Source organism: Vibrio sp. 10N.261.51.F12 (genome assembly GCF_041471725.1).
Lineage (GTDB): Bacteria > Pseudomonadota > Gammaproteobacteria > Enterobacterales > Vibrionaceae > Vibrio.
The window spans coordinates 26,507-84,177 of the sequence record NZ_JBFROV010000019.1 but is presented as its reverse complement, the minus strand read 5'-3'; the positions used below and the strand labels follow the sequence as shown (position 1 = coordinate 84,177).

Genomic DNA, 57,671 nt, shown 5'->3' with positions numbered 1-57,671 from the left:
AAACCGAAGGCATCACATAACCAAGCTGCCAACTTTCCTGTTGCAGTGGATTAATTAAACCAAGGTCCGTGAATGTCATACGCGGTTCTATGAGGGCACCATGATTTGTCGCCCCTGATTGATACCAATGGTTACTCAAGATTGTTTTGGCGAAAATAAACGGCAGCGCAAAAAAGAGTGTCAAGACAACTAAGGTCAAGCGTCCTTTCCACGGAGAGGGACGAACAGGATCAGTGTTGGGAGACCCCATATCGTTATCAAGCTTATTGTCTGGGCGATTCTTTAATGTCGTTTCTTGGCTCATGGCGCCTCCTTGCGAGATGACTTAAAGACTTTGAAAGCAACGAATATCATGATACTGGCGAACACCGCTGCCATCGAAAACCATTGCAATGAGTATCCAAAGTGCTTGTTAGCATTCATTGAGATAGGTTTCCAAGGATGAACATAATCCGTAGAACCATCGGTTGGTTGTATGACCCAACTCAATACTGGTTGTTCAACCACGTCATAAATAGCCGTCAGATTTAAATGTTGAACCCTGTAGGTCTGCACGGTGCCTAAACCATCGATATGAGATGGCTCGAATGCCTCCAAATACAATTTGTTCCCTAATGGGTTCCGTTGTTTTTGATAAAGGCGGCCAGTGACTGACATAGGTTGCGTGACAGGATTAACCGCTGGAAGCACTTCTCTTCCTCCAATCACTGGAGTGAAACCAATTTCGAACAAGACGCTTCTACCTAGCTCACTGTGCATGAGTTGATAGACTAAATAGCCGACCTTACCGTCGACTGTTTGATTATCTAAGAAGAACAAGATCGGCTGTGGCCGCAGCTTCGCGACAATTGGCATGCCGAGCCACCTCAAATAGTCAGCCTCGTTTTGTTGACTGGCGTTGGGAATAACCAAGCTTGATAACTCAACCACTTGCTGCTGCTCTCTCTCTTCTAACATCCGTTCAATGTTCTGTTTTTCTAATCCTCTGTCCCATTGCCATAAACCCAATTTGACCAATACAGAAAACACAACCACAGTTAAAATCAACGCCGCCCAAAACCAGCCCGAGGCTGCACGCTTTGGTTGAGGAGAACCTATGTTGACCCCGTTAGTCTTTAAAATTGTTCTGGTACTGCTACTGCTCTTCATTATTTTCAACTTGGCCCTTGCTCTAATTCGAATGGTAAAAGACGATTCAACCTCTGAAAAACCGATGAGCTATTACCTAGGACGACGAGTACTGTTTTCTGCCATCGTGGTCTTGTTGTTAATCATTGCCCTGACTAGTGGCATTCTTGTTCCTAATGCTAGGCCCTATTAATCGCTGGCTTGTCCGTACGCTTGTCACTCATGCTCATTTACAACACATAGACAAATACAAACAGACACAACCAAACCACATCAACAAAATGCCAATACCAACTCCCCGCTTGGAACGCAAAATGGTCTTTCGGAGTAAAGTGGTCTTTCGCTATCCTAAACAGCAACACAATTAAAAATATCGTCCCGAGGCACACATGCAACCCATGAAATCCGGTTAGCATAAAAAAGGTATTACCGTAGACACCGGATTGAAGAGTGAGCCCCATATCTTGATAAGCGTGCGCGTATTCCACCACCTGAAAATACAAAAAACACACCGCTAGAATTATCGTAATTTCTAACCAAACAATGAGTGCAGTGCGTTTGTCTTTCTCCAAACTGACATGCGCCATATGCAGAGTGATAGAAGACAACAACAGTAGGATGGTGTTTTTGAGTGGGAGTCCTTGCCAAGGCATCGCTTGCGTCGTCGTACCATCTGGCGTTGTCGTTAATGGCCACATCGCTTCAAATGCTGGCCACAATACCTCATGCGTCATTACGTTATTATCTGCGCCTCCCAGCCAAGGAACCGAAATCATTCGTGCATAGAACAACGCCCCAAAAAAGGCACCAAAGAACATCACCTCAGAAAAAATAAACCAGCTCATACCTTGCTTAAACGAGCGAGTAATTTGCTCTGAATAAAGACCGGCCAGCGATTCCGTTACCACGTTGCTAAACCAGCCTGACAGCATATAAAGCAACACAACAAAGCCCAATACCAGTACCACTTTACCAATGGTACTGCCCGCCCCACCGACTTCTAAGTTTTGCACAGTCAAACCTGCGCCAACGGCGACAAGGAACAAAGCAATAGCGCCGACAATGGGCCAACTACTTTGCGCTGGTACGTAATAAGATTGAGGTTTACTCATTGCTTAACTCCCTGTTAAGTGCGCTTTTGCTACCTTGACTACGACTGACGGTGTTCTGCACATTGGTGGTTGTCGTGGCATCTGATGAGACACTACTTGTAATGTTATAAAGCGTGTATGACAAAGTCAGTGTATGAATAGACTCTGGCACGTCGGGTTCGATGTAAAAGATGAGGGGCATTTCTGCATTTGCATTAGCATCAAGTGGCTGTTGGTTAAAACAGAAGCATTCAATTTTATTGAAATACACTGCGCCCGTGCCCGGCGATACCGAAGGTACGGCTTGCCCAACTAATGATTGACTAGTGTTATTCGTTGCCAGGTACGCCGTTTGAATCACTTCTCCGGGGTGAACATCCATGGAGACTTTCTGAGGCGCGAAGCTCCACGGCATATCTGGATTAATGTGAGCCATGAACTCAACGCGAATCTTTCGAGATTCATCCACCTGCATACCGACGGGTTGAACCGCTGATACGGTATTCGTTTTTCCGTTTATTCCTAATACATCACACATCACGTCGTATAACGGAACCAGAGCAAAGCCAAAACCAAACATACCAACCACGGCGACACACAGCCATCCAGTCAGTTTTTTATTTGATGGTGTTGATTTGCTCTCCATAGCGCTCTCCGTTTTTAACGTTTGTCACTGACTAATATGGGTACCTGGCTAATATAGGTGCCTGACTAGCATCAGTATCTTACTAACATGAATGTCTTATCATAATGAGCATCTAATCCACTCGCGGAGGTGTGGTGAAGGTATGGTGAGGCGCTGGGCTTGGCACGGTCCACTCCAACCCTTCAGCACGGTCCCACGGTTTCGCTGCCGCAGGCTCGCCACCACGAATACACTTAATCACCAACCACAAAAAGATGAGCTGTGATAAGCCAAAGGCAAAGCCACCTATCGAGACGATTTGATTAACGTCGGCAAACTGAATGGCGTAATCTGGAATACGTCGAGGCATCCCCGCCAATCCTAAAAAGTGCATAGGGAAAAACAACACATTGACTGAAATCACCGAGCACCAAAAATGCCACAAGCTCAACCTTTGGTCATACATATGACCGGTCCATTTTGGCAACCAGTAGTAGGCCGCTGCCATGATTGAGAAGACCGCGCCAGTGACAAGTACATAATGGAAATGCGCCACAACAAAATAGGTATCGTGGTACTGGAAGTCAGCAGGGACAATCGCGAGCATCAATCCCGAGAATCCACCAATGGTAAATAAAATAATGAATGCAATTGCAAACAACATTGGGGTTTCAAAGGTCAGTGCCCCTCGCCACATTGTCGCGACCCAGTTGAACACTTTGACGCCTGTTGGCACCGCTATCAGCATGGTGCAGTACATAAAGAACAGTTCGGCAAACACTGGCATTCCGGTGGTAAACATGTGGTGTGCCCAGACTAAAAATGACAACAAGGCGATACTGCAGGTCGCGTAGACCATAGAATGGTAACCAAACAACTTCTTACCACTGAACGCAGGAACAATGGCGGAGATAATGCCAAAAGAAGGCAAAATCATGATATACACCTCGGGGTGACCGAAGAACCAGAAGATGTGTTGGAACATCACGGGATCCCCTCCTCCCGCGGCATCAAAGAAGCTGGTCCCGAAGTATTTATCGGTTAAGACCATGGTCACCGCGCCAGCAAGGACCGGCATAACCGCAATAAGCAAGAAAGCGGTAATGAGCCAAGTCCAGACAAACAGCGGCATCTTCATTAGTTTCATGCCTGGCGCGCGCATATTAAAGATGGTAACGATGACGTTGATCGCTCCCATAATTGAACTGATACCCATGATATGTACTGAGAAAACAAACAGCGCAGTACTGTCAGGACCATAGGTAGTCGATAACGGCGCGTAGAACGTCCAGCCAAAATCAGGGCCGCCACCGGGCATAAATAAAGACGACAACAAAATAAGAAAGGCGAAAGGCAGAATCCAAAAGCTTAGGTTATTCATGCGAGGTAAGGCCATATCTGGCGCGCCAATCATCATTGGAATCATCCAGTTTGCCAGACCAGTAAACGCTGGCATCACAGCACCAAAGACCATCACAAGACCATGGACCGTCGTCATTTGGTTAAAAAAGTGTGGCTCAATCAGTTGCAAACCTGGCTGGAACAATTCGGCACGAATCACCATTGCCATCGCGCCGCCAGTTAAGAACATAATAAAGCTAAACCATAGGTACAATGTCCCTATGTCTTTGTGGTTAGTCGAATAGACCCACCGAGCCCAACCCGTTGGCGTATGATGATGCTCATTGTCATCGTCGTGTCCACTTTCCCCACCTAGCACAGCACCTGTCGCGCTGGTACTGTCGGCTCTACTAATATCAGCATCGGTAGCAGCTGACGATTTTATCTTATCAATAGGATCCATCTTCATCACTGCTCCTCGGAGCTAGTGGGCTCCATTCCTTGAGTTTTGTATGCGTTTACGTCTGATGCTTGTATGATATCTCCAGTGTCGTTACCCCAAGCGTTTCGTTGGTAGGTCACGACTGCGGCAATTTCTTTGTCGGTCAATTGATTCGCAAAAGATTGCATTGCAGTGCCGTTCACGCCATCAACCACTTTAGAAAGGTGGGTTGATATCTCTCCTGTGGTGGCGACTGGACTGCCGGCTATAGCAGGAAAAGCACCCGTAATGCCCACACCATTTACTTGATGGCATACCGCACAACGGGCGCTGTAAATCTGTTCACCTAGCCCCATTAGCTCGTCCATTGAGAGTGTCGCGTCCAACGACTTAGCTGCTTCAGCTTGCGCTAAGGCCATCTCTTCTTTCTTGCCTGCGAGCCAATTATCGTAATCAGACTGCTCCATCGCGTGCACGACGATAGGCATAAAGCCATGCGCTTTACCGCACAACTCTGCACATTGCCCACGATACACACCAGGCTCATCAATTTTTGTCCACGCTTCATTAATAAAACCGGGAATGGTGTCTTTTTTAACCGCAAAATCCGGCACCCACCATGAATGGATGACATCATCAGACGTCATTAGAAAGCGTATTTTTTGATTAATGGGTAGGACAAGCGCATTGTCGACTTCTAACAAGTAATGCGCCCCTTTTTCTTCGATGCCATCGATTTGTTTTTGGCTTGTCGCAAGCAGTGAATAAAAGCCCACGTCCTCACCAAAATATTCGTAATGCCATTTCCACTGCGAACCTGTGATCTTGATAGTTAAATCAGACTTAGAGGTGTCTTCCATCGCAATCAAGGTTTTGGTGGCGGGTATCGCCATGGCGATCAAGATAATGACCGGAATCACGGTCCACAAGATCTCTACCTTGGTGCTCTCATGAAAATTGGCGGCGACAGCGCCTTTGGATTTTCGGTGTTTGATAATGGAATAAAACATCACACCAAAGACGAGAAATGCGATAGCGCAACAAATGTAAAAGATCAGCATGTGTAGGTCATAGACCTTGTTACTGATATCGGTTACGCCTCGTGTGAGGTTGTAGTTGTTCGATTCAGCACTCACTGATTGGCTAACGAGCAATGTCGCCAAACCAATCCACGAGCAAATGGGCAGCAATCTCTTCAAAAGATTTCTCCTTTGCCTGTCCACATCTGTCCGGATGTGGTTCCCCTTTGGCATTCACCAAGCACGTCCAAGCAGTGATCAAACTGGTTAGGATGGTAAATGTAATCAACGTTCCACTAAAATAATGAAACAAGACAGCCTCATGGCCTAAACAAACCACACAGGTAAACGGTCAATACCAACAACGAACCACTTACTTATTAAGTTTGATTTCAATAAATATAACGTAAGCAATTGTTATATTTTTGTTAATTAAAAGGCTAGTTAGAGAACTCAAGATCCGCAAGGAGAAAAATCAAAGCGTTTTTTTTGTGATCGCTTCAGGTCGTACTCTCAGTAGATTTTGACAAAACGATAAATTAAGTTCTAAAAATGAGGGAGGAAGCGGTCAATCAAATGACCGTAGTTTGTCTTACCTCACAAAATAAGTAAAAATTCATTAATCGATGGTTGGAAATATCCTCTTATTGTATGACAATATGTCGTATTAGTTTTATTCCTCTTAACACTACTTATTTATAAGAGAGTTCGTATGAGCAACGAGAAATCATTCGACGCAATCAAGGCCATGAAGCTAGAAAACGACACTTCAGCGGGTAACCTTGTAGACTTGCTTCCAATCGAAGTACAAAAACGTGACTTTGATTTATCTTTCCTAGACACCTTATCTGAAGCGCGCCCTCGCCTTTTGGTTCAAGGTAAAGACCTAGCCGAATTCAAATCGAAAGTTCAGCAAGATGAATCTTTCTGTATGTTTGATGACTTCTTCAATAATTCAACAGTGAAGTTTCTAGAAACGGCACCGTACGAAGAGCCACAAGCTTACCCAGAAGAAACCGTAGGCAAAGCATCATTGTGGCGTCCTTACTGGCGTCAAATGTACGTAGATTGCCAAATGGCAATGAATGCGACTCGTAATCTTTCTATTGCAGGTATCGTTAAAGAAGATGAAGCGCTTATTGCAAAAGCAAAAGCATGGACTTTGAAGCTTGCAACGTACGATCCAGATGGTGTTACTTCTCGTGGTTACAACGATGAAGCGGCATTCCGTGTTATCGCAGCAATGGCGTGGGGCTATGACTGGTTAAATGCTCATTTCACAGACGAAGAACGTGCAATCGTTCGCGAAGCACTCGTTGTTCGTCTCGATGAAATCATGCACCACCTAAAAGTAACCGTTGACCTGCTCAACAACCCGCTTAACAGCCACGGTGTACGTTCGATTTCGTCAGCTATCATTCCAACATGTATCGCCTTGTACCACGACCACCCGAAAGCTGGTGAGTACATTGCCTACGCGTTAGAGTACTACGCAGTACACTACCCACCATGGGGTGGTGAAGATGGTGGTTGGGCAGAAGGTCCTGACTACTGGAACACGCAAACTGCATTCCTAGGTGAAGCTTTTGACCTATTAAAAGCTTACGCTGGTGTAGACATGTTCAACAAAACATTCTACGAAAACACAGGTGATTTCCCACTTTACTGCATGCCTGTTCACTCAAAGCGTGCTAGCTTCTGTGACCAATCATCTATCGGTGATTTCCCTGGTCTAAAACTGGCCTACAACATCAAGCACTACGCAGGTGTTAACCAAAAGCCAGAGTATGTTTGGTACTACAACCAACTAAAAGGCCGTGATACTGAAGCGCACACTAAATTCTACAACTACGGTTGGTGGGACTTTGGTTATGACGACCTTCGTTTCAACATCTTATGGGATGCACCAGAAGAAAAAGCACCGTCAAACGATCCACTGCTAAAAGTATTCCCAATCACTGGTTGGGCTGCTTTCCACAATAAGATGACTGAGCGTGATGAGCACATCCACATGGTCTTCAAGTGCAGCCCGTTTGGCTCTATCAGCCACTCGCACGCTGACCAAAATGCGTTCACATTACACGCATTTGGTGAAACATTAGCTTCGATTACTGGTTACTACGGTGGTTTCGGTGTTGACATGCATACTAAATGGCGTCGTCACACGTTCTCTAAAAACCTACCGCTATTTGGTGGTAAAGGTCAATACGGTGAGAACAAGAACACCAAGTTTGAAGGTCACCAAGATAGCTACTGTATTGAAGCTGGCGGCAACATCACCGATTTCGACACTGAATCAGATGTCAAAATGGTTGAAGGTGACGCGACGGCTTCATACAAATTCTTCGTTCCAGAGATCGAATCGTATAAACGTAAGATCTGGTTCGTAGCTGGTAAAGTATTTGTAATGCAGGACAAGGCAACACTTTCTGAAGAGAAAGACATGACTTGGCTAATGCACACAACGTTCACCAATGAAGTCGCGGATAAGTCGTTCACGATTCGTGGTGAGGTTGCACACTTAGATGTGAACTTCATTAACGAAGCATCAGACAACATTCTTTCTGTTAAGAACGTTGAAGGCTTTGGTGAAGTTGACGAGTATGAATTTAAAGACCTAGAAATTCACCGTCACGTAGAAGTGGAATTCAAAGCAGCAAAAGAGCACAACATCTTGTCGCTTCTTGTACCTAACAAGAACAACGGCGAGCAAGTTGAGGTTTCTCACAAGCTTGTTGGTAACACACTTGAACTGACCGTTGATGGTGAGACAGTAACTATCGAACTATAGTTCGTTGTTCTGAATTAAGTCACACAAAAGCCCTAGATTAAATCTAGGGCTTTTTTATACCCACATGCATACTAGATAGTGCTCTTTCAATTAAAAAACCTTGTTTCTTTTGTCAACATTTCTCAATACTTGACGCTTAATATTCAATGAATATGGCGACCTGTTTCAGCTACGTCCCCTCTAAAAGTACAGCCTAACCATAAGTATCGATTTAATAACTAAAAATAACAAAAAACTGAAATATATCGCCATTACAGACCTTAATGTAGTTGACATTATCAACGAATGGCAATATAGTTGATATTATCAACATAAGAGCGAGAGTATTGTTCTCGTCAAATATGACGAAATGCACTCAACTTTAGCTTTTACGCCGTCACTTTATGAGGTAACTAAGATGGGAATTATCAAACCAACTAACACCACCGTTGAGCAACTTAAAGGCTTACATGTTTACCACACCGGTTTTTCCAATTGTGCGATGCGAGTAAGAATCGCTCTTGAAGAAAAAGGCCTCCCTTGGACAAGCCATCTTATTGACTTGCAAAAAGGTGAACAGTTGACTCCCGAGTACATCGGAATTAATCCTAACGCTGTTGTTCCGACTCTTATTGATGATGGCGTAGTCATCATTGATTCATCTGACATTATCGATTACTTAGATTCAAACTATATCCCTAACTCTCTTCGTCCTGAGTCAGAGACCGAGCAAAAAGAAATGTATGAATGGATGTACTTAGCAAGAGATAATCATCTTTCCATCAAGACGTACATGTATAGTCACCTTGGTGCCAGCGGCGCCATGAAACGTTCTGACTCAACCATGGCTGAATATCGTAAAAATCAGACTTTTGATATGGCATTACTTGAGTTTCACGAGCGATTTAACTCTCACGAAGGCTTTACTGAGAAAGATATTGCCGATGCAACATCCATCATTGACGACTGTTTCCAAAAAATGGATGCCAGATTAAAAACCCACGACTGGCTTGCTGGTGATAGCTTCTCACTAGCTGACATCGCATGGATACCGCAATTAATTGTCTTAAATGCCGCTAAGTTTCCATTTGAGAACTACCAGAATCTGGATAATTGGAAAAACGCCATTATGAAACGCCCTAGCTTTAAACGAGCTGTTTTGGACTGGCTACCCGACATGACCAAATAATATCGTCTATCTTTTGTATATCAGATTTATACTCATAATGTTTAGCGTTTACCTTGCCCTCTCTTATTGGTAAGGTAGCGCCCCCTGCTGATGTGCGCTCATGATACGCATGTTAAGGTGGGATCAAATGAACGTATTTTTACTGTATTCGTTATGAGTAAAAACAAAGCATGTTCTCTTTCACAGCATAAGCCATACTCCACCAACGCAAACTCGTTGGATCTGATTTTACTACTTGGGATAATTGATGAAATTCGGTCAACTTCTTTTAATAAGCTCACTGCTCATTCTTTCTGGTTGTTCGTCGTTAACGCATGACGAGGCAGCCGAGCAGCGCGCCGAGCTTGATACTATGGCTAGCACCGCCATCGATGGTTTTCTAACCGATGAACCAGGGTTAAAGGGACAAATTGACTCTTCATTGGCCTATGGTGTTGCCAACATGAAAGTGACCAAGATACCTTTCTTTGGTGCGGGTGGTGGAAAGGGCGTATTAGTCATAAAGGACCAAGAGCAACATATTTATTTTACTATTCAGAGGCTCGACTTTGGTGCCGGCTGGGGTGCTCGCTCATTTAAAGCACTGATAATACTCAACAAACAAGACCTAGTTGATGATTGGAAAAATGGTGAATGGCGATTTGAGCTAGGCGCAGAAGCATCGGCTGGAACCCTCGCTGCAGAGGGGACTTCACAAGATCTTCATCCAGACTTTTCTCTCCATGTTTTGTCTGATGGCGGCGCGTCGGCAACGGTGACAGCTCGCGTAATTCGAGCCTCGGTCAACAAAGACATTACTGAGACATTGAGTGACAAACCTTAATACACCTTAATAACGCCGTATTCGTGTAAGAACCTGGCTTAGATAACGCTGCAAGGCCGCATTATTCTAAGCCAGAATCATACGTTGCCATAACCTGCCCTCAGGGACAACTAACCTGTCCTATTCCCAATCAATGATAATTTAACGTCGAATCCTTTTGTCAGGTGCTGCTTTCTTAGAATACTCATGTATGATGTGCGGCTTATTGTATGACAAATTAGCCTTTAGCCACGTCTCCATGAATAAAATCACAAACCAAGCTATCCTATTGCTCGTGCTCGCCAACTTGCTGGCCTCATTTTCAGATGTCTCATTGAAGGTATTGAATGGTGAAGTACCTACGTTTCAATACGTCTTTATTCGCCAGTTATTAAGCGTGCTTCTTTTATTGCCATTTTGGTTGAAACTGCCTCGTGACACTCGAATGCAGGGCGGATGTAGGATCAATTTTCTACGGGCTCAATTCATTCTTATTGGCAGCGGTTGTGCCATGATTGCCATCACGCATTTAACACTCGCCACCGCAAATGCGATGTTTTATGTCGGTCCTATTCTGATGCTACCGTTATCTGTTGTGTTATTGAAAGAAAAACCCAACTCAACCAAAATTCTCGCCACGTTGATTGGCTTTATCGGGGTTTTGATCGTACTGCGCCCCGAGCAGTTTCATTGGGCTGCCATCGCGGGCTTAGGCAGCGCATTGGCGATGGGCGTGGGTAACATTCTGATTAAGCGCCTTCCTCACGACCAACATATTATCGCTACGCTTTTTTGGACCGGGTTGATGACTCTGCCACTTGCACTCGTGCTCGCGATGCCTCAATGGACAGACATCGAATGGCGACACGTCGGCTGGATCATGGCGATCAACCTATTCGTTCTTGGTTATCACGCGTTAGTCGTGATCGCTTATAAGAAAGCCCCAGCGAACCAAATTGCGTTGGCCGAATATTCGGGTTTGGTGTTCGTGACGTTGTTTGGCGTATTGTGGTTTGACGAGATACCAGATTTACTGACGCTGCTTGGCATTGGCTTGATTGTGATCCCAATCATGCCCATTCAGTGGCGGAAATGGCTACCTGCCAAGCAACAGCAACCGGTAAAAGAATAAGTTAACGTTATTTTAGCGGGTCATCGTCTGGCAAAGCGCTATGAAGCCATAGCGCTAATCGCTTTTTAATATTCTTAAGATCGGACTTATCGGCAGGAAGTGGCGTGATTTGTTTAACTTCGACTAAAAACAAGTAAATAGCTTTCGCCTTCATTGCTTGGGTCGTACCTTGGTTGGAGAGTTGATAGCCTTGCATTTTTGCAATCTTAGCGCCAACCTCTAATGCTTTTTTGAACAGTTTATCTTCGTTTTCAATCTTCGTTGTTTTTGACATTAATTCACCATCTGTCATAAATGCATTATTCGATGATTATAAATCAAAAACTCAACGTTTCGCTTTTAAGTCAGTAGCAATTCCGAGACTTAATTTTCTGGTTTTGTAAATTATCCTATAAAAGGATGAACCAATTGACTTATAGCCCCCTAGCTCTGCAGGGTTACGGGTAAAAAACGCAGAAGTAGCCACGCGGGTACCAAGCCGAGAGCTTTACCAAAGCCGTTACACCGCCACCCACTCAATTTCGATCAAGGTGGCATCGCCGTGCTTAATACGACCAAGAAAACGATCCCCTGCCATAATTTCACCGACGCCCTTTGGTGTACCGGTCATGACAATATCGCCGTCCTCTAAGTCTGTGTACGATAACAACTCACCCAAAATTACGTCAGGTTTGTAAATCATTTGTTTTGTTCCGCCAAGCTGCATCCGCATGCTATTAATAAACAGCTCAACTTCAAGTTCATCCATATCGATACCTTGCAACGAGACAAAGCGACTAAACTTCGCTGAGTGATGAAATGCTTTTGCTCGCTCCCATGGCAGTCCCTTTGCTTTTAGTCGTGATTGCAACGCACGCTTAGTCAAATCAAGACCAAAACCAACACCGTAAAACGTGTTGTTTTTAACAAGTAGACAAATCTCAGCCTCATAATGCAGGGGTTCATCAAGGTAGGAATGCAGTTCAGTTGCAATACTCGAGTTTGGCTTGTTAAACACCACCATGTTTTCTGGTATTTCGTTACCAAGTTCTTCAATATGCTCAACATAATTGCGCCCAACACACAGTACCTTTGATGGCGCAAACTGTTCATCGTCAACCAAAACCGTCTTCATTGCCCTTCCTTAGATTCTCAAACCAATCTTCACTAGGATAACCAGTATCCGTTTATTACTGACTAACCAAGCGTACAAGCCTAGCGCAGTATAATAACGGAAGATGCATGACAACTTGATGGTTCTGTCATTATTTTTTTAAAGTTGAGGTAAAGATCGATTTCTCACATCCAGCGCTCTTTTTCTTTAGTCCGAACTCCCCTCTTATTAATGAGCCAGATCAAGGTGCTGTTATATTACCTTGTTGTACATTGGTCCCTGTTACAATCATAGGCACTTTGGCAGAGTGATCTGCTATTTTTTAGAGCAAACGTTAACTTCTAGTTATCTCTAAGAATATTGGTTACTTCTACCGTGTGTTAGTGTCATTGTATTAATGCGCAAAATAACTCACTCGAGTTAACCGCAGCACCTTTTAAACTTCTTGTCACTGCCACACGGGCAAAGGGCATTCCGTCCAATACTTTCAATCTTCCCTACACTATGGGCTCGTTGTTTTTCTTTGGCCATATAATGCATCACTTCCGCAGCAGGACGTTGATGACGAAGAAGATCTGCCATCATACTCATGGGCTTTTGTGTGTGTTTGAAGAACGCATAATATCCCTCACACAAGTAATTATGATTAGGAAGCCCATTAGGTGAGCGCTCAAATCGATGTTTCGGGCACCCTCCGTGGCAAGCAAAACGGTAGGTGCATTGCTTGCAATCACGATTGAGTTTATCGTGCTTGTCTTGTCCGAAAGCAATAGCTTCTTCACTTTGGTTCATAATTCTAATTGGCGTGTCATGAATATTACCAAGCTGATATTCTGGATAAACATAGTGGTCACATTGATACAAATCCCCATTTGCCTCTAATGCGAAAGCATGCCCGCATGTTTCTGAGGAAATACAGACCCCTGAAGGCTGACCTAGCCAAGATGCCAACGTTGAATCGAACGTTTGGACAAACGTCTTCCCTACGTCATGCTGAATCCAATAATCAAAAATCTCATTAAGAAAATTGCCATATTGCTGCGCACTAATTGACCACTCCGTCATTGTAGCCATTGGCTCTCCAGGGCTTGCTAGCGCATCTCTGATTGACGTTGATTGACAAACCTTGCGTTCTACCAATGGAATAAACTGCAAGTAATTTGAGCCAATTTGTTTGAGAAACTGATAAACCCTAAGTGGATGCTTAGCGTTATGGGCATTAATTACTGTTAACGTGTTAAATTCAACTTTATGCTTCTTTAAACACTCTATACTTTCCATTACCTTACGATGGGTCCCTTTCTCGGATCGAGTCACTCGGTACTGGTCGTGTAAGTCTTCTGGACCATCGATTGAGACACCGACTAAAAACTGGTGCTCTTTGAAAAACTGACACCACTCATCATTGAGTAAAATGCCATTGGTTTGAAAAGCGTGATGTATTTCTTTACCTTGCCGATACCGTTCGGCTAATTCGACTACTTTGCGATAGAAATCAATCCCAAGCAGAGTGGGTTCACCACCTTGCCATGCAAACTGAACCTGCTGCCCTGGTTGTGTTTCAATATACTGCTGAATAAATAGCTCTAGTGTGTCATCACTCATTCTCCAGTTTTCATTTCTTTCTGGGTAGAGCTTGTCCTTTTCTAAGTAGAAACAATACTTGCAATCAATATTACAAATAGAACCCGAAGGTTTTGCCATAACGTGGCAAGCAAGATTTTTTTCCATATTTTTATCCTGTGACTCGGGGCTTAACGGTAAAGGAGCGGCATACAACAGCATTTGCCGATAGTAATCTACGATACTCATGTTAAATGTTCTGGAGCAATGACTCTCGTTATCTAACGCCCCAAGATTTTTAGATACTTACAATATCGATTAACAGTACTGGAATCTGTCCCACGGAACTCACCAATCGCGCGATATGTCCAAGGGTAACTTGGGTATAGAGTAAACAAATGAAACAAAGCGTCTAAAATTCTCTTTTTTGAACTAAATGCAGTGTATTGCATCAAACTCTTTTCAGCCTCACCACGTTCCGTACACATGCTTTTCATTAAATAACGTGCAAGATTGGGTGAAAAGCAAACACGAGCTTTAAAGATGTTTACATTAATCTTGAGTACATGGCTATCTAACATAATCTTCACCGTAGCGAGGTATTTTTGTTGAGTAAATAAACCGCGATAGCCAAAGAATGATCCTGACCCGTAAATTCGCAACAAACTTTCCTTGCCCGCTTCAGAGACCTAATAGAGTCCAAACAATCCAACCTGAACGTAGTAAAACCCGTATTCAGCTCACCCATTATGGTAAACGACTTGTCACTTTTCCAATACTACTGGTTCTAAGAAATGATGTAAGTTTGTATGAATTTCGTTCAGCATCGTTATTGTGTCATCCATTGGGCAGGCAGATAAACCATACATGAAAGAAGCTCATCAAAATATGATCATCGCTATAAACTAAATCCAAATGAATCACTTAAAGTAAATTGACCAACCATTAGTGGAAAACAATACACGGAATTGGTCAATGGTCACGTGGGTGATAATCAGCACACTTTAGGTTTTATTTATGTCGTTAATTGATTTATTTATAGAAGTATCTATCGCAGATGCCATCGCATTAAAAGTGCTATTGGGGGCCATATTTGGTCTGTTTCTTGGGCTAACAGGCGTTGGTGGGGGGGTTCTATTGATACCTCTATTACAGGTATTTTGTGAAATGCACACTGTGCTCGCTGTTGGCACTGCAAGTATTATCTCCGCCCTTGTTAAAATCAATGCCTCCTACTCTCACATCCGTGCCCAAAACGTATCATGGCAAGCAGTAACGTATCTGTTTTTGGGAGCCGTACCGCTCACTTTCATCGCTACCCAAGTTGTTATCTATTTTAGTAACCACCCCATGCATGAACAAACAACACAAAACATCGTCAGCGGGTTAGTGATTTGTGTAATGGTTGGCGCATTAACCTCCATTATTATAAAACTGAGGCAATGTAATATTCGTAGTGAAACACATTCACCTGCAAGCAAAACAACAACGCTGATATCAGGAATGGTATGTGGATCTGTTTTAGGCTCAACAGGAGTTGGCGGTGGAATACTGTTACTACCAGTACTAAACACTATTCTGAAAGTCGACATTAAACGGGCCATAGGCTCGTCCGTTGTGTTGGCACTTTTCTTATCGTCGATTGCGGCTCTCAGTTATGCGCGAGGTGGGCAGGCAGATTTTGTCACTGCCATTTTATTTGTTGTAGGGTCATTTTTCGGTGTTCCTGTCGCAACTCGACTCCTAGGACGCCTTTCAGAAAAGGTGATCTACTTCATTACAATGTCCGTCATTTGTTGTAGCTTAGCACTCACTATATTTGTTTAACTTGTTTGCCGTGCTTATCAATAATAAATGAGTAAGGAGGCATATCCTTTGGGGTTGTAACGTAACGACAGGCTCAATATCACAAGTTTTATTAAAGAAAACTTCAACGTCGATCAGTAACTGTATTATGTTTATATTAGCAGTACAAAATGCATGTAATAGCTAAAAAGGGATATAATACAATACTATGCAGCTTATTATTTTTGATTGTGACGGTACCTTAGTCGACAGCGAGCGTCTTTGTAATCTGGCCTTAGAGCGCCAACTCGCTGAGGTAGGTTTAAACTACAGCGCAGACTATCTCATCGAACACTACCGTGGGGTCAAGTTCACGGAGATCCTCACCAGTATTCAATCCGAAAGCCAATTGACGTTTCCAGACTCATTTGAGACCCAATATCGCCTTAAGGTCAGTGATCTCTTTGACCAACAATTAACCGCTAATGATGGGGTTGCTGAGGTGTTGGAGTCTCTCACTCTACCGTTTTGCATTGCATCATCCGCACCTCGCGCAAAGATCGAGCATGCACTCAATGTTACAGGGCTAATGAAATACTTTGACAACACCATATTCAGTGCACATGAAGTCGGCTCTTGGAAACCAGATCCTGATTTATTTTTGCATGCAGCAAATACGATGGGCGTTGAACCCGAAGCGTGTTGTGTTGTTGAAGATAGCCTAGTTGGCTTACAAGCCACACATCGAGCAGGAATGACAAGCGTTTACTACGCCCCCCATCTCGAAGACATAGAGGTATTTGGCTCAGTGCATATCCAGCATATGTCACAGTTACTCAAAGTGATTGAGTAATCGTTCTCGTCAACAATCCTGGCTGACGGTCATTGAGATAAGAAAGCTGAAGTAAGGGCGCTGTCTCGGTGGTAGACGTGAGCAGAGAGTACAAAGATGACAACGGTTCAAGGTGGTTGAGAACAAACAATAAAGATACGCACCCTTATTGTTTGTTCTATCTTTTCGTTAACGCCTAATGAAAGCTTTTGTCTGATGTGACGCGGGCTAAACCTTTGACCAACATAAACAGTGTGTAGATCGCGACGCCGATTAAAATGAAATAACCCACGACAAAAACCAGCGTCATTGCGCCAACAATGCTGAGTACGATTGAAATGATAAATGTCTTAGTGATGTTTTCATAATGGTCGTAGAAGCGGGTATTCTGTGCATCTGCTTTTTTCACAAAACCCCATATTCCGCCCGCAAGGAAGCTGATACCGGTAAAGAAACCAAGTAACATCAGTGCATAGGCAATGATGGCGTGGTTTTTCGCGCTTTGTTCCGCAGCATTTAAGCCCATGGGTGGTGGAGAAACTGGTGTATCCGTCATCAATAAATCCTTATATTGTAATGATTGAGTTCTGTTCCTATCTAATCATAATTTGCTAAATGTTTGAACACGTTAACATGAGATAAGGCACGCATCCTTGCATCGTGATTAATGGCAAAAGTGTCAATATCGTCCCTGTTCACCTCGATTATTCTTCGACAACATAGAACAATACCAATCACTTTGTTTAATGCGCTACAATCATCCTTTGTAATTGCATTATTAATCATGTTCCATTGGAGTCATTATGTCCGAAAAACATGAGTGGCGTAAAAAAGAAAAGTCGCTTTACCTTCCTAAAAACACACCCGAAATCGTCACTGTTCCTGAGTTCAAATTTTTGACTATTAAGGGTCAAGGTAACCCAAATAGTGATGACTTTTCGGCTTGCGTTGCTGCCTTATACTCTGTTGCATACGCTATTAAGATGCAACTCAAAAGCAAAGAACCGAAGCCCGAAGGGTATGTAGATTTCACTGTTTACCCGCTTGAAGGGATATGGGATATTAACGATCAAGCGAAGCAAGATTTCGATGGTACGATCAACAAAGACGACTTGGTGTATCAGCTTATGATTCGCCAACCAAGTTTCGTTGATACACCATATTTTCAGCAAATGCTCACGATCACTAAGCAGAAAAAACCCAATCCTGCGCTCGATCGTGTCGAATTCGAAACGTGCTCAGAAGGTCTTTGCGTTCAAATGCTGCATTTGGGGCCATTTGAAAATGAACCGGTCAGTTTTGATGAAATGGAAAAATTCGCCAAGGCTCAAGGTCTCACTCGAATCTCCAAAGTACACCGAGAAATTTACTTGTCTGATGCACGGAAAGTATCACCTGAAAAATACAAAACCGTCCTGCGATTTCAAGCCTATTAATGAGTGCATCAACACCAAAGCCGCAACAGGATAATATGGGCTTTACACAAGCCCATCAATCGTCAGCTTTAATCCAGAAATAAATAAAAATACATAGCACAAACGATACACCCACAGCTGACTGACTCTATGCAGCAACCAGACCCCTAGCTTAACGCCAACAGGGGCGAGAGGCATTAAGAACAGTGCTGTCACCACATTAATGGTGTCGAATTCCCCAGCACAACACCCAAAACTGCGCTAGGCAGTATACGTCGATTAATCGAATAATCGGCGTTGTGGTAATGGTGTTTAACCGCAAACACAGCCATCGCTCAATAATGTCAGAAATTAACAGCGGTTTGTATGCACGCTGCCAAAATCCCACTTTGTTCTCAATAACGTTAGAGAAAACCAACGTACTATTGTTTTTTAAATCCAATTATTCGAAGCGAGATACGCAGTCCGCTAGGCATTAAGCGGGGTCCACTCTGACATAACGCAAATGTCCAGTATCTAAACAATTCCACCTTTTGATGCGCAAGGTCACCGAATATTTTGCTAATTTCATCTTGATACTCGATCTAGCCACCAGCATCGAAATAAACGACACGACGAATGCCATAATGTGCGCAATCGCGGTGGTGTCACGAATCATCGGCATAATAATACTCCAATGCTCATCATCAATCCGTGAAAAATCATCATTTCTGGTTATCGTTAAGATTGAATAAGCTCGAATACATTACTCTTATTTATGCATCATCTAAAGCCTGCTCCATACATACCGCAAGACATAGTTGTTACGATTATCACCACCAAACCATATAAGAAGATTAGGTCAATCAATGAGAATACTATTTAATCTATACGCACTAGTACTAGCTTGTATTGCTATCTATTGTGCGGTACTTATGACTGAACCTGGGCAACAACTTGATGTCCCTCGTGACTGGGTACTTAACTACTATCGATATATGGAAGTATTTTGGTTAGCACAAACTCTGGCTCTTGCCGGATTATGGCTAATAAACGTTAAAGGAAAATTCTGGAAACCCATTTGGATGTATGCGGCGACCGCTGGTGTAGCATTTACATTCTGGGCTCAATCTTACGCCATGCCAACGGCGTTTCCGACCGAACAGTTCAGCGCTAATTTTTACTCGGTAGAACATGCAGACAAAGTCATCCCGGAAGAAGACCCTAGGGTTTATGTGACCCAAATTAATGGTGAGACCCGTATTTTCCCTCGCTATCATCTGCAAGTACCACATGTTGCTGGCTGGGAGTCTGGTGGTACCGAATACGCGGTTACTTACTGTGGTCTCTCGAACTTACCTATGGTCGTTGAAACAGACTACGGACTTGGTGATTCAGACTTTCAAGTTCTTGGGCAAACACATAACAACTTGATCTTTAAAGACGTCAATAATGGCACGGCGATTCAACAAATAACCATGCAGTCTGAGTTCACCGATCACAACACAAACGTGCATCCAAACACACAAATGGATTGGAGCCAAGCAAAAGAGATGTACCCCGACGCAATGGTGTACATATATGGCATGGAACGGATGATTGATAGTGTCATTCTTGGCCTGTTTGAAAAACCACTCAAGAACCAACGAAACATTGATAATCCAGATTTCATCTTTGACACATTAAACCTTGAGGATGTACGCCTCAACCCGAAGTTAGAGATTTTTGGCTATGATAATGGCGTTGAACAAATCGCAATAGACCCAAACTTTGCACGAGTTAATGACGGCTTTGAATTTTATTTAGGCGAGGAGCTGCTCACTATCGATACGGATGGTCATGTTGTTCGAATCATAGATGAAACTGGATCACAAGTTGCCACACATAACGGCGTTCACTATGGTATTTGGACCCAGTTTTTCCCACAAACTCGCATATTAACGACTGATAGCGAAAATTCGTAACAACACATACTCGTAATAACCCATGAGTGTAAACCCACCCCCTTCTCAATAAATAATATTGAGAAGGGGGGTGGGTTACCTATAAATGTTCACCATAAAAGAAGCTAAAACGACTCTGCCGATGTATTTATTCAACTGATGAGAGATCATAGTCAAGCTAAACAACGCCTGTTCTGTGGCCATTTTTATTAAAACAGGTTGGCAGTGACGCCGCTCATTATCATCGCAACGACAACCCACACACACGCTACCACGGTGACTCGCGGTAAACCTTCGCCTCCCCCCATTACTCTACCCTTGAAACACAAACCTATTCCCTTACGTTATTCCTCAAGGTTAACCCGACTAAAGACAAGTTTTTTATCACAACATGAGCTTTATAACGTGAGTCTCGCGAATTAAATTGGAATAGTTCTGAACTTCCGAACAGTAGGTTTTATGAGACTAGCGCTTGATCCTTATAATAGCAGCCAACCAGAACAGCTAAATGACATTATGAACAGATTTCCTATCTCGCTATCAAATATTTAATGATCAGAATAATAAACGTTATAACAGTGCCTATTAAGCATTGTTCTATTCACTTTGAATATTATTAACCTAATACCAATGAAGTCATGGTGTTACTAAACGTCATTTTATCAAGTTTGCCATTGTCACTATATCAGAATCAATTTAACCATTAAGGGTCGGTAATGAACCACATATCTTCAGCTTACTCGATAAAAAAACAACAACGTGTACGCCGTACCATATTAGTTGTCGTTTCAGCTGCTTTAGCACTGGCTGCAATCATAGCAACCAGCGAGAACAAACCAGAATTCGATCTAAGTGACTCCTCAAAAAAAAACACGCTCGCTATCAGTGGACCTTGGGAATTCACCTCTATCGACCCATCTCTGCATGGTTATATCTACACCAGAATGCAAGTGCTCGAAACACTGCTTAACATCAATGACAAGGGAGCGATTATCGCAGGACTCGCATCAAACTGGCAGAGCAGTGACGATAATCTAATCTGGCGGTTTACTTTACGAAGCGGCGTAACATTCCATGACGGACAAGAGATGGATGCTGAAGCGGTTGTAAATTCTTTGAAATTTGCCCAACGTAAGCATGGCGTATTAAATACGGCGGAGATAACCAATATTTCCGCCGTCAGTAACAATGAAGTCCAAATAACATTAGCAAAGCCATATACGGCCTTCACATCACTATTAACGCACTATTCCACGGCTATCCTCTCGCCCGATTCCTATAAAATCAATGGTGCTATTGGCACATTGTACGGCTCGGGACCGTATCAGGTAGCTGAGTTCGCGCCGCCTCATAAACTGACCGTTAAGAAGTTCAACGACTATTGGGGACACAAGCCAACGATCAAATATGCGACTTACCTAACCGGCCATCGTGTTGAAAGCCGCATTTTACAAGCAAAATCGGGTGAAGCGGATATCGTATTTACCCTTGGTGCTTCCATGCTTGGGCAACAAGAGAGCGATGAAGCTGTGTTGCATAGCACGATAATGCCTCGTACATTGATGGTTAAGCTCAACTCTAGTCATCCATTTCTTGACTCTATTGCCGCTCGCAAAGCGCTTAGTCTGGCAATCGATCGCTCTTCCATCGCCAGCAATGTGCTCGATGCCAACAATTCGGAAACGGTTCAAATTATGCCAAGTGCTTTGTCACAGTGGCATATAGAAGAGGCAGATCGCGATGAATACAGTTTAAATAAAGCCAATGAACTGCTCGCTGGCTTAGGTTGGACGCGTAATGCATCCGGCTTACTAGAGCGTAATGGTATGCCATTTACACTCACCATGATGACGTATGCAGACCGTCCAGAGTTAACAGCCGTTGCCACAGCAATCCAAGCACAATGGGCGAAACTGGGAGTGAAGCTTAAAATTGATGTCACTAACTCAAGCATGATTCCAGCAGGTCACAATGATGATTCCTTAGAAGTGGCTTTAATCGCTAGAAACTTTGGTACAACCGGCGACCCTCTATCTATTATGAACAACGACTTTACCCATGGAGGTGGTGATTGGGGTGCCATGAATTGGCACAATTCTGAAGTGGACCAAGCGATGGAAGCGCTCATCCTCTCGCCGGATCCTAAGACGTCGTATGAACTAAGCCAAAAAGTCGCCACTATTATTTATCAAGAAGCACCGGTATTCGCCATTACGAGTTACACAGAAAACACTGGCGTTAATAAGCGAGTTAAAAACTTTAGGTTTGACCCATTTGAACGTGACTACTTTATCAACCAAATGGAGCTGAAGTAATGTTGTGGTCACTGATTAGGAACCGCCTCACTCAACTCATCTTGGTCACGTGGGGAGTAGGCTCGCTTACCTTTATTATGATGCGCAGCCTTCCTGGTGATATGGCACACCGTATCGCGGCGGGACGATACGGCCAAGATAACGTGGACTCAGCAGCAGCGGAACTCGTTCGGCAAGAGTTAAATCTTGATCAGGGGTGGTTTAGCAGCTACGTCGATTGGATGGCGGACTTATTGCAATTTAACTTAGGTCACTCTTTAGTCAGTGGCTTGCCTGTCAGTGAGGCAGTACAGCATCAGCTAGGACACTCATTAATACTCGCAGGCGTTGGTATTGCCTTATCAATAATGATCGCTCTGCCGTTAGGGACGTTATCGGCCCAAAAAGAGGGGCGCTTTAACTCACTGGTCGTCTGGCTTTCTACATTCACAAAGGCAATGCCAGTATTTATTCTCGGTTTAGTTATGATTCTCATTTTTTCAATGGAACTCAAGCTATTACCTGTTGTTGGATTTGGCACTTGGCAACATGCCGTTCTTCCAAGTTTAACGCTTGCGGTCAGCTTAGCCGCCGTGTCAAATCGAGTCGTTTTTAACAGTGTTCGCCACGTTTTACGCTCGCCATTTTACTTATTTTCGAGAGTGAAAGGGCTACGAGAGAGGTCTACTTTTTTTCGTCACGGCATCCGTAACATGGCCGTTCCAGTCGTTGCATTTATTGGCATTCAGTTAGTCAGTGTCATCGAAGGGATCGTTATGATTGAATCGCTGTTCTCATGGCCAGGCATTGGGCATGGGTTAGCGCACGCGATTTTTGCACGAGATATTCCAATAATTCAAGGTTGTGCATTTTCCATGGGCGCGCTATTTGTTGCCCTAAATACCGTTGTCGACGTGATGTGTTACTGGATTGACCCAAGAGGCCAACAAGAAGAATGATGAAGATACTTAATTTAAATCAAAAAGTCGGCCTGTTTCTTTTATTCGGTCTGTTTACTTTTGCAGCTCTCGTGAGTTGGTTGTCCCCTTACACCATAGGTGAGCAAGCGCTCTCTCATCGCCTGATGGCGCCAAACGCAGAACATTGGTTTGGAACCGACCAATTCGGCCGGGATATGATGACTCGATTGGCCAGCGCCATCACCCTGTCATTTACACTTAGCGTGCTGTGTTTAGTCAGCTCTGCCACGCTTGGTATCGTACTTGGCGTTGGTTCTGCTTGGGCAGGCGGTCGTGTAGAGAAAATTCTCGAGATTATCGTCAACATTGTATTAGCGCTGCCGGGGTTGGTATTGGTCTTGATGTTGGCCGCCATTGTGCCAGGGTCATTTTTTATTATGTATTTGGCGATATCACTCGTCCTATGGGTGGAATACTACCGGGTTAGCCGAGCCATCACTCGAACTCTAATGAACAGTCCTGAGCGACAGGTTTCCTTAATGATGGGGTTTGGAAAATGGTATCAGTTTAAGCGCCATATTTGGCCGGCGATCGCCCCTTCGGTTTTCACAATGGCCGCATTTAGTGGCGCAAACGCCATACTCATGATGGCATCACTTGGCTTTGTTTATGTCGGGATACAGCCCCCTCTAGCGGAACTCGGTTTGATGACTGTCGAGCTTTTCCCATTTTACAGCGAAGCGCCATGGGTGTTGGCACAACCATTATTGGTGGTCGCGCTATTGGTACTTGGGTTTCACTTGTTAGCAGGAGGGAGTCATGAATCTCTTAATTCAACTGACTGATTTATCCATTTATACCAAAGATAGCGTGCTACTTGAGCCCTTGTCATTAAAATTATATCAAGACAAGCCATTAACCATTCTTGGTGAAACAGGTGCTGGTAAAAGCTTACTGGCTCAGGCGGTGGTAGGCCTATTACCTAGCGAGTTATCTCAATGCGGTAATATTCAAGTATTTGGCAATCATCATGACCGCCATTCATTAATGAACCTATGGGGCAAAAAAATCACCATGCTGCCTCAAGAACCATGGCACGCGCTCGACCCCTTAATGCCTAGCTATCAACAGGTATCGGAAGTGTACGAATGTTTACATAACGAAAGTGAAGAGCAAGCGTTTCATCATTCCATGAGTGAGCTCGATAAAGTAGGATTAACAGACAGCGCATTTAAGCGCCCCGGTCAGCTATCTGGCGGTATGGCGCAACGCCTAGCCGTCACGGCAGCAACAGCGGGTGGTGCAACGCTGATATTAGCCGACGAACCCACCAAAGGTTTAGACGTAAATCGCCGTAAAGACATTGTCCATCAACTTCTTAACGCCGCCAAGGGAGGCGGTTTGCTGACAATTACCCACGACATCGATGTCGCCCGCCAAATTGGTGGTGATATCATCGCAATGAAAAAAGGAATCGTGGTCGAAATGGGCGGCGCTGAACAAATACTCAATGACCCGCAACACGATTATACTCGATCCTTGATCAACGCAACGCCAAGAAACTGGGACGAACGAGCGAAAAGTTTTGATGAGAATACGCCTGTTTTGCAGGTGAGCGACTTAGTGATTGGCCGAAATAAACAAGCATTATCCAAAGGTATTGATTTCACCATTCATGCAGGTGAAGTCGTGGGGATAATCGGTGACAGTGGTTGCGGAAAAAGCACCTTAGGCGACACCTTACTTGGGTTACTGCCTCCAATTGATGGTCTGGTGAGCAAAAAAAAGACAAAGGCAAAACCTTATCAATGGCTAAAACTTTTTCAAGATCCACCCGCCGCGTTTACATCCTGTGTGTCTTTGGGGGTATTATTAGAAGACCTCATTACCCTCCACAACATAGATCGCAGTAGAATTACGCCTTTAATGTCGAAGCTAAATCTGGCGCCTGAATTATTAGAACGTAAAAGCGATGCCGTGTCCGGCGGTGAGTTGCAACGGTTTGCGATTTTGCGAGCATTACTACTCGACCCTGTATTTTTGTTTGCTGATGAACCAACTTCACGTCTGGATCCTGTCATTGCGAAGGAAGTGACCGATTTATTGGTCGATTTAGCAAAAAAACAAAACTGTGCATTACTTCTTGTCAGTCACGATCCTCACCTGATAGAAAAGCGATGTGACACGGTCATCAGCTTATAATCAATAAGTAGCGACCCAAAATAATAAGGCCAACGCGAAAAATACTTCGCGCCTGGCTTTTAGCTCAATTATCTTTTTCATTTTTCAATTCTAAACATAGCGTTATTTTTTCATCATTAACTTGATGCTTGAAGCGAGCGAGAAGTAGTCGTAATTTGGGGTGTATATACGTTTTACAAAAAGGCTTATCCGGCGAATTATATAAGTAGTGCTGAAATTCATCTTTATTAGCCTTAAATGCATAAAATGGCAGCACTTGGGTGATAATGGCTTCATCAAAATCACTTTGTAAGACGCCGACGATATTTTTTGCTTCTTGATTTTGATTGTCATTATAGGTGTATATTGCCGAGCGGTACTTTTCCCGCATAGAGTGGTTAGATGTGGACGCATGCGTATGCAAATGTATCTCGATTAATGTCTGCAAAGAAATCACAGATTGATCAAAATAGACTTCAATAGCCTCAGATAATGCCGCGTGATCGTCAATTGAGGCTATCCAACCTTGCTTCACCTCTTTAATACCTGTCAGTGATTCGAACACGCCTTCGGTACACCAGTGGCACCCACCGCCTAACCCTATCTTACTGACGTTTTCATTTTGCATTTAGGGGTACCTTTCATCACTATTGAAGCTACGTCAAATGACTCATGTTACAGAGAGCAGTACCCAATGGCTTCGAGGAAAGTGACAAGTGTAGCCATTCGGAGCTATCTACAGGTAATCTTGATGCTCTATTTCTGCCTTCCCAAAACCTCCTATTGGTGCTACCTCAGTCACTTTGATATTGATTCTCGTCCACGAAGAAGAGCAGCCACTAGCGATTGGTTTGGTTACTAATAGCGATTGGCCTAGCTGCTAATAGGGTCCGGCGCAATACGTCATGTAGCCATAACCTTCTGAAGCATGCTGATAATCTGCCGATAGGTGCTCGGCAAGTCATTTGCCTTGGCCTGATGGAATCGCTGAATCATCTTCTGCGGTAAGCACTGCGGCTAAATCTGCTTTCAGCCAATTATGGACTATCTGCCGCGGATGGTGACGTGTCAAGAATACGGATCACTTTTGCTGGCATACCCCCAACTAACGTGTCTGGCGGGACATCTTTCGTTACCACGGAGCCCGCAGCAATCACCGAGCGAGCACCAACCGTTACCCCCTGACAAATGACCACGTTGCCGCCGATCCATACATCATCTTCCACGATGATCGGTAAACACGTTATTTCCCAATTCCTGCGTCGCTGATGGTCTAAAGGATGTGTTGGCGTATAAAACTGTGTGCTAGGACCAATGAGCACATGGTTACCTATCGTGATTGGCGCATTATCTAACATCGTCACTCCCATATTAATAAAGGTGTCGTGGCCGATTGAGATAGTTTTGCCGTATTCACATAAAAAAGGCGGGCACACCACGCTGCGCTCACCGACATGAGCAAACAACTGTGCGACATAAGGTTTGGCGGCTTCAAACTGTCGCTGATTGATCTTTTGTAGAAGATCAAACGCCGTATTTCGAAGCGCATCAAACTCTGAACTTTGCGCGTCATAATCCATGCCCAAGCACATCTTTTCAAATTCATTCATCTGCTAACTATGCCTCTTTTGTTGATATCTCATTGTTGCTGATATGCCATTGTAACGACGGACAAATAAGCGAATGGCATGTATCACTATTCTCATTCATCACGCGTCGATAGTATAAGCAATGCTAATTTAATTGTGTTTCGCTAAGCTATCTTTTGGCGTTTCATCGCGCCTATCCATACCGTAGTCACGTATCACGCCTGCCACTCTTAATCTGTAATCTTGAAACACACCACCACGCCCCTGCCTCTGAGCCAATCGATGTGCTTCAAGTTGTCTCCACTGCTGAATCGCCTCTTCGTCACGCCAAAATGATAGCGACAGCACCTTGCCGTCATTAGTTAAGCTTTGAAAACGTTCGACTGATATAAAGCCATCAATTTCTGTCAATAACGGCTTTATCTCGTTGGCAATATCTAACTATTCCTTTGTCTTACCTTCGGCTACTTGAACCTCAAAAATCACGGCAATCACATGTCACTCACTATAAACGTAAAGAAACCATTGTATTGAACGCCAATAATATATTGATGATTCATAGCAAGAAACTAATCATCAATGCACCAGATGGTAACTCGCAAGCCTCTAAGCATCATCATCCGCCAGATGTTAAACATATTTATTCAGCAAATCTCACCTTTATTGCTAGCTATTCTCATTTAAATATGTAAATTATTATCAATATCATTAGTAACAGTGTGGAATATTTATGAATAACATCGCGATTTGGGGTGCCGCTAGTGGGCTTGGGGCAGCTATGGTTGATTACTTTTATAATCAAGGTTTCAATGTCATTGCTATCGCAAGAAACCCAAGTAAGAACGTGACCTTATCTCAGCGCCAGATCACCGCTATTTCTTGCGACGCCACCATCAAAGAGCAAGTGCAAGATACGATTGAGAAGCTACCGGATCACACCGTAAACATCTCCACTATGGGAAGCTTTCACTCTGACAACCCTGTGGACTATATAGGACATCGATATCTAATCGATACCCTAGAAACTAGCTTGTCTAGGCGTTTATTACTGATCACCTCTCTTGGGTGTGGGGATTCTTGGAAATATCTTTCCGACCGAGCCAAGATTGGCTTTGGTAGCGCGGTGCGAGAGAAAACACTGGCTGAAGCCTGGCTTCAAAGCAGCGCACTAGAATATACGATTTTACGACCTGGCGGGTTGAAAGACGGCGCACCGTCTAATCAAGGGCAAATCTCACAAGAGATAGAGGTTCATGGCACGATTTCACGAGGAGAAGTCGCGAGATTAAGCCATAAATTACTCTCTAGCAGTGACGCGGTAGGACAAATCTACCAATGCATTGATCCGAGTTTGGCTAGCTAGCTCTTCAAACTCATGGTGGGGAGTATGCCTTACTCTCTGCCTCAATAGCTCAAATGAATAATTCGTTTCATGTTCATTTATCCCTCTACTTTGGTCTTTTTACACTTGATAATCAAAGACCAAAACATCTTCAAGTAATGGACGAAATACTTGTTTCAATGCCTCGTGCTCTGGATGAGGCAGGTATCGCTGCCTCGCATCTTCGCCTGAAAACGTCATAAAGACAGAATGCGTATACCCTTTATTTTTACCTTCGGGGCTGTCATTCATCCCCCATTCCACTGAAACGACGCCCTCAATTTTGTCGGGCATTGATTCGAATAAACCTTTCAGGTGTTCAATATCAAGTGGCTTAGCGGACTCTTTAAATTTAATCAGCAATAAATGTCTAATCATCTGGCGTAGTCCTGACGGTTGCGTCGGTCTAAATTCATGACACTTTATCCGAGAAGTAAGCCATGATCTCCTCAGTCGTCATTTCTTTGGTTTCGTTAGAAAAACAGTAATAACTCGGACGCGCATCGCTAAAATATTGCATATCCATCTCCAACCCTTCTAAATTGGGGAATAGACCGACGGGCATGTTGTACTCCCCCGTTTCCTTAAACTTATAAAACAAATGGGTGCCACATTCGCTACAAAAGCCGCGAGACGCCCAAGCTGATGACTCAAACATTTTGACGTTATCACCGCCGGCGGTGCTCACTTGAGTGCCACATTTGACCGCAAAAAAAGGCGCACCACCCCAAGTTCGGCAGGATTGACAATGACAAACCGTAAACTTAGGATTCACCTCTTGCGCTACGATGGTCACTGCCCCGCAAAGACACTGAGTTTCTAAACTAGACATAAATCCTTCCTCTATAGATGACAATGTATCACTTCACGCCCTTTTGCATGTCGCGCCTTGCCATTTAAGCCAACCTGAAGGTACGAAGAAACGTTGTTCAACGTGATTAAGCACTCTTCGGGGCGAACATAATAATAGCCATGCCAATCAAAGCGACTGAACCGCCAACCAAATCCCACGTCGTAGGCTTCTCTCCATCAACGACCCAGAGCCATAACAATGCGACCGAAATATACACGCCCCCATAGGCGGCATAAACGCGACCAGTGGCGGTAGGATGAAGTGTCAGCAACCAAGCGAAAGCGGCAAGACTCAAAGCAGCCGGTATTAACAGTAATATGCTCTTATCTTGTCTCAGCCATAGATAAGGCAAGTAACAGCCTACTATTTCAGCAATAGCCGTAATAACAAAAAGGCCAACGGTTTTAAGTTCAAGCATGAAATCCCTTAGATAATGGGTATGTGGTTTTATCGCTTTATTGCTTTATTGCTTTACTGCTTTACTGCTTTACTGCTTTGCCAATATACAGGTCTACCGCTTTATCACTGGCGACTCACTAATAAATTAACACCGGATAACGCTAAGAACATGGCACAGCCCTTGTTAAAGCGTTTTGCTATCTCTGGCTTTGAGAACCAATGCCTCAGATATAAACCAAAGGAAGCATAGAGCGTGACGGCCAACATTTCCAAAACTAGAAACATTCCGCCCAAAATGAAAAATTGCTCATTCACATTACCAGAGACGTCTACGAATTGAGGCAAAAAAGCAGTAAAAATCAATATAGCTTTGGGGTTGCCTGCTGCTAAGACAAACTCTTGTTTAGCGAGTCCAACTCGATTTTTGTTACGCTCTATTTCTGTGACAGGGCTAGATTTAGAACACCATAGATTTAAAGCAATCCACAATAAGTAAATCGCACCCGATAATTTAATCAGAAAGAACAGGGTCTTTGATGTATAGAGAACGACAGCTAACCCTGACGCTGCCAACACTATCATGGCAGCGAATGCGGTTAAGCGCCCCAGTCCAGCAAGGCAAGCGGATTGAAAGCCATAGCAACGTGCATTATTCATCGATAATAGGTTATTCGGGCCCGGAGTCATATTAAGGGCAAAACACGCAGGGATAAAAATAAGTAGTGTCCATACTTCCATATTGTTTCCTTAAAAACACTGACCGACCAAACTGTCGAGTTATTATGCTTGAGGCTTCAAGGCTAAACAGAGTTCTAGCTCACTATTGTCAGCCAAACGCCCCGTTGGGATAAACCCACACTTCACATAGAATCCTTCTGGGCTATGTACACCAGTCACTACGCTTGTGTAAAGTCTAGAGACTCCAAATTCACGAGACAAGGCTTTGCTTAGCAATTTTAATGCCCTACCACCATAGCCTTTAGATTGCTGCGACTTATCCAGCATCATTCGCCACAACGAACATTTACCCAACACCTTATCTGCATTAACCAATATAAAGCCAACCGGATTATTATTGACATAAATTCCCCTAAACCAAGGACACGTCATAAAGTTAGCTTCAGCCAAAGAGACCGCATTGCTATCAACGTAATTGGCTTGCTCCGCAGCCACTTCGAGTAAACAGATCTCATAGAAGTTATCGAGATTAATCGTTCTGAGTTCAATGTTCATCATATCCACCATCTGTTAACACCATCGATTGGATTTAGGTAGCAACCACACTTCATGACTTCCAGTCGCCACTAGTGTGGCGGACACCAATCCAATAGCACGAGATGGTACGTATGTACCATTATCTCGATTGTCATTCGCGAAGTTCATAAAACCGTTCCACGTTTTTTGTAACCGCGCCCCAATTCGATGCGCCGACACGTTGTTGATGGCGATTGAACGCCGCTTTATCCATGAATTCTTCGTAAACATCAAAACGAGTGGGATCGGTTTGACATTGAATGACATCAAAAACAAGGCAACCGTCTTCTTGAAGCGTGAGTTGTTTATGAATATCAAGTGCTTTGATGACAGCCGAAAGCTCGGTTTTAGGAACAATAATGTATCCCTCGAGTATTATTTTGGACATGTTTCTTCTTACCTGTTTAATGCTGTATTAAATTGCATGAGAAGTTACTGGATACAAAGTAACTGGACGCTATCACCTTGCACCGTCAACACTAAACTTACTGCAACTAAAAATGCGAGGCACCGCGAACAAACTTGAATCTCGGTTGACTTTAATGGTTAATGGTTAAACGTGCTCTTTTTCCATAATGCCAAAACAAGCATCAAAATAAACACAAAACCTCGACCTTATTCACACACTATATCTACCCATTGTGAGCGCCATGCTTGAGCTTTCATTGGATCAGGCCAAAACTCTTTTTGGTTTCTAATTAAGCCATTTTCAACCGTATGAAACGTTATCGCACGCGCGACTTGGGTACCATCCGTTATCGACACATCCGTTACGACCTCAGTGCCGTTCGATACGATTGAATTAATTTCAAATTGCCAACTACCGGTTGCTGGATAATAACGGTTTATCGCAACAAAATTAGCTCGGCCAGTGACAAGCTCCGAAGATTGAGGCCAGTAACCTTCAAAATCAGCACTTAACCACTCGCTTGCTTTTACGAAATCATTGCGTTTCATTGCATTCCAGAATTCGAGAACAATTTCCTTTGAGTCCATATTTCCCTCTATGTCGTTAGCACGCATTAGGATGTAAATAACACCTCCAAGCTAAAGTCATTGTGCCATAAACACGCTGCCTGGCCTAAAATGAAGCCAGATAACTGCCTGGAAACTCACCTATAAATGCTTTTAAAGTGGGTTATTGGAAAACGAGTAATCTCCTTAGTTTCAATGGGTGGTTTGTGCATGCTTTAGTCGCTAAACTGTTTAATACGAATACAACAAGGAAAGTCGATATGATTCAGAAAGGCCAAACATTGCCAACAGCATCCCTTAGCGAACTTGCTGATACTGGAATATTAACCCACAACACCGATGAACTATTTGCAAACAAGCGCGTAGTTCTCTTCGCGGTACCAGGCGCATTCACACCAACGTGTTCAGAGGCACATTTACCTGGGTATGTTGTGTTGGCGGATGAGATTAAAGCAACAGGCATCGATATTATCGCGTGTGTCTCAGTAAACGATGCGTTCGTGATGCAGGCATGGGGCGAGGCACAAAATGCCAATGAGATTATGATGCTGGGTGATGGTGACGCCAGCTTTACCAAGGCTCTCGGTCTTGAGATGGACACTGCCACTTTCGGCGGTATTCGCTCACAAAGGTACGCCATGGTAGTAGATAACGGCGTCGTGACACAGTTAAACGTCGAAGAACCAAAGAAGTTTGAAGCCAGTAAAGCCGAAACTATCTTAGCGACGTTGAAGTAAGTTTAAGTCCATAATGGTTCAGACACGCTTTTGGGCAGCCCCTTTAGCGTGTCACTTTCTAACCTATCTAAATTGGGTCGCCATCCTTGCGATAACGAGGATTGCCCATCACGTGTAGACTCACTTAAAATACAAACGAATTACCCAAGAAGAGGCTCACAACGCACAGATGAAGGTCCCATTTTTCAAGGGGATCACGATTGTTTGGACTTGTGGGAGCAGTAGCGTGCCAGAATCGATGACTGAACTTAAACATGCTTATAGTCATCAAGAAACACCTGCACATTTTGCGAAATCGAGAAAATTTTATCTCTCAGCCAGATATGAGCAGGATCATCGTTGAGCTTTTTAGGCCAGATTAAAAAGGTGTTCATTATAATATGGTCGAATGGAGGTTTAAATATTTGCAATTGTAAACGCTCTTTGAACTGTAGAGCCAGTGATAATGGTATAACGGTCAAACAGTCTGACTGACTACATAACATCAGATTACTGAACAGTGTTCTCCCATGATAACTCACTTGACGTTGTGACAAATCCACTTCGGTATAGTGCGTTAAGCTGTATTGGCGGTTTCGTTTTCTTTCAAGTAATGCATGCTTTTCTTTCATATACTGCTCAAAATCCAAGTGCCCTTGAATACGCGGGTGATTCTGACTACATACCACGACAAACCTATTCTGCAGCAATTTCTGGCTCACTAGATTGGGCTGTTTAGCAGGTAAGATATCGATCAGCAAATCAAACTTTTGTGATAGTAGATCACTATACATTTTGTCTTCTTCTGACGGCTGATCATACACCTCTAAGGTAATCCCCTCTGGTGTATTATCGGCAAATTCATCCATTAGCACCCATTGCAAGTGCTCGGGAGAGGTAATGACAAACTGTCTTTTAACTTGCTGTGGGTCAAATGTTCCAAGTGAACGAAAGACTGAGTTAAGTTGGCTAATTGGTGCTTGGATTTGTTGAAATAGACTAACGGCAAAACTGGTTGGCTCAATGCTGCGTCCTTTACGTTGATAAAGATCCTCTCCCAATTGTTTTGACAATCTCGCCATCGCTGTACTAATCGTTGACTGATTCGTGTCTAAAAAATCGGCTGCTTTACTTAGACTGCCCTGCTCCATTACCGCTGAAAATACCGCCAACAGGTTTAAATTTGGAATGTCGTTGTTCATAGTCATCACCTCATGTTATCGATGATTATATCGTAATTACGATACTTTGAAATCATAAAGCATCGTAGATAACAATTATTCAAGTACTTACTATTGAGGACAAGATAATTTACTGCTAAGACAAAGGTCTTTATTACTATGGCAAATACATTAAAAAAGATGGCGTTACCGGTTGCGATTGCCGGTATTCTATTTACGTCTGGTTGCAATGATACAGCGTCGGTCACTGAAGCGACTTCAACTGCCGGTCAAGAACTACAAACAAGTAGTGCAGCTCAATACCAAAACGTTGACATGGACGCTCAATACAACGATGGCGTACTGTTTGAACATGCTTCAAATCTTTTTTGGGGTAAAGGCGAGCGTATTAAAGTCCTTTGGGAAACCGGTGATTCTCTAGCACACATCAAAGAATCAGAGCACGTTCATCCTAGCCTGACAAAGCATGGTCGTAAAATGGACCAAGCTATGATTCAAGTCGATCACAATGTCTTTATGGCTTATGGCTTTGGTCTTGATACGCCGGTAATGATTGAAGGGGACGATGGCATCATTGTTATCGATCCAGGCGAATCTGTACAAATGGCGGCATCGGCAAAAGAGCAGTTCCGCAAAGTAACAGATAAGCCAGTAAAAGCCATTATCTACACCCATAACCATATTGACCACATCGCTGGTGTTCGTGCTTGGGCAACAGATGAACAAGTCGCTTCTGGTGAAGTAAAAATCATTGCACAAGAGACCCTTACTGCAGCTGTAGCAAACTGGTCTTCTAACCTGGGTACATTGTTTGGTCACCGCACATCTTATACCGGAGCTAAACACGTACCAGAAGGTGAGTTCGGTACCGTTAACGATGGTCTTGGTCCTCGCTTTATGCAAGGTGATATTTCGTTCATCGAACCAAATCTAGAATTCAAAGATCGTCTAGACATTACGATTGCTGGGGTTAAGCTTGAGATCGTCCACGTACCGTCTGAAACGGCAGATGAGCTTGTTGTCTATTTACCAGAGCAAAAGATCCTGCACGCTGCTGAAGTATTACAAGGTGAAAACTTCCCTAACCTGCATACTATCCGTGGTACTAAGTTCCGTGACCCATCTGTATGGTTCAAGGGCATTGACGTAATGCGTCAGTTTGATACAGAAATCATGATAAATTCACATGGTCGCCCGGTTGAAGGCAATGAAGCGGTAGCAAGTGTTCTAACGGCTTATCGTGATGCGATTCAGTTTACGCACGACCAAACGATTCGTTACATGAACAAAGGAATGACTCCTGACGAGTTGGTTGAAGTCGTTAAGCTACCGAGTCACCTTGCAGAGCATCCTTGGTTAGGTGAACACTACGGTACGGTTGCGCATGCTGTGCGTCAGATTTATGTAGGTTACAACGGCTTCTTCGAAGGTGACCCGTGGCAACTAGAACCAATGGCTCATGCTCAACGCGCCAAAGCATTCGTAGAACTTATGGGTGGTCGTAACAATATCATGACAACAGCGCAAGCTGCGATTGACGCTGAAAACCATACGTTTGCAGCAGAAATCCTAACGTACGTTATCCGCGTAAATAACGAAGATATGGAAGCTCGTTCAATGAAAGCTCAAGCTTATAAAGCATGGGCAGCGAAACAAGTGAACATAAACTGGCGCAACTGGGCACTGAATGCTGCTTCTGAACTAGAAGGGACACGTGACTTCTCTAACATGATCAGCTTCGCTTCAGTTGATGTCTTGACTGCACTGCCTACTCAACAAATCTTTGAAATGATGACCTCAACACTGATTGCCGAACATACGCTTGATGTGAATATGTCTCTTGCTTATAACTTATCTGATACTCAAGAATCGTTTACCGTTGAAATTCGTAACGGCATTGCTCAATTGCACGAAGTTTCTCTTCCAGACGCTGACATTGAAATCGATACGACACGTTTAGTCCTGAACGAAATCTTGATGGCTGGTCCAAATGCACAACAAGCCATTGGTAAAAACCTTCAATCGGGTGAGTTTAAGTTTGCTGCAGGTAGCATTCAAGACTTCGGTCAATTCATGAGCTACTTCGATAAGGCAATGTCTCCAGAAGAGATTATGCTCATCGTTCGTTAATGAGTCTCATCGTTATTATATTCAACTTTTAATCGCTGTTGAGAAAGGGACCGAAAGGTCCCTTTTGTTTAAGGAACCCTATGTTGAAACATGTTTATTTTCTAATATCATTCGTCTTCTCGGCATCGGCTTTTGCTTGTGGTATTCATCAGAGCACTGGATTTAGTCTTGTGACTGAAGAAGGATCTTTAGATGTGTTTGCCAGTGTAATTGACCTGAGACAATCAAACGAACTCAACAACCTAGAAAAGCCAGACCATTTTCGATTGTATAGTTTCAAGTCTGCGCTACAAAAGCCATCTGATTTCACCAAGTTAAACTTCTCACTTTTTGAAGCCATCAAAGGCCATTACAGTGACGTTTACATCGGTAATACAGCACTAGTCACTGGAAAAATGGCGTTACCTACTGAAGATGAATTAATCGTAATCACAGAACTCGACATTCTTGATGGCCTCGCTAACGGCAGTTTGAGTTGGGAAGACGCATTAGATAGAAATTTAGTCAGAGTTAATGGTCCCACGGAACAAGTAGAGCAAATTAACCTATGGTTCAATGATTTATTCCCAGCGTCTTTTGGCAGTGGATTAGTGAATAGCCACTGACTTAATAGACGCCTTTTAGTTAGACGGAACAACCAACTTGTCTACAATGTAGCAATCTATATTCGTAGTGGCAGCAATACGTATCCGTTTTGCATCACGATATTCTACGTCATTATCCCACGCCAACGCCGACTCTCGACTTGGGAACTGAATGATCACTTTCATTTGTAAGCATCGACCCGACATTGTTTGACCTTCATTTGTTGCGACTAAAATCTCACCACCATGCTTTGCAACAGTATTGGCCGTGACATGATTTAACCCCGGATTGTATTGCGCATACAGCTCTTCATCCGCAATATCATAATTAACCACATAATAAACCGTCATTATTATCTCCAATCAGCCTGCTATTTGAGTAACAAAGTTCATGTACTGGTTCATATCACCCACAACGGCTTTCTCCATCAACGCCCCTGTTACTTTTGAATAAGGCTGATTAAAGTGGATATCCCAAACATCCGATTCTTTTCTCCAGTGTTCGTACACTGCTAACGTGTCATCACTGCCATTAACAGTGTACAAATCAAACAACAGATTACCGGCCTCGGTACGAGTGTGTTCAATATGCTCCTCGAATTGAGCCATTAGCGCTTCACGGTGTTCTACTTTTAGTTTGAAAATGAAGAAAATATTAAATTTCTCATCGTCTTTATCTGCTTGCTTCAATGCAACAGGGGCAGGGGCAGTTTCACCAAGGTTCAAAACCATCGCAGGTTCAACCAAAGCTATTTCTGTTAATTTGATGAGTTTTTGAGTGTATGACTGCTGTAAGTGCGAATCCAAAGCCTCTTGATCTACCCAACGGTCATAAGCAAAAAACAAATTAGCATCTTGGTTATCGACGTAGATTCGCATCTCCACACTACCGGCTTCTTGGCGACTCGCCTGTTGGTTCTCCAATAGCACTTTTTGAAATTCATCTTTATAGTCAGGCTTTACTGTGAACTTTAAAATTTGGTTTATCATGATTTTGCACCCTATCAGGTTTTTAAAATTAATATCAATAACTTAAAATAAAATTAAACCGTTACAATAACTTTACCAACCGTTCGACCAGTTTCAACAGCGGTGTGCGCCAGAGCTAAATCTTTAAACTCAAAAATTTGCGATACGTGCGGTTTTATCGAGTTATTTGCGAGCATTTCAGCAATCTTTGAAGCATCTCCACCGTTAGACTGAACAAGAAGCGGAGTAATCGTTAAATTTGATTCAAACGAGGTTTTTTGCATACTATCTGAAGGTTCTCGAATCGTAATTGAAACGAGTTGCCCACCAGAACGTAGCACTTGCAATGATTTTTCAGCATTTTCTGGGCTCACTGTGTCAAAGACTAAATCAATGTCATGAAGTACTTTTTCAAAGTCTTGCTCACGATAATCAATGTGCTGGTCTGCACCAAGAGACATCACAAAATCCTTATTGCGAACAGAACTTGTTGAATAAACAACTGCGCCCATTTGTTTGGCCATCTGAACGGCAAAGTGACCTACACCCCCAGAGCCAGCGTGAATAAGAACGTGATCACCTTGATTGACCCGACCATTTAATGCCTGATAGGCCGTCATCGCTGCAAGTGTGGTTGCTGCTGCATCGATAAAGTTGATGCCTTCAGGCATTAATGCGAGATGTGATTCAGGAGAGGCAACATACTCCGCATACGCTTTACCATTTCCCGGGAAGTTCACCATGCCAAAGACGTTATCACCAACTTTGAAATTAGTGACGTTTGCTCCTGTCTCAATCACTGTGCCCGCAATGTCCCACCCTAAAATGACTGGACGCTCTTCACCATACAAATCAAGTAACGCTTCTTCTGCATACTTCACTTTGGTATCCGCAGGATTAATGCTGATGGCTCGAGTTTCTACTAGTACTTCATTGTCTTCAATTCTTGGCTGCTCTACATCGTGCAACTGTAGGTTTTCAATGCCGCCTGCTTGATGAGTAATAATTGCTTTCATTGGTTGGTCTCCATTAGTGAACTCGTCAATGAGTATATACATGCTATTATTTGGTATCATCTGGCGATTTAAGGAAATACTATCCTTAAATTTGGGATTAACTAAAAGGCAAATGACGTGAATTTTGATCTAAAAACCTTAGTGTTATTCTTACGGGTTGTAGAAATAGGCAAAATTGGGCGCGCTGGCGAAGACTTTGGGTTGTCAACAACTAATGCCAGTCAAAGAGTCCAACAGTTAGAAGCAGAGCTGGGCGTAAAACTGTTCCACCGCTCAACAAGAACCATCACTTTGACTCATGACGGTGAAATATTTTTACCTCATGCAAGGCGTATTGTTGACGATGTTGAAGAGGTGGCAAATGTCTTCAAAGGTAGTGAAAGCAATGTTCAAGGGCGATTAAAGGTGGCGGTATCTGCTTCATACGGCCGTCACTACATTGTTCCCTTTATCCCTGAGTTACTCGAGTTGTATCCTAATCTTGAATTGGAAATTGATTTTAACGACAAAACCGAGGATTTGATCGAGCATGGTTACGACTTAGCCTTCCGTATCGGTAACTTATCTTCAAGTAACCTATTAGCACGGCGCTTGGCTGACAATCCTATTACGTTAGTCGCTTCACCAAGTTATATTGAAAAATATGGTACGCCCAAAAGCCCCGAAGATTTGCTTAAGCATCGATGTTTACCCTTAGGTCACGCCGTAGATTGGGCGTTTATGGATGTTGATGGGAAAGTCCAAAAGGTATCTGTAGCAAACCCAATATCTTTAAACTTGGGGGATGCGATCAGTGATCTAGTGGAATCTGGTATGGGGATTGGTATGGCCTCTTACTGGCACGCAGGACCTTCATTAAAATCTGGTCAAGTGGTTCAAATCCTTCCTGATTATAAACTTTTGAATGACACGAAAATTTGGGCAGTACGGCCACCCGGCAGAATTTTACCCGCTAGGGTTAAGGTGTTTTTAGACTTTATTGAAAAAAAAATCATCAATACCAATAAAGTGAGGTACGAGGATTTGCTAATGTAATTTGGCTCTTATCTAGTGCACAACTATGACTATTTTCTGAGACGCATTAAAATGCAAATGAGCGAGAGCCACTCTCCCTTATTTAGAATTGGACTGCGACATCTTAGTTCATCACTCTCTAACCGACCCCAAACTGGGTCGGCGTCCTCATAAAAACCAGATTCACCCAATACGGCGAACGCACTTAAATTTAAAGCCAGTGATAGGAATCAACTCACAACACGCTGATAGAAATCCCCTTTTTCAAGGGGATGATGGTTATTTTTGAATTTTAGGAGCAATTATCTCAAGAACCCTAAATCTTGTACTGAGAAATTCGCTAAATTTGGAAAGATATAAGCCATTGCACTATCACTCTTCACTCCCATCCATTTCGCGATTGTCGCACCAATTTGATCAACAGAGGTTGTTGGAATCATTCGCCCTTTGTTGAAATCATTTTCTCCATCAAGGATTAGCGATGGCCACTGTCCGTATAACTGTCCACTATTTAACGCGCCCCCCATCACAAGGTGGTTACTGGCCCAACCATGGTCAGTTCCGGTACCATTGCTTGCTAAACGTCGACCAAAATCAGACATTGTCATTGTTGTAACTTTATCATCCAACCCTGACGTTTCCATTGATTGATTGAACGCGGCAAGCGACTGACTCAAAGCGCTCATCAATGCTGCATGGTCATCCAATTGGTTGGCGTGTGTATCAAAGCCACCTAAGCCGACAAAATAGACTTGCTTTTGATGCCCAAGTTGATCGCTCGATTTGATCAATCTCGCTACCGTATGCAGCTGATGACTTAGCGAAATATCAGGGAAATGCCCTTCCTCTGGCACAGAATCAATCGCCGATGCTAACGTATCTCGAATAAAAATCGAATCATCTTTCACACGATCAAACTCTCGCCCAAACGCCGTCTGCGGGGATAGACTCATTACCTGATCAAAGTTCTTACGACGCTGCCCGTTATTGATGGCATTCACTTGAGGCAGTGATGACGCCTTAATAAGGTTAGCACTATGATCGCTGCCATTCAGCAGCTGAGCATACCCATTTAGACTAAATGTTGGGCTAATGGCGTCAGTATCGCTACTCAGCACATCCATCAATCGTCCCGCCCAGCCTAACGTTGTTGTACTACCAGACCAACCGCGCTGCCATTCGGCTTGTTGGGAATTGTGAGAGAATAAAAAGGGTGGCATCGCGTGCGTTCCACTATCTAATCCCGCTTTTGTTGAAGGTTCTATTAATACACCACTGTTCGCAATGGCGACCATTTTTCCACTGCCAAAAAGATTATGAACGTCAACCATTGATGGGTGTAAACCCAATGTCAGATCTGATCCCGTATTCAATGATAAAGGCAATAATGATGCTTGTGGGATGGCAATATCCGGACGAGCAGTCACGTACTCATCATAGTGTGCATTATCATTGGGCACCAACATATTAAAGCCATCATTACCGCCAAATAAAAACACACAAACCAGGGCTTTGTAATCATTATTTGGCAGTGCATGTGCAGAGCCGGTCCCCATCATCGAGACAATCGGAGTCGAGGCCATGGCCGCTAGCAGTTGACGACGTGAAATCATTGGGCTAACTCCTCAATATGGAACTCTTGACTAGTCACGACAATATAGAGTGCATTGCGGACTTTTAAGCTTTGCTGCGTATCGCGAAGGTCATCTAATCCTTCTAATACGATGGCTCTAAGCGACTCACTCATTCTTTGAGAAAGCAGGCGCTTCTCAATCTCATCGACCAATGCCGGGTGGTCATTGGCGATCGCTTCTAAAGACGCGGTATTAATGACAATGCGATTAGGGTTATCTTCTCCCTCGTAATCTGTTCTCCCCGTTGCTGCCCAGAGCTGATTATTAGTGAGGATAAAGTTGTTCCAACTCAGGATCTCAAATTCTGGCGCCACGTCATTCACGGCAGATATTTCGCCATTTGGGGCGTAATTTGGAGAGAAGAAATTGAACACACTTGGCGAACCAAGCGGAGACTGTCCGTATGATCCAAACGTATCAATGGAGTTATGGAAGCGCCCCGAAGGATCGGCTGATTTCGCCTCTAAAGCGCGGAAAAAATTAGTCATCACTATCAATGGCTCTTTCATCTTAACGGGCGACCGATCACCGCCGCTAAGGGCTTCGCTATCCGTTAGAACCCCGCGGATTACCGCTTCAAGATCGCCTCTTACTCCTTCACCATTATCAGCGAACAACGCACTAACTCGGGCAACATAAGCTGGAGACGGATTCGACGTCACCAACCTTTGGATAAGATGCTTACTGATCAATGGAGCCGTATTTGGGTGGTTAAGCAACATATCCATCGCTTGCGCCATATCTTGCTCGGCGGTTTGTCCCTGTGCAAATACCTCGCCCATTACGACCTTTTCTTCGTCATCATGATGCTCCGGATAAGCGACCATAGGCAAGAACCAATTCCCATCTTTAGACCCCCACGATGGCTTGCTCTTCTCGGCGATGTGCCAACCGGTGAATACGCGTGCAAGATTTTCAATATCATTTTGCGAATACGTTGGAATCCGCTGCCCTTGGTTATCAAGCTTCTCTGTGCCATCTGGGTTTAATTCATACAACCCAATGCTGAACAATTGCATCACTTCACGTGCATAGTTTTCATCAGGGTAGCGATTACTCTCTGGCTTGGCCTTTTGATTCGCCATCATGGACAAGTAATCGCCCATCGCGGCATGAAGCGTCACTGATTCAATCAGATCACGATAATTGCCAAAAGCATGGGTAATGAGCATGTCGTAGTAGTCGGTCATTTCTAAGGCTCGACCATTCAAGCTAGCGCCATACCGTGAAATCACGAAAATTTCACTCAACGCAAACGCGACACGCTGTCGTAATTGATCCGATGCATTCAGGCTAAGGTCCCACCATACAGCCACGCGATCGGATTGGTTGTAGCTGTCTTTCCCAGGTTCCAGTGGGTACGCTTTAAGACGTGTTGAATGCAGACTTGGGGCCATAGAAAACTGCTTATCTAGCCAACTCTTATAGCCCAAGTTTGTTAATTTCTGATAGGAATCTGGCTGGGGCCCAAATGTCGACCGATAGAGAAGATCATAACGCTGATCTTGTGTCAGGGAGGTTGGGCCAGGGGTAATAGGAGGCTGAACGTCACCGTTACCCTCTCCGCCACATGCTGAGAGCAGTGAAATACTAAGGAAGCATATACTCAGCTTGAAGCCACTGTGCTTTAACATTGGAAACAACTCAGAAACCTTATTCTGTAAACGATTTTTTTGCACACTAACGAAGATCATCAGTCCCAGCAATCTAACCCAATATAAACTGTGCGATGGGTTCACGTTTACCAGGCTTTCGTTTGCCAATAAGTCACGACCAAACTTAGATCCCCAAACTTCAATGATGCGAGTGAATATGTAGATATGAGGTACATCAGACGCTTATTGAATGAAGCTTTGCCATAATAGGTTTCAGAGCGTTTATACTAAGCTTATGACCGTTAACACTATGCTCATGAACGTTAATTCGTAATGTAAGTCCAGTAATACTGGACTTCAAAAACATCTCACCCTCAACAGCCTACAACGATGGAACGACCCTCCCTGTCGCCCCATCCCATCGATTTAAGTCTCAAATATCTACCACCGTAAACTCCGAGGTTAGTGGATATGAGAAAGGCATAAGCAAAGCAAAATCACAACCGCGTCAAGAACACCTCAACCATAGACCGCATAGTCTCCTACTTTGGCGATCGCCTTTTTCAAGGAAATAACTCACACCTTAATGCCGGTGTGAGAAAGAGACAGGAGCACAAGCATGCCAGCGATACCTATGAACATAAACGAATGGTATTCATGCAGGACACAACCCTGCATAAGCGATTCGTTCCATTTATCTTTTGCCTTCACAATGTACACATCAACCCAAGCATCAATTACTGCCTGTCTAACTAAGGAATCTTGCGATGACAAAACCATCAAAACTATTTACGAGCATAACCTCTGCGTTGGCACTGGCCGCAAGTGTTTCAGCCCTGGCTGAAACGCAAGACTTTAGCTCTATGCAGATGCAAGGTATTGAAAAAGTGAACATTCAAGTGGATGTAGAAGGCGCAGCACAACGCTTATCACAAGCGGTTCAATTCCAAACCATCTCTAATCAAGACCGTAGTGATTTTGATGAACAAGCCTTTCGTGACTACCACCAATTTCTTAAAGAATCCTACCCATTAGTTCATAAAGCGCTCAAACGCGAAGAAGTGGGCGACCCACGTCCTTTCAGCTTGATTTACACATGGGAAGGGAAAAACCCATCTCTATCACCTGCCATTTTTATGGCGCACCAAGACGTAGTCCCTATCGCGGAAGAATCTCGCCATGAATGGAAAGAAGCGCCATTCTCCGGCGTGATTAAAGACGGTTATATATGGGGTCGCGGCTCTTTAGATGATAAAAACCAACTTCAAGCACTTTTAGAAGCGACTGAAATGAAGTTAGGCGAAGGTTTCCAGCCTGAACGTACCATTTTGTTTGTATTTGGTCACGATGAAGAAGTCGGCGGGCCAGAAGGCGCGAAGCATGCCGCTGATATCATTGAACAGCGCTATGAGAAAATAGCGTTTGTTATGGATGAATCCGCGCCACTTGTACCGGGTATATTCCCCGGCATTCGTGAAAACACGGCATTAATTGGTATTGCTCAGAAAGGATTTGTCAGCCTAGAGATTGCGATAAAAGGCGTTGGCGGCCATTCCTCACAACCAGGGGAAGAGTCGAATATTGTCGCACTAGCAAAAGCCGTTGAGAAAGTTGAAGCCGCGCAATTCCCTTACAAAATCCACGAGGCGGTGAGATACCAATATCGATATATGGGCCCTGAGCTTCCTGAAGCGCAACAACCACTATACAAAGCCGTGGCCTACGGTGACAGCGACACCGTGACAGATTTGGAGAAAAATTTCATTGATGTCATGTCAAAAAACCAAGTCACACGTGCCATGCTGCATACCACCACAGCAGTAACAATGTTCAATGCCGGCATCAAAGATAATGTACTGCCGCCAGCAGCTACCGCGGTGGTGAACTTTAGGCCTATGCCAGGTGACACCCCTGAGGTCATCATTGAACATGTGAAAAACGCAATTGATGATGAAAGAATAACCGTTCGTGATATATCAGCCTCAACACCCGCAACCAATGTCGCAGACCCAAGCGGAGAAGGTTACAAAGTGCTAGAAAAAACCATCCGTCAAACGTGGGGGAATGACTTAATTGTATCGCCTTTCTTTGTCATCGGTGGCTCAGACTCTAAACACTTCCAAGCTCGAGAATTCGCTCCAGATGTATATACGATGACGGCAATTCAACTAGAAAGTGTGAAGGAATTTGAAGGCTTTCACGGTGTGAATGAACGAATCTTGGTCGAAGAGTATGGTCGCTCCATTGGGTTTTTCTATCAACTTATGGACAACTTAGAAAGCCTGTAATCTGACGACTCTTTATCACTGCTGTAAGACTATCAAATGGCTAAGGTTTTCTTAGCCATTTGAACATTTGGCTTTTATTCTCATGAGAAAATACTGTTATGAAAAATGCATTGTTGATGGTTATGGCCTGTTGCTTTAGTTTATTTGCACAAGCATCTGAAACACTATCTTGGCAGTCATTAAGACCTGTGCAGAATCAATATCAAACCCTTTCACCAGGTAATAAGGCATTACTTTCTGAGATTTATGCCTATGAAATTGCTCAAAAAACTCGCCAGTTAAGTCCAATGGAAAATGACGGATACATTCAACGCGTCGCGTTGGCTGAAAAATTTGGCCTCAACGTATCTGAACTGCTTAAACAACGAACGCAACAAACAACCGATGTTGTTACCGATCTCAACATTAATGATATGCAGCTAGCCGGGTTTTTAGTACCGCTCGAAATGGAAGGGTTAATGGGGACTCAGTTCATTTTGGTACCAACTGCAGGGGCTTGTATTCACACACCTCCCCCGCCAGTCAATCAAACGATTTTAGTCGAATTCCCCAAAGGCCATGAATTACAAAGTTTATACACACCGGTGTGGGTGAAAGGCGATATTAAAACGGAGTCTGTCGGCGCGTCGGTTGCATTGTCTGATGGTAATCAGACAATTAAAACGGGGTACGTCATTAACGCGTCAGATATTGAGCTCTATCATTAAACAGGGCGACCTGATCAGTCACAACCCAGCTTGTGAAATTAGCGCGGGTTGCCTTTACTTAAGCACCTAACCTTTAAGGCATGATGAATCCAATGAGAAATCCTAACGTATTGTTGCTATTGTGTTTTGTGAGTTCTTTTGCGTTCTCAGTTGAATCCTCCTTTGTTCAGCAACAGGCATTTCTAGACCGAGTAAAGCACGCCGAAATACCGCAGATATCAGAAGAGATGGCACAAAGTACGCGAGACTGCCAAACCACTTACGATAAACAAAAGGTTGATGGTGACATCATTTTGTGTGTTTACCGGCAACAAAAAACATTTATCCAAAGCGAGGCGATGGTGCTTGGCGTTGACGTGAGCGATAAGTTTTATGATGACTACGTAACAGCATTAGCCAACGAAACGAATACAATGATATTGAAAGAAAAATGAACATTGAGGAGTTTGGCTTGATAAGCTTTAAACGTGAACTGGCGCGCTAAGGGAAAAAGTACAGGTAGCGTCAGTTGAGCTGTCTATCAGACAGGCTTGATGGACAAGGCTTACATAAGCAATCTTATTTATTTAACCAGATAGAGCGGCTTCCATTTTTTCGTGCTACCTGCTGCGTTGGATTCGCCGTCGTTCGCCAAATGACACGTTTCGCAGTGCTTCAAATCTCCAGAGCAATGCTGTCCTATCAGCACTTCATCAACAGCGCGAGTTTCAGGCTTGCAGTCAATTTGAATCGCTCTAATAATCTGGCATTGAGTGTCCTCGGGGGAGTCCACTAAGCCAATGATGGAAACCCCCTCACGGCTTGCGATCACGAGTAGTTGTTCTATTGTTCGTCTTAATTCAATGTTCATAACTTAACCCATTGTTCTGGTTGGATTGTTAATTACCATTGAGGTCACGACCTTAATCATTTCCCGCCATTAAAGATGACCATCAAACTTTAGCCAATCACCCACAATTGACAATTATAAAATTAAAATACATGTTGCAATAACGTTAATCAATAGTTGCTGACAAAGTCATACAATAAAGTCCTAGGGTAGGGTTTCATTCCAAAAACATAGGTTTCCACGGTCATAGTCACATCACAAAGGCAGGCGACATAGAGCGAACAGGGTCATTGATTGGCATTAAAAAAGCCGATAAATCATCGGCTTTTTTAGGAAGGATAAGCGGTAAAAAACAAGCGCTATTTGATCTCACGACACATTAAGCTCACGGCCAATGTTTGAGCCAAATACATCGACGAACTGAGTGAACGAAAGCCCATTACCTCGCCTTCTTCTACTTCGAAACAGACATCCATTTTGCTGCCATGCGCCATCATTTGGTTGTCTGCGATGGCAACGATAGGTACGCCTCGAGCATGAGCAGATTCAATAACATTGCTGGTTTCCACCGCATAAGGTGCGAAAGTCACTGCGAAGCTAAACGATTTTAATGCCGATATTTGAAACTTAAACATGTATGATTTCCCAGCGATCACCTTCGCTGGAGCTAACCATTATAAAACACTTCCTTAATCTTGCCTGATTATTACTCATCGGCTTAATCGAACACTCAGTCACACCTTTTTTCTGCAATCTTGTGCAAACCAACATCGTGGAACAATCCACTTCCCTTACCTTGTAAGCATTCTTATTTAGTGACAAAACCAACACTAAAATCTCACTTAGTACAAATGACCAGAATAATCACCTAAAACATATCATTTGTTCAATAGAAAAATCAAAACATAGAAATCTATTCCATAAAACAAACAACTCATTCGCTCGGCTTATTTTATATCGTTAAATTACCGCCTAACGGTCGCAGGATGCGAACGTTTTAACATCGAAGCTCAACGTAATGATGCGTAACGCGTGTTACGTACATTTCAAACAAACAATTATAAAAAGGTAATAATATGAAGAATTCCAAGATTCTTTTTCCAGTGGTGGCTATTGGGCTTGCATTAAGCCCGCAAGTGTTTAGCCATGGGTATGTCTCATCGGTCGATAATGGCATTGCAGAAGCGCGTGGGACGTTATGTAAGTATCCTGCTAGCACAGGTGAGAAAAACACTGATTGCGGTTCAGTGCAGTGGGAACCTCAGAGCATTGAAGGCCCTGAAGGCTTTCCACAAGGCGGCCCACCAGACGGACAAATCGCCAGTGCTGGGCTAAGTCAGTTTTCTGCGCTGAATGAACAAACGGCTGATCGCTGGGTAAAACGCCCGATCCAATCAGGCGCTCAACATTTTGAGTGGACTTTTACCGCCAACCACACGACAAGGGATTGGAAATACTACATCACAAAAGCGGATTGGAACCCTAACCAAGCCCTTACACGTGATTCGTTTGATTTAAACCCATTTTGTGTTGTTGAAGGCCATATGGAAAAACCGCCAATGCGCATGTCACACCTGTGCCAAGTACCTGAACGAAGTGGCTATCAGATTGTACTTGCAGTGTGGGATGTGGGCGATACTGCTGCCGCATTCTATAACGTGATTGATGTGGAGTTTAGTGGTGAAAACCCTGGAATTCCGGGTTGGAGTCCAGCAGGTACCATTAACCCAACTATGGATCTCAATATCGGCGATTCCGTTTATACACGTGTCTTTGATAACAATGGTGAACTGCCAAGCTTATCCACCAGCATCACGATTCAAAGTGCGGCACAAGGCCAAGCTAACCAATGGTCTCATGCACTTGCTTCACAGATAAATGCTGACCGAAACGATATCAAAGCTGGCTCTATGGATAGTAATGGCAATGCCACCCCTGTTTATGGTGCGAATCCAGTTTATGTTGCCGAAAACAGCGCGTTAGAGCGTGTTGAAATTGGGTATGACATTGTGACACCGCCACCGGTAGTCGGTGTTGAAATTTCGGGCTTACAACCGGAGTACACCATAACAGAGTCACCCGTTGCTCTTGCCTTGAGCGTCGCTGCCACAGGTGACGTAAACGTTGAAATGGATGTGTACAATCATGGCCAAGAATCTCTTGCCAATCAAAAAATTGAGATTGCCGACGGCGATTCACAAAGCGTGACATTAACATTATCGAAGTCAGAACCCGGGCATCACATGTTGGTGACTCGCGTAAAAGATAAAAACGATAATCTTATTGACCAAACCACGAATGATTTTATGTTGGTCGACACCACTGAGCCTGGTGACTACGATTTTGTCTTCCCAAATAATCTATCTGAATATACCGAAGGGACAAAAGTCTTAGCAACCGATGGTGGGATCTATCAATGTAAACCTTTCCCATACTCGGGTTATTGCATTCAGTGGTCACCTTCCGCGACTCAGTATGAACCTGGGACAGGCAGTCATTGGACATCAGCATGGGACAAACTCAGCGCGATGTAAGTAAAGAAAGCTAAAGCAAATCTATATTAAGCACCTCTGCGTTACGGGGTGCTTTTTTTGAAATGAACGGTATCATCTACACTCAGGCTACGCGCTCTTAAGGTGGAATGAATACAGCCTTTCATTCATCTCTTTTAACGCGACATAATCAATCATTAGACGATAGCGATTCCGAATGCGGTCAAGTTGATTGTCTTCGATGACGGTCTCACCAGTCATAAGGGCATTGAGATTCATAAACACCCCACCCAAATCACGACGGCTTTGTGCAGTAACCGCCGCGCCCTGCACCTTGGGCTTACATACATCGACAGTATTACTTTCAGCTATGTGTTGGTATGAGGCATTCGCTTGATAGGAAGAAGCCAATTCGCTTGTAATAAGCGTTTGATTTCTCAGGCAAGTAATTTCGTTTGACAACATAACATACGAAAAACAAAGCATTTTCTCTGTGTTGTTTTTCGTGAGATCTTTGACAGCTTCTAACATATCATCAAACAGCATGTCGGGCGTCGAGTGTTCATACACAAGCTGTTCGGCGTCATCACGCTCCAATCCAGCAAGGACTAAATTATAGGCGATGGCTTGACGTGCTTTTTTGCGCTCAACAAATTTTAACATTAACGACCTCGGCTTTAAGAACAACGGGTTAGAACGATGGTAACGATGCAAGATCACAAGGATTCGTTGAATGAAAACACTAGGGCAGTTGGGCATTCATTACCTACCTTTACTCCTAAATGATCGAGAGATACGCCGCTAACAAAACCATTGTGTTGGTAAACACAATGCTCGTAGCCGTCATGCGTCCGCTCATAGTAGACAAACTCTGCCACAATGGGCTTAATGCTGCTTTCTTGATTGTCTGCCACCCTTTGACCCGCCGCCTTTACGTCACTTATTGCAACGGCAAAGGTGGCACCGACAATCAGTACAAAGGCGCTCGCAATACTTAATTTCTTCATTCATCTCTCTGGTGGTCAATATGAGTTGATGGGACGATCATACCGTTACCGAGAACCAGTAAACATAATGCGAACTTTAGATAACACCACGACACACAATATGAAATTGGCCTCATAATATTGTTGGGCTATCTTCCGACGACTTAATAGTCGTTGTATCGACACCGTTCTCTTTACTGTAAATAGTTAACCCAACCCCTTCTGCCTTTATGCCTTTATGCCTTTATGCCTTTATGCCTTTATAAGCATAATAATGAAAATGGCAACTACGAGATAAAACTATAATTGCAAACCATTGCCTAAGAGGTAACTTACGTTTTCAATTGATAAAAATTAGTTTTTACATGGTTAGCAATTAGTCTAGTGTTTTGTTTTTAAAAACAAAAAAATCAAAGATTATCATTTATCGTAATTTGTCGTAAAAAACTCCTCTTGACACTCAAAGTTACATCGCCATAATGCACGCCGTTTGCACGAAATAAGCAGGCATTCTGTAAAGAATTTGACTTAACTATTTTGATTTAACGAAGGGGTATAAAATGGCTGCGGATAACAACTACAGTCTTGGTCCGGTTCCCACATCGGCTAGGAAAGGGGTTGCGTCACTCACAATGGTGATGCTGGGGCTGACATTTTTCTCCGCCAGTATGTGGACAGGTGGCTCACTCGGCACTGGACTGTCCTTTAACGATTTTCTCCTCGCGGTTCTCATCGGTAACTTAATCCTCGGTATCTATACTTCTTTTCTTGGCTACATCGGCTCTTCTACTGGCCTCTCTACTCACCTTCTTGCTCGTTTTTCTTTCGGTTCAAAAGGCTCATGGCTCCCTTCCGTATTACTTGGCGGCACGCAAGTCGGTTGGTTTGGTGTCGGCGTGGCAATGTTTGCTATCCCAGTGCACAAAGCAACGGGCATTGATACCAACACGCTCATCATTGTCAGTGGCCTATTAATGACGGCAACGGTTTACTTTGGTATTTCAGCGTTAATGGTACTCTCTGCCATTGCCGTTCCCGCGATTGCTCTACTGGGTGGCTACTCGGTGTTTACCGCGGTCGACAGCGTTGGTGGTGTGGCAGAGCTACAAAAAATTCAACCATCAGAGCCTATCGATTTCTCTGTCGCTCTAGCGATGGTGGTCGGCTCGTTTGTTAGTGCTGGTACATTAACGGCTGATTTCGTTCGATTTGGTAAGAAGCCAAGAAGCGCGGTATTCATCACAATGACCGCCTTCTTTATTGGTAATTCTCTGATGTTTGTTTTTGGCGCGGCAGGCGCAGCCGTGACGGGTCAGTCTGATATCTCAGAAGTGATGATTGCACAAGGGCTATTACTCCCTGCCATCATCGTATTGGGCTTAAACATCTGGACCACGAACGACAACGCGCTGTATGCCTCAGGCTTGGGTTTCTCGAACGTGACGGGTTTGCCAAGTAAGTACCTTTCTATGGCAAATGGCATCGTCGGCACCTTATGTGCACTATGGCTATACAATAACTTTGTCGGTTGGTTGACCTTCCTATCGATTGCTATTCCACCTATTGGTGGCGTGATCATTGCTGACTTCCTTGCCAACCGTAAAAAATACCAGCAATTTGAAACCACAACATTCCAAACGGTGAATTGGGCAGGTATTATTGCCGTCGCCGTGGGCGTGGCTGCAGGACACTTTTTACCTGGTGTCGTTCCAGTCAATGCAGTACTTGGTGGCGCGTTAAGCTATCTTGTATTAAACCCAATGCTCAATAAAAACAGCGCAGCCGTTACGCACGCTGATAGCCATTAATTAGGAATCACCGGTTATGTCATCTCTACTCATTCAAAATACCGCCATTGACCAACGTGAAGGTCGCTTTGACATCCTTGTTGAAGATGGCGTATTTACCGCAATCGAGGTAGCGGGTTCTCAACAAATGCAGGCCGACCGCATAATCAATGCGACAGGCCATATGGCGGTTGCGCCATTTTGTGAACCTCATATCCATCTCGACACGACCCAAACGGCAGGCGAGCCAAGCTGGAACATTTCCGGTACCTTGTTTGAAGGCATCGAACGCTGGTCTGAGCGCAAAGCACTGCTCTCTATTGAAGACGTAAAACAACGTGCGAAACAAACGCTAAAATGGCAGATTGCCAATGGTGTTCAGCATGTTCGTACCCACGTAGATGTGTCAGACCCTACCCTTATCGCCCTAAAAGCGATGGTTGAAGTGCGTGAAGAAATGAAGCAATGGGTCGATATCCAGATCGTTGCTTTTCCTCAAGAAGGTATTCTCTCTTACCCAAATGGTAAGGCGCTTTTGGAAGAGGCTGTACAACTTGGCGCTGACGTTATTGGCGCGATCCCGCACTTCGAGTTCACTCGCGAGTACGGCATTGAGTCTCTGCACTTCATTTTTGAGCTTGCGAACAAATATGACCGCTTGATTGATGTGCACTGTGACGAAATAGACGACGAGCAATCGCGTTTTATCGAAACCCTTGCAGCACTTGCTCATAAATACCAAATGGGTGACAAGGTCACGGCTAGTCACACCACCGCTATGCATTCATATAATGGCGCGTACGCTTCACGCTTATTCCGCTTGTTGAAGATGTCGGGAATCAGTTTTGTTGCCAACCCTTTGGTAAACATCCACTTGCAAGGTCGTTTTGATGACTATCCTAAACGCCGTGGTGTCACGCGTGTGAAAGAAATGCTCGCGGCAGATATCAATGTCTGTTTTGGACACGATGATGTCTTTGACCCGTGGTACCCACTGGGTACTGCAAACATGTTGCAAGTCCTGCACATGGGGCTGCATGTTTGCCAAGTGATGGGTTACGACCAAATCAACGAGTCTTTAGATTTGATCAGCGCTAACTCAGCAAAAACACTCAACATCCAAGACACACATGGTTTGGACATTGGTAAGCACGGTAGCCTAATATTACTGCCAGCGGACAATGGTTTTGATGCGGTACGCCGCCAAGTGCCAGTGAGCTACTCTATTCGTAAGGGCGCAATTATCGCAACGACCAAACCCGCTCAAACAGAAATCCACTTAGATGCCATTGAAGAGGTCACCTTCAAGCGCTAAGCGATATCTCGTTAATCGCTGAAGCGGCAACATGGTCTCATATTGAAACAGGGCGACTTTTTGTACAAATTGTTGCCCTGTTTTGTGCTCACCGTCATAACAATTTCATTTAATAGCCTATTCGCTGTGCTAAACTAATTTTGCTCTAGTGTTTTTAGAGTTATTTAAATGTAAGAGTAAAAGAGTGCGAGTTGTATTGTCAGATAGTCCCTATGCGAGTATTTGCTATTCGTTTTTCCCATTTACGCTTTGATTAAATAAACCGAACCACTAAGCAAGATAGCCGTAAGGCGAGAGTTTTAATCTGAAATGTAAGGGACAAAAGATGTCTAACACCACGACTGGCAAAGTAAAATGGTTCAATGAAGAGAAAGGCTACGGATTCATCGAGCAAGAAAATGGCGGCGCTGACGTGTTCGTTCATTTCCGTGCTATCACTGGCGACGGATTCAAAACTTTAAAAGAAGGCCAAGCGGTCGTTTTTGAAGTAGAGCAAGGCCAAAAAGGCCCACAAGCGACAAACGTTGTTCCTCAGTAATAACGCGCTTAAAAAATTTCTAGGCCTCGATTAGTCGGGGCCTTTTTTATGCCCCAAAACCCCAAGATAAGTAACAACAATCATTTAAGAATCAGCAATTCGGCTTATTGATGTCACAACATAATAGAACCTGAATCGTTCCAATACCGTTTGTCGTGTTTCGGCCTATTAGAGCCTTAGGCTTGTAAAACGCTTCTGCCCCATTTTTTGTTTCAAACCAAGCACAAGAACCGTCATCCCCTTGAAAAAGGGGATCTCATTCAGCGCGTTGCGAACTCGATGTACTTAACTTAATCGAATTTTTTCAATTGTCTACGCGCTTTGTGAGATCCTCACTTTCATGAGAATGACGAATGTTGTTAGTTGGAGGAAAAAGGAAACTAAACCGTTTTTGTCCAGAGGCTTCATAGGCCCGAAGTTTTACTAGTGGCACTTCTCTCTCAAAGTGCAAGCTAACTCAGATCTGCCCCAAAGTGAGTTAGAATAAAAACTCAGTCATATTCTATTTATCCTATTCCCCTTACAAAAACTTATCCGAATTCACCTCAACTATCATGTGTATCTAGGGCTGTTTAGTATTGCTCGTTATGTGTCCACAAATGTTCTAATGCCGTTGAATGCTCGACTTCTTTAATTCTGATTAATGCTTCAGATAACTCAGCTTCCAGAAGTTCAGCTAGTTCACCAGTATCATCATCAACTAGCATCTCCCAATAACTATCCGCCAAACTTTTTTCTCCAGCGATAGCAGTTTTTCGTGAGTTTTCTAGTGTACTATCACCATCAAGATTGAAAACAGCAATAGTGTTATCAGCAATTTCTTTATTTTTCTGTGTTAAACCAGTTCTAGATCTAACCTTTCCAGAATTAAGGAAAAGTATTAACTCACTAGGATCCATCACATCAGGTTTACATACATTGGCTAAGTCTATTTTTTTTGCGGCTGGAGCCTCATCTTTGTACTTCCCGCAACGATTCGGATTGTTACATGAACCAAATAAGTTATCCCAATTAAAGGTCATACTAGGTACTTGGCCCTTTTGAATGAAATGCTCAATATGTCTTTTGGTATTATCTTCATATAACTGGCACTCACAATACGCACAGAACCCACGCTGCATGATGCTGAGCTTTTCCCAAATATCGTTAGTTAAACCATTGGTTGAAATAACAGACCAATTATCTCGACCATGCCTAAATTGAGCTAAACAAAGGGGAGCATCACTACGAACCAATTTCTTCATCTGAATCAAATTCCTTTTAGTGCTCTGGCCTTTAATTTGAATTCTTGAGTTCTAATGTCGCCTTTAATTTTTACCACCTCAGGGTGATCAGCACCGAAATGCCTAACAATTTCATCAAATAACTTTATGCCTTCCTTCGACTTCCAGAGGTTCTCTGCAACCAAAGCCGAATAATCAGAAAGCCAACTTGCTTCGCATACTGGTGGAACAGAAAACGTGCCCATAATCTGTTCTAGAACATCAGAGCTACACACACCTTTGGTCTGATATATTGGTTTGTCTATAGAAGCAACTCCATTGTCATCAAATCGAAGTATACGAATGCAACCTTTATCTACAGTAGACAGTACCTGGGGGCTATGAGTGGTCACGATGAATTGGAGGTTAGGGAAAGTCGCTTGAAGGCCAATTAGGATTTCTTGTTGCCATTTGGGATGGAGGTGTAATTCAATTTCATCAATAATTACAATCCCATGACCATGTAAAGGGGCATCAGCGTCAGGGTTTAGGTTAACTAAACGCCTTGCCAAATCTCCAGAAAGAGCTATAAGCATCTTCTGACCTTGTGATAACTGGGCTATATTCACTCTACTCCCAAAGTTATCAACCATTAGTCTGGCCTTTCCTGAACTGCGATCCACTTCAAGGTTTTTTATTTCTGGAACAAGCGCTACTATTGCTCGATTGACTAGCTCTAAATGTCGTTGATATTTTGCTGAAGATTGAGTCGTTAGTAAGTTCGCTAAATCTTGTTTTTTAGCATTTAACTTGGCACTGAATGCATCATTTTCAGGAAGCTCTTGCCCTGCATATACATCATCAATAGTAGCTTGCAAAGTAGCTATCTGAACCTTCAGTTCTTGAACTTCTTTAGTCTCCTCTCCTTTTGCTCGATTAACCAACTCTATATAAAGTTTAGAAAAATCTTCCAGTTTCCCGCTTCCATCCAAAGCGGTCTTAAGGTCAGAAAACCTATTGCTGACAATGTCCCCTGAAGCTGCCTCTGTGACCGTTGAAGACAATGAAAAATCTGAGCGTTCAACCGAATAGAAAACTAAAAGTGGAATATTTATTAATGGATTTTTGGCTGTACTTTTATACATATCAGCAACTTGTCTTATGGCTACTACATCCGTAGGTGAATTGCCATCATACCCAGAAACAGTGTTACCAATACTCGCATCAAACTTATTCTGCTTATCAAATTTAAACTTGGTTGCAACCTCACTAAACTCTTTAGAGTTAACATGGATATCACTTTCTGTAATCGGTCGACCAACTACGTCTGTTTTTTCCAGATTATTATTCAACCACGACAATGTCTTCGCAATAGCTTCTGCAACACTCGTTTTTCCAGCCCCATTCGCACCGATGAGAACAGTAACTTTCTCATCAAATGAAATATCAAGAGCCGTAAATCTTCTGAAATCAGTCAGGTTTATTGATGATAAAACAAGTCTCTTTTCAAGAAGCGCAGATTCTACTTTAGTCAAATATTGACAAGCTAAGCCCGCATCTTTCTGCTCTACATTTTTACCTTCAGAGTAGTTTCGATACAGTTGATACGAAGATTGAAAATTCCCTTTATCTGAGCTTTGAATTAGGTGTTTAATAGATCTGCTTCTATTTTTGCGTGACTTAACCATTTGATTCCTCAACAATTTGAGTAATTAACTTAGTTGAATATTTTCGTTTCAACGATTGAACAAACACAGGTTCTACATGTTTAGCGAAAGCAATAAGACCTCTAAGGTGTTGCCTATCATCAGCATTAAGTTTATTTAGTTGTACTTGATGCACTAAATGTTTGATATATCTTTTGCGCTCTCTTCCTAGAGAGAGATTCCCATCATTGCTAATGGTGATACCTGTAACATGTCTATTGTGAGCTCTAGATGAAAACCTAGTTTTCTTTCTATTGATTCTTATGGCACTCCCAAACAAAACAGCTAGCTTTTCTTTTACAAGCTCTGGAAGGGCAAAAAGAGAGTCCTTATGCTTGGTTGAGAAGGTTAAGTCATCAGCATACCGTGTATACATAATTTCCTTTTCAACGCATAGCTTACTAAGAGCACAATCAAATTGGTACATGAAGAAATTTGATACTAGTGGAGAACTTGGTGCTCCTATACTGAGAACTAAAGCACCTCCCGTTGTTTTACTTGGACACCAGAAAAGTAAGTTTTCTAAAGTTTGCTTATCTTGGTCTGAAGGCAAAGGCAGTATTGACTCCCAAACTTTCCAAAACAATTTATCAGAGATGGAATTGAAAAAGTTTTCGAGATCTAGCTTGAGTAAGTAAGGGTTATTTTTATGAGCAATTGCATTCTGCTTAATGCTCATTCCTTTTCGATAAGCCATTGCAGAGTCATGGATAGGTAACTGCTGAAGTTCCAAATACTTACGCTGATACTCTTTCAGCTCTTTAGAGGGTTGAGCAATAACTCGGTGTCCAGAGGTGCGCTTTGGAATGGTATAGACTTTGTACCTTTTAGGCGCACTCAGCAAAAAGCGAGCGACTTCGTCTTCACTCTTTTTCAACTCTAATGCTAGTTGTTCTATCAAAGTCATTTTTAATCCCATAAAAAGCCCAAGAGCATTACTCTTGGGCTTAACTCTTTACTAGAGGAAGCGATAGGTTCGCAACCTGA

The 57,671-nt window shown here is 43.4% G+C and carries 58 protein-coding genes and 2 pseudogenes (1 of these 60 cut by a window edge); 25 read left to right on the top strand and 35 right to left on the bottom strand.

All coding sequences use genetic code 11. The annotated features are described in order from the left end of the window. A protein-coding gene (locus AB4405_RS13000) for a hypothetical protein (RefSeq protein ID WP_372061186.1) crosses the window boundary here: on the bottom strand, window positions 1–304 show its start. Its footprint begins 317 nt before the window's first position; only the first 304 of its 621 coding nucleotides appear in the window; its start codon is at window positions 302–304; its stop codon lies beyond the left edge, outside the window. Then, window positions 301–1,149: an SURF1 family protein gene (locus AB4405_RS12995; RefSeq protein ID WP_372061185.1), complete on the bottom strand. Its 849-nt coding sequence runs from the start codon at window positions 1,147–1,149 to the stop codon at window positions 301–303. Before AB4405_RS12995 ends, AB4405_RS13000 begins: the two co-directional genes overlap by 4 nt. On the opposite strand from AB4405_RS12995, the gene AB4405_RS12990 reads away from it, so the two are divergent. After that, window positions 1,097–1,321: a DUF2909 family protein gene (locus AB4405_RS12990; protein WP_102532382.1), complete on the top strand. Its 225-nt coding sequence runs from the start codon at window positions 1,097–1,099 to the stop codon at window positions 1,319–1,321. The two genes, AB4405_RS12995 and AB4405_RS12990, sit on opposite strands and share 53 nt — an antisense overlap. Window positions 1,322–1,358: 37 nt before the next feature. Here the strand turns inward: AB4405_RS12990 and AB4405_RS12985 are convergent, their stop codons facing one another. The 4 genes from AB4405_RS12985 to coxB all read right to left on the bottom strand — a co-directional run bounded on the left by AB4405_RS12985 (window position 1,359) and on the right by coxB (window position 5,826). Next, complete coding sequence (locus AB4405_RS12985; RefSeq protein ID WP_372061184.1) at window positions 1,359–2,240, bottom strand: cytochrome c oxidase subunit 3; 882 nt, start codon at window positions 2,238–2,240, stop codon at window positions 1,359–1,361. Beyond that, window positions 2,233–2,865: a cytochrome c oxidase assembly protein gene (locus tag AB4405_RS12980; RefSeq protein WP_372061183.1), complete on the bottom strand. Its 633-nt coding sequence runs from the start codon at window positions 2,863–2,865 to the stop codon at window positions 2,233–2,235. Before AB4405_RS12980 ends, AB4405_RS12985 begins: the two co-directional genes overlap by 8 nt. Window positions 2,866–2,977: 112 nt before the next feature. Then, a complete protein-coding gene (ctaD, locus tag AB4405_RS12975) occupies window positions 2,978–4,648 on the bottom strand; it encodes a cytochrome c oxidase subunit I (protein ID WP_372061318.1) in 1,671 nt (556 codons plus the stop codon). Window positions 4,649–4,653: 5 nt separating this feature from the next. Continuing rightward, window positions 4,654–5,826, bottom strand: a complete 1,173-nt coding sequence (gene coxB / locus AB4405_RS12970) for a cytochrome c oxidase subunit II (RefSeq protein WP_372061182.1) — start codon at window positions 5,824–5,826, stop codon at window positions 4,654–4,656. A 532-nt stretch (window positions 5,827–6,358) separates the two neighbouring features. On the opposite strand from coxB, the gene AB4405_RS12965 reads away from it, so the two are divergent. The 4 genes from AB4405_RS12965 (at window position 6,359) to AB4405_RS12950 (ending at window position 11,539) form a co-directional block, all read left to right on the top strand. Then, window positions 6,359–8,437 carry a DUF4962 domain-containing protein gene (locus tag AB4405_RS12965; protein WP_372061181.1) on the top strand — a complete coding sequence of 693 codons (2,079 nt, stop codon included), beginning with the start codon at window positions 6,359–6,361 and terminating at the stop codon, window positions 8,435–8,437. Window positions 8,438–8,834: 397 nt separating this feature from the next. Further along, window positions 8,835–9,605, top strand: a complete 771-nt coding sequence (locus AB4405_RS12960; protein WP_372061180.1) for a glutathione S-transferase family protein — start codon at window positions 8,835–8,837, stop codon at window positions 9,603–9,605. A gap of 247 nt (window positions 9,606–9,852) precedes the next feature. Next, the gene (locus AB4405_RS12955; RefSeq protein ID WP_372061179.1) at window positions 9,853–10,428 is read left to right on the top strand and encodes a hypothetical protein; all 576 of its coding nucleotides are present in this window, start codon (window positions 9,853–9,855) and stop codon (window positions 10,426–10,428) included. A 238-nt stretch (window positions 10,429–10,666) separates the two neighbouring features. Further along, on the top strand, window positions 10,667–11,539 hold the full coding sequence (locus AB4405_RS12950) for a DMT family transporter (RefSeq protein ID WP_372061178.1): 873 nt from the start codon (window positions 10,667–10,669) through the stop codon (window positions 11,537–11,539). Between the two features lie 7 nt (window positions 11,540–11,546). Here the strand turns inward: AB4405_RS12950 and AB4405_RS12945 are convergent, their stop codons facing one another. The 4 genes and pseudogenes from AB4405_RS12945 to AB4405_RS12930 form a co-directional block, all read right to left on the bottom strand. Continuing rightward, complete coding sequence (locus tag AB4405_RS12945; protein ID WP_102532389.1) at window positions 11,547–11,813, bottom strand: DUF5062 family protein; 267 nt, start codon at window positions 11,811–11,813, stop codon at window positions 11,547–11,549. Window positions 11,814–12,038: 225 nt separating this feature from the next. Next, window positions 12,039–12,653 (bottom strand): fumarylacetoacetate hydrolase family protein, encoded by a 615-nt coding sequence (locus tag AB4405_RS12940; RefSeq protein ID WP_102532390.1) that lies wholly within the window; start codon window positions 12,651–12,653, stop codon window positions 12,039–12,041. 399 nt (window positions 12,654–13,052) lie between these two features. After that, a complete protein-coding gene (locus tag AB4405_RS12935; RefSeq protein ID WP_372061177.1) occupies window positions 13,053–14,363 on the bottom strand; it encodes an anaerobic sulfatase maturase in 1,311 nt (436 codons plus the stop codon). Between the two features lie 113 nt (window positions 14,364–14,476). Further along, window positions 14,477–14,869: pseudogene (locus tag AB4405_RS12930) on the bottom strand (Crp/Fnr family transcriptional regulator); the annotation flags it as partial. Window positions 14,870–15,212: 343 nt separating this feature from the next. Here AB4405_RS12930 and AB4405_RS12925 point away from each other — a divergent pair. Both AB4405_RS12925 and AB4405_RS12920 read left to right on the top strand, forming a co-directional pair. Further along, on the top strand, window positions 15,213–16,022 hold the full coding sequence (locus AB4405_RS12925) for a sulfite exporter TauE/SafE family protein (protein ID WP_372061176.1): 810 nt from the start codon (window positions 15,213–15,215) through the stop codon (window positions 16,020–16,022). Window positions 16,023–16,209: 187 nt separating this feature from the next. Continuing rightward, complete coding sequence (locus tag AB4405_RS12920) at window positions 16,210–16,833, top strand: HAD family hydrolase (protein ID WP_372061175.1); 624 nt, start codon at window positions 16,210–16,212, stop codon at window positions 16,831–16,833. 175 nt (window positions 16,834–17,008) lie between these two features. Here AB4405_RS12920 and AB4405_RS12915 read toward each other — a convergent pair whose 3' ends face one another. After that, a complete protein-coding gene (locus AB4405_RS12915) occupies window positions 17,009–17,368 on the bottom strand; it encodes a DUF4870 family protein (protein WP_372061174.1) in 360 nt (119 codons plus the stop codon). Window positions 17,369–17,615: 247 nt separating this feature from the next. Between AB4405_RS12915 and AB4405_RS12910 the strand changes: the two genes are divergently transcribed. Then, the gene (locus AB4405_RS12910) at window positions 17,616–18,248 is read left to right on the top strand and encodes a GyrI-like domain-containing protein (protein WP_372061173.1); all 633 of its coding nucleotides are present in this window, start codon (window positions 17,616–17,618) and stop codon (window positions 18,246–18,248) included. A gap of 42 nt (window positions 18,249–18,290) precedes the next feature. Here the strand turns inward: AB4405_RS12910 and AB4405_RS12905 are convergent. Next, window positions 18,291–18,467, bottom strand: a pseudogene (locus AB4405_RS12905) (sulfite exporter TauE/SafE family protein); the annotation flags it as partial. A 608-nt stretch (window positions 18,468–19,075) separates the two neighbouring features. Here AB4405_RS12905 and AB4405_RS12900 point away from each other — a divergent pair. The 5 genes from AB4405_RS12900 (at window position 19,076) to AB4405_RS12880 (ending at window position 25,565) form a co-directional block, all read left to right on the top strand. Continuing rightward, window positions 19,076–20,170, top strand: coding sequence for a DUF3179 domain-containing (seleno)protein (locus AB4405_RS12900; protein WP_372061172.1), 1,095 nt, complete (start codon window positions 19,076–19,078; stop codon window positions 20,168–20,170). A gap of 695 nt (window positions 20,171–20,865) precedes the next feature. Further along, window positions 20,866–22,464, top strand: coding sequence for an ABC transporter substrate-binding protein (locus tag AB4405_RS12895; RefSeq protein ID WP_372061170.1), 1,599 nt, complete (start codon window positions 20,866–20,868; stop codon window positions 22,462–22,464). A 2-nt stretch (window positions 22,465–22,466) separates the two neighbouring features. Beyond that, window positions 22,467–23,402: an ABC transporter permease gene (locus AB4405_RS12890; RefSeq protein WP_372061316.1), complete on the top strand. Its 936-nt coding sequence runs from the start codon at window positions 22,467–22,469 to the stop codon at window positions 23,400–23,402. Continuing rightward, window positions 23,399–24,208, top strand: a complete 810-nt coding sequence (locus tag AB4405_RS12885; protein ID WP_372061168.1) for an ABC transporter permease — start codon at window positions 23,399–23,401, stop codon at window positions 24,206–24,208. Before AB4405_RS12890 ends, AB4405_RS12885 begins: the two co-directional genes overlap by 4 nt. Continuing rightward, window positions 24,183–25,565, top strand: coding sequence for an ABC transporter ATP-binding protein (locus tag AB4405_RS12880; protein WP_372061167.1), 1,383 nt, complete (start codon window positions 24,183–24,185; stop codon window positions 25,563–25,565). The genes AB4405_RS12885 and AB4405_RS12880 overlap by 26 nt, the downstream gene beginning before the upstream one ends. A gap of 64 nt (window positions 25,566–25,629) precedes the next feature. On the opposite strand, the gene AB4405_RS12875 is transcribed toward AB4405_RS12880, so the two are convergent. From AB4405_RS12875 to AB4405_RS12865, 3 genes are all read right to left on the bottom strand, one after another. Next, window positions 25,630–26,172: a peptide-methionine (S)-S-oxide reductase gene (locus AB4405_RS12875; protein ID WP_372061165.1), complete on the bottom strand. Its 543-nt coding sequence runs from the start codon at window positions 26,170–26,172 to the stop codon at window positions 25,630–25,632. A 409-nt stretch (window positions 26,173–26,581) separates the two neighbouring features. Further along, window positions 26,582–27,154, bottom strand: coding sequence for a sugar O-acetyltransferase (locus AB4405_RS12870; RefSeq protein ID WP_372061164.1), 573 nt, complete (start codon window positions 27,152–27,154; stop codon window positions 26,582–26,584). 129 nt (window positions 27,155–27,283) lie between these two features. Then, a complete protein-coding gene (locus tag AB4405_RS12865; protein WP_372061315.1) occupies window positions 27,284–27,556 on the bottom strand; it encodes an antibiotic biosynthesis monooxygenase in 273 nt (90 codons plus the stop codon). A 307-nt stretch (window positions 27,557–27,863) separates the two neighbouring features. Between AB4405_RS12865 and AB4405_RS12860 the strand changes: the two genes are divergently transcribed. Next, window positions 27,864–28,496, top strand: a complete 633-nt coding sequence (locus AB4405_RS12860; protein ID WP_372061163.1) for an SDR family NAD(P)-dependent oxidoreductase — start codon at window positions 27,864–27,866, stop codon at window positions 28,494–28,496. A gap of 99 nt (window positions 28,497–28,595) precedes the next feature. On the opposite strand, the gene AB4405_RS12855 is transcribed toward AB4405_RS12860, so the two are convergent. From AB4405_RS12855 to AB4405_RS12825, 7 genes are all read right to left on the bottom strand, one after another. Further along, on the bottom strand, window positions 28,596–28,892 hold the full coding sequence (locus tag AB4405_RS12855; protein WP_372061162.1) for a Dabb family protein: 297 nt from the start codon (window positions 28,890–28,892) through the stop codon (window positions 28,596–28,598). Between the two features lie 34 nt (window positions 28,893–28,926). Continuing rightward, complete coding sequence (locus AB4405_RS12850; protein WP_372061161.1) at window positions 28,927–29,346, bottom strand: GFA family protein; 420 nt, start codon at window positions 29,344–29,346, stop codon at window positions 28,927–28,929. A gap of 106 nt (window positions 29,347–29,452) precedes the next feature. After that, complete coding sequence (locus AB4405_RS12845) at window positions 29,453–29,785, bottom strand: YnfA family protein (protein ID WP_102532876.1); 333 nt, start codon at window positions 29,783–29,785, stop codon at window positions 29,453–29,455. Window positions 29,786–29,889: 104 nt separating this feature from the next. Continuing rightward, the gene (locus tag AB4405_RS12840) at window positions 29,890–30,504 is read right to left on the bottom strand and encodes a LysE family translocator (protein ID WP_372061158.1); all 615 of its coding nucleotides are present in this window, start codon (window positions 30,502–30,504) and stop codon (window positions 29,890–29,892) included. A gap of 42 nt (window positions 30,505–30,546) precedes the next feature. Continuing rightward, window positions 30,547–31,011: a GNAT family N-acetyltransferase gene (locus AB4405_RS12835; protein ID WP_372061157.1), complete on the bottom strand. Its 465-nt coding sequence runs from the start codon at window positions 31,009–31,011 to the stop codon at window positions 30,547–30,549. A 121-nt stretch (window positions 31,012–31,132) separates the two neighbouring features. Then, window positions 31,133–31,408: a putative quinol monooxygenase gene (locus AB4405_RS12830; RefSeq protein WP_372061156.1), complete on the bottom strand. Its 276-nt coding sequence runs from the start codon at window positions 31,406–31,408 to the stop codon at window positions 31,133–31,135. Between the two features lie 227 nt (window positions 31,409–31,635). Next, window positions 31,636–32,016: a nuclear transport factor 2 family protein gene (locus tag AB4405_RS12825; protein WP_372061155.1), complete on the bottom strand. Its 381-nt coding sequence runs from the start codon at window positions 32,014–32,016 to the stop codon at window positions 31,636–31,638. A 239-nt stretch (window positions 32,017–32,255) separates the two neighbouring features. Here AB4405_RS12825 and AB4405_RS12820 point away from each other — a divergent pair, with 239 nt between their 5' ends. Then, window positions 32,256–32,732 (top strand): peroxiredoxin, encoded by a 477-nt coding sequence (locus AB4405_RS12820; RefSeq protein ID WP_372061154.1) that lies wholly within the window; start codon window positions 32,256–32,258, stop codon window positions 32,730–32,732. A gap of 248 nt (window positions 32,733–32,980) precedes the next feature. Here the strand turns inward: AB4405_RS12820 and AB4405_RS12815 are convergent, their stop codons facing one another. Then, window positions 32,981–33,913, bottom strand: coding sequence for a LysR family transcriptional regulator (locus AB4405_RS12815; protein ID WP_372061153.1), 933 nt, complete (start codon window positions 33,911–33,913; stop codon window positions 32,981–32,983). A 138-nt stretch (window positions 33,914–34,051) separates the two neighbouring features. Between AB4405_RS12815 and AB4405_RS12810 the strand changes: the two genes are divergently transcribed. Continuing rightward, complete coding sequence (locus tag AB4405_RS12810) at window positions 34,052–36,022, top strand: alkyl sulfatase dimerization domain-containing protein (RefSeq protein WP_372061151.1); 1,971 nt, start codon at window positions 34,052–34,054, stop codon at window positions 36,020–36,022. Window positions 36,023–36,102: 80 nt separating this feature from the next. Beyond that, window positions 36,103–36,627, top strand: coding sequence for a hypothetical protein (locus AB4405_RS12805; RefSeq protein WP_372061150.1), 525 nt, complete (start codon window positions 36,103–36,105; stop codon window positions 36,625–36,627). A gap of 15 nt (window positions 36,628–36,642) precedes the next feature. On the opposite strand, the gene AB4405_RS12800 is transcribed toward AB4405_RS12805, so the two are convergent. Genes AB4405_RS12800 through AB4405_RS12790 form a run of 3 tightly spaced genes read right to left on the bottom strand, consistent with a single transcriptional unit; the run spans window position 36,643 to window position 38,591 of the window. After that, entirely contained in the window at window positions 36,643–36,957 is a 315-nt protein-coding gene (locus tag AB4405_RS12800) for a DUF1330 domain-containing protein (protein ID WP_372061148.1), read from the bottom strand. Between the two features lie 12 nt (window positions 36,958–36,969). Further along, window positions 36,970–37,596, bottom strand: coding sequence for a putative quinol monooxygenase (locus AB4405_RS12795; protein WP_372061146.1), 627 nt, complete (start codon window positions 37,594–37,596; stop codon window positions 36,970–36,972). A 53-nt stretch (window positions 37,597–37,649) separates the two neighbouring features. Then, a complete protein-coding gene (locus tag AB4405_RS12790; RefSeq protein WP_372061144.1) occupies window positions 37,650–38,591 on the bottom strand; it encodes an NADP-dependent oxidoreductase in 942 nt (313 codons plus the stop codon). Between the two features lie 117 nt (window positions 38,592–38,708). Here AB4405_RS12790 and AB4405_RS12785 point away from each other — a divergent pair, with 117 nt between their 5' ends. Next, entirely contained in the window at window positions 38,709–39,626 is a 918-nt protein-coding gene (locus AB4405_RS12785; protein ID WP_372061142.1) for a LysR family transcriptional regulator, read from the top strand. Between the two features lie 281 nt (window positions 39,627–39,907). Here the strand turns inward: AB4405_RS12785 and AB4405_RS12780 are convergent, their stop codons facing one another. After that, window positions 39,908–41,218 carry a DUF1501 domain-containing protein gene (locus AB4405_RS12780; RefSeq protein ID WP_372061141.1) on the bottom strand — a complete coding sequence of 437 codons (1,311 nt, stop codon included), beginning with the start codon at window positions 41,216–41,218 and terminating at the stop codon, window positions 39,908–39,910. Further along, window positions 41,215–42,918 (bottom strand): DUF1800 family protein, encoded by a 1,704-nt coding sequence (locus AB4405_RS12775; RefSeq protein WP_372061140.1) that lies wholly within the window; start codon window positions 42,916–42,918, stop codon window positions 41,215–41,217. The genes AB4405_RS12780 and AB4405_RS12775 overlap by 4 nt, the downstream gene beginning before the upstream one ends. 683 nt (window positions 42,919–43,601) lie before the next feature. Here AB4405_RS12775 and AB4405_RS12770 point away from each other — a divergent pair. The 3 genes from AB4405_RS12770 (at window position 43,602) to AB4405_RS12760 (ending at window position 46,263) form a co-directional block, all read left to right on the top strand. Then, a complete protein-coding gene (locus tag AB4405_RS12770; RefSeq protein WP_372061138.1) occupies window positions 43,602–45,122 on the top strand; it encodes a M20 family peptidase in 1,521 nt (506 codons plus the stop codon). A gap of 98 nt (window positions 45,123–45,220) precedes the next feature. Further along, window positions 45,221–45,829, top strand: a complete 609-nt coding sequence (locus AB4405_RS12765; protein ID WP_372061137.1) for a DUF3299 domain-containing protein — start codon at window positions 45,221–45,223, stop codon at window positions 45,827–45,829. Between the two features lie 92 nt (window positions 45,830–45,921). After that, entirely contained in the window at window positions 45,922–46,263 is a 342-nt protein-coding gene (locus AB4405_RS12760; protein ID WP_372061136.1) for a hypothetical protein, read from the top strand. Window positions 46,264–46,391: 128 nt separating this feature from the next. Here the strand turns inward: AB4405_RS12760 and AB4405_RS12755 are convergent, their stop codons facing one another. Together AB4405_RS12755 and AB4405_RS12750 are read right to left on the bottom strand one after the other, a co-directional pair. After that, entirely contained in the window at window positions 46,392–46,679 is a 288-nt protein-coding gene (locus tag AB4405_RS12755) for a hypothetical protein (protein ID WP_102532890.1), read from the bottom strand. A gap of 338 nt (window positions 46,680–47,017) precedes the next feature. Next, entirely contained in the window at window positions 47,018–47,293 is a 276-nt protein-coding gene (locus tag AB4405_RS12750) for a hypothetical protein (protein ID WP_372061135.1), read from the bottom strand. 441 nt (window positions 47,294–47,734) lie between these two features. On the opposite strand from AB4405_RS12750, the gene gbpA reads away from it, so the two are divergent. Further along, a complete protein-coding gene (gene gbpA, locus AB4405_RS12745; protein ID WP_372061134.1) occupies window positions 47,735–49,192 on the top strand; it encodes an N-acetylglucosamine-binding protein GbpA in 1,458 nt (485 codons plus the stop codon). Between the two features lie 87 nt (window positions 49,193–49,279). Here gbpA and AB4405_RS12740 read toward each other — a convergent pair whose 3' ends face one another. Both AB4405_RS12740 and AB4405_RS12735 read right to left on the bottom strand, forming a co-directional pair. Next, window positions 49,280–49,813 carry a hypothetical protein gene (locus AB4405_RS12740; protein WP_372061133.1) on the bottom strand — a complete coding sequence of 178 codons (534 nt, stop codon included), beginning with the start codon at window positions 49,811–49,813 and terminating at the stop codon, window positions 49,280–49,282. Between the two features lie 53 nt (window positions 49,814–49,866). Then, a complete protein-coding gene (locus AB4405_RS12735) occupies window positions 49,867–50,157 on the bottom strand; it encodes a hypothetical protein (RefSeq protein ID WP_372061131.1) in 291 nt (96 codons plus the stop codon). 539 nt (window positions 50,158–50,696) lie between these two features. Here AB4405_RS12735 and codB point away from each other — a divergent pair. The 3 genes from codB to AB4405_RS12720 all read left to right on the top strand — a co-directional run bounded on the left by codB (window position 50,697) and on the right by AB4405_RS12720 (window position 53,776). Continuing rightward, entirely contained in the window at window positions 50,697–51,944 is a 1,248-nt protein-coding gene (gene codB / locus AB4405_RS12730; RefSeq protein WP_372061129.1) for a cytosine permease, read from the top strand. Window positions 51,945–51,960: 16 nt separating this feature from the next. Beyond that, a complete protein-coding gene (locus AB4405_RS12725) occupies window positions 51,961–53,238 on the top strand; it encodes a cytosine deaminase (protein WP_372061128.1) in 1,278 nt (425 codons plus the stop codon). 325 nt (window positions 53,239–53,563) lie between these two features. Beyond that, window positions 53,564–53,776: a cold-shock protein gene (locus AB4405_RS12720; protein ID WP_102532607.1), complete on the top strand. Its 213-nt coding sequence runs from the start codon at window positions 53,564–53,566 to the stop codon at window positions 53,774–53,776. A 572-nt stretch (window positions 53,777–54,348) separates the two neighbouring features. Here the strand turns inward: AB4405_RS12720 and ptuB are convergent. From ptuB to AB4405_RS12705, 3 genes are read right to left on the bottom strand one after another with little or no spacing between them, the layout of a single operon-like run. Further along, window positions 54,349–55,020 (bottom strand): retron Ec78 anti-phage system effector HNH endonuclease PtuB, encoded by a 672-nt coding sequence (ptuB, locus tag AB4405_RS12715; RefSeq protein ID WP_372061126.1) that lies wholly within the window; start codon window positions 55,018–55,020, stop codon window positions 54,349–54,351. A 5-nt stretch (window positions 55,021–55,025) separates the two neighbouring features. Next, window positions 55,026–56,666, bottom strand: coding sequence for a retron Ec78 anti-phage system effector ATPase PtuA (ptuA, locus tag AB4405_RS12710; protein WP_372061124.1), 1,641 nt, complete (start codon window positions 56,664–56,666; stop codon window positions 55,026–55,028). Further along, a complete protein-coding gene (locus AB4405_RS12705; RefSeq protein WP_372061122.1) occupies window positions 56,659–57,591 on the bottom strand; it encodes a retron St85 family RNA-directed DNA polymerase in 933 nt (310 codons plus the stop codon). Before AB4405_RS12705 ends, ptuA begins: the two co-directional genes overlap by 8 nt. Between the last annotated feature and the right edge of the window lie 80 nt (window positions 57,592–57,671).

Coding starts and splice junctions, on each gene's coding strand:
- ptuB (WP_372061126.1), bottom strand. CDS start 55,020: ATGAAGAAATTGGTTCGTAGTGATGCTCCCCTTTGTTTAGCTCAATTT.
- AB4405_RS12875 (WP_372061165.1), bottom strand. CDS start 26,172: ATGCAAAATGAAAACGTCAGTAAGATAGGGTTAGGCGGTGGGTGCCAC.
- AB4405_RS12820 (WP_372061154.1), top strand. CDS start 32,256: ATGATTCAGAAAGGCCAAACATTGCCAACAGCATCCCTTAGCGAACTT.
- AB4405_RS12770 (WP_372061138.1), top strand. CDS start 43,602: ATGACAAAACCATCAAAACTATTTACGAGCATAACCTCTGCGTTGGCA.
- AB4405_RS12855 (WP_372061162.1), bottom strand. CDS start 28,892: ATGATTAGACATTTATTGCTGATTAAATTTAAAGAGTCCGCTAAGCCA.
- AB4405_RS12915 (WP_372061174.1), bottom strand. CDS start 17,368: ATGACGGATACACCAGTTTCTCCACCACCCATGGGCTTAAATGCTGCG.
- AB4405_RS12810 (WP_372061151.1), top strand. CDS start 34,052: ATGGCAAATACATTAAAAAAGATGGCGTTACCGGTTGCGATTGCCGGT.
- AB4405_RS12755 (WP_102532890.1), bottom strand. CDS start 46,679: ATGAACATTGAATTAAGACGAACAATAGAACAACTACTCGTGATCGCA.
- AB4405_RS12935 (WP_372061177.1), bottom strand. CDS start 14,363: ATGGAAAAAAATCTTGCTTGCCACGTTATGGCAAAACCTTCGGGTTCT.
- AB4405_RS12880 (WP_372061167.1), top strand. CDS start 24,183: ATGAATCTCTTAATTCAACTGACTGATTTATCCATTTATACCAAAGAT.
- AB4405_RS12980 (WP_372061183.1), bottom strand. CDS start 2,865: ATGGAGAGCAAATCAACACCATCAAATAAAAAACTGACTGGATGGCTG.
- AB4405_RS12845 (WP_102532876.1), bottom strand. CDS start 29,785: ATGCTTGAACTTAAAACCGTTGGCCTTTTTGTTATTACGGCTATTGCT.
- AB4405_RS12805 (WP_372061150.1), top strand. CDS start 36,103: ATGTTGAAACATGTTTATTTTCTAATATCATTCGTCTTCTCGGCATCG.
- AB4405_RS12790 (WP_372061144.1), bottom strand. CDS start 38,591: ATGAAAGCAATTATTACTCATCAAGCAGGCGGCATTGAAAACCTACAG.
- AB4405_RS12720 (WP_102532607.1), top strand. CDS start 53,564: ATGTCTAACACCACGACTGGCAAAGTAAAATGGTTCAATGAAGAGAAA.
- AB4405_RS12735 (WP_372061131.1), bottom strand. CDS start 50,157: ATGAAGAAATTAAGTATTGCGAGCGCCTTTGTACTGATTGTCGGTGCC.
- AB4405_RS12985 (WP_372061184.1), bottom strand. CDS start 2,240: ATGAGTAAACCTCAATCTTATTACGTACCAGCGCAAAGTAGTTGGCCC.
- AB4405_RS12895 (WP_372061170.1), top strand. CDS start 20,866: ATGAACCACATATCTTCAGCTTACTCGATAAAAAAACAACAACGTGTA.
- AB4405_RS12835 (WP_372061157.1), bottom strand. CDS start 31,011: ATGGTGGATATGATGAACATTGAACTCAGAACGATTAATCTCGATAAC.
- AB4405_RS12995 (WP_372061185.1), bottom strand. CDS start 1,149: ATGAAGAGCAGTAGCAGTACCAGAACAATTTTAAAGACTAACGGGGTC.
- AB4405_RS12825 (WP_372061155.1), bottom strand. CDS start 32,016: ATGGACTCAAAGGAAATTGTTCTCGAATTCTGGAATGCAATGAAACGC.
- AB4405_RS12815 (WP_372061153.1), bottom strand. CDS start 33,913: ATGAACAACGACATTCCAAATTTAAACCTGTTGGCGGTATTTTCAGCG.
- AB4405_RS12830 (WP_372061156.1), bottom strand. CDS start 31,408: ATGTCCAAAATAATACTCGAGGGATACATTATTGTTCCTAAAACCGAG.
- AB4405_RS12870 (WP_372061164.1), bottom strand. CDS start 27,154: ATGAATGAATTTGAAAAGATGTGCTTGGGCATGGATTATGACGCGCAA.
- AB4405_RS12860 (WP_372061163.1), top strand. CDS start 27,864: ATGAATAACATCGCGATTTGGGGTGCCGCTAGTGGGCTTGGGGCAGCT.
- AB4405_RS12925 (WP_372061176.1), top strand. CDS start 15,213: ATGTCGTTAATTGATTTATTTATAGAAGTATCTATCGCAGATGCCATC.
- ptuA (WP_372061124.1), bottom strand. CDS start 56,666: ATGGTTAAGTCACGCAAAAATAGAAGCAGATCTATTAAACACCTAATT.
- gbpA (WP_372061134.1), top strand. CDS start 47,735: ATGAAGAATTCCAAGATTCTTTTTCCAGTGGTGGCTATTGGGCTTGCA.
- AB4405_RS12765 (WP_372061137.1), top strand. CDS start 45,221: ATGAAAAATGCATTGTTGATGGTTATGGCCTGTTGCTTTAGTTTATTT.
- AB4405_RS12780 (WP_372061141.1), bottom strand. CDS start 41,218: ATGATTTCACGTCGTCAACTGCTAGCGGCCATGGCCTCGACTCCGATT.
- AB4405_RS12990 (WP_102532382.1), top strand. CDS start 1,097: ATGTTGACCCCGTTAGTCTTTAAAATTGTTCTGGTACTGCTACTGCTC.
- AB4405_RS12910 (WP_372061173.1), top strand. CDS start 17,616: ATGTCCGAAAAACATGAGTGGCGTAAAAAAGAAAAGTCGCTTTACCTT.
- AB4405_RS12960 (WP_372061180.1), top strand. CDS start 8,835: ATGGGAATTATCAAACCAACTAACACCACCGTTGAGCAACTTAAAGGC.
- AB4405_RS12840 (WP_372061158.1), bottom strand. CDS start 30,504: ATGGAAGTATGGACACTACTTATTTTTATCCCTGCGTGTTTTGCCCTT.
- AB4405_RS12725 (WP_372061128.1), top strand. CDS start 51,961: ATGTCATCTCTACTCATTCAAAATACCGCCATTGACCAACGTGAAGGT.
- AB4405_RS12945 (WP_102532389.1), bottom strand. CDS start 11,813: ATGTCAAAAACAACGAAGATTGAAAACGAAGATAAACTGTTCAAAAAA.
- AB4405_RS12760 (WP_372061136.1), top strand. CDS start 45,922: ATGAGAAATCCTAACGTATTGTTGCTATTGTGTTTTGTGAGTTCTTTT.
- AB4405_RS12705 (WP_372061122.1), bottom strand. CDS start 57,591: ATGACTTTGATAGAACAACTAGCATTAGAGTTGAAAAAGAGTGAAGAC.
- AB4405_RS12965 (WP_372061181.1), top strand. CDS start 6,359: ATGAGCAACGAGAAATCATTCGACGCAATCAAGGCCATGAAGCTAGAA.
- AB4405_RS12900 (WP_372061172.1), top strand. CDS start 19,076: ATGAGAATACTATTTAATCTATACGCACTAGTACTAGCTTGTATTGCT.
- AB4405_RS12740 (WP_372061133.1), bottom strand. CDS start 49,813: ATGTTAAAATTTGTTGAGCGCAAAAAAGCACGTCAAGCCATCGCCTAT.
- codB (WP_372061129.1), top strand. CDS start 50,697: ATGGCTGCGGATAACAACTACAGTCTTGGTCCGGTTCCCACATCGGCT.
- AB4405_RS12950 (WP_372061178.1), top strand. CDS start 10,667: ATGAATAAAATCACAAACCAAGCTATCCTATTGCTCGTGCTCGCCAAC.
- AB4405_RS12795 (WP_372061146.1), bottom strand. CDS start 37,596: ATGATAAACCAAATTTTAAAGTTCACAGTAAAGCCTGACTATAAAGAT.
- ctaD (WP_372061318.1), bottom strand. CDS start 4,648: ATGGATCCTATTGATAAGATAAAATCGTCAGCTGCTACCGATGCTGAT.
- AB4405_RS12955 (WP_372061179.1), top strand. CDS start 9,853: ATGAAATTCGGTCAACTTCTTTTAATAAGCTCACTGCTCATTCTTTCT.
- AB4405_RS12940 (WP_102532390.1), bottom strand. CDS start 12,653: ATGAAGACGGTTTTGGTTGACGATGAACAGTTTGCGCCATCAAAGGTA.
- AB4405_RS12850 (WP_372061161.1), bottom strand. CDS start 29,346: ATGTCTAGTTTAGAAACTCAGTGTCTTTGCGGGGCAGTGACCATCGTA.
- AB4405_RS12885 (WP_372061168.1), top strand. CDS start 23,399: ATGATGAAGATACTTAATTTAAATCAAAAAGTCGGCCTGTTTCTTTTA.
- AB4405_RS12750 (WP_372061135.1), bottom strand. CDS start 47,293: ATGTTTAAGTTTCAAATATCGGCATTAAAATCGTTTAGCTTCGCAGTG.
- AB4405_RS12800 (WP_372061148.1), bottom strand. CDS start 36,957: ATGACGGTTTATTATGTGGTTAATTATGATATTGCGGATGAAGAGCTG.
- AB4405_RS12920 (WP_372061175.1), top strand. CDS start 16,210: ATGCAGCTTATTATTTTTGATTGTGACGGTACCTTAGTCGACAGCGAG.